At 61.1% G+C, this 55,170-nt stretch carries 50 protein-coding genes (1 of these 50 running past the window's edge); 31 read left to right on the forward strand and 19 right to left on the reverse strand.

The annotated features are described in order from the left end of the window. Positions 1-551, reverse strand: the 5' portion of a protein-coding gene (gene apbC, locus QIW53_RS05800) for an iron-sulfur cluster carrier protein ApbC (RefSeq protein WP_371048682.1). 544 nt of this gene lie to the left of the window's left edge; 551 of the gene's 1,095 nt are visible here — the first part of the coding sequence; its start codon is at positions 549-551; the stop codon falls past the left edge of the window. Between the two features lie 185 nt (positions 552-736). On the opposite strand from apbC, the gene metG reads away from it, so the two are divergent. From metG to QIW53_RS05840, 8 genes are all read left to right on the forward strand, one after another. After that, positions 737-2,788 (forward strand): methionine--tRNA ligase, encoded by a 2,052-nt coding sequence (gene metG, locus QIW53_RS05805; protein WP_371048683.1) that lies wholly within the window; start codon positions 737-739, stop codon positions 2,786-2,788. Positions 2,789-2,929: 141 nt separating this feature from the next. Beyond that, complete coding sequence (locus QIW53_RS05810; protein ID WP_371048684.1) at positions 2,930-3,499, forward strand: electron transport complex protein RnfA; 570 nt, start codon at positions 2,930-2,932, stop codon at positions 3,497-3,499. After that, positions 3,496-4,728: an electron transport complex subunit RsxB gene (rsxB, locus tag QIW53_RS05815; protein WP_371048685.1), complete on the forward strand. Its 1,233-nt coding sequence runs from the start codon at positions 3,496-3,498 to the stop codon at positions 4,726-4,728. Before QIW53_RS05810 ends, rsxB begins: the two co-directional genes overlap by 4 nt. Beyond that, the gene (locus QIW53_RS05820) at positions 4,715-5,704 is read left to right on the forward strand and encodes an RnfABCDGE type electron transport complex subunit D (RefSeq protein ID WP_371048686.1); all 990 of its coding nucleotides are present in this window, start codon (positions 4,715-4,717) and stop codon (positions 5,702-5,704) included. The genes rsxB and QIW53_RS05820 overlap by 14 nt, the downstream gene beginning before the upstream one ends. After that, a complete protein-coding gene (locus QIW53_RS05825) occupies positions 5,701-6,306 on the forward strand; it encodes an RnfABCDGE type electron transport complex subunit G (protein WP_371048687.1) in 606 nt (201 codons plus the stop codon). The genes QIW53_RS05820 and QIW53_RS05825 overlap by 4 nt, the downstream gene beginning before the upstream one ends. Next, positions 6,299-6,808 (forward strand): Rnf-Nqr domain containing protein, encoded by a 510-nt coding sequence (locus tag QIW53_RS05830; RefSeq protein ID WP_371048688.1) that lies wholly within the window; start codon positions 6,299-6,301, stop codon positions 6,806-6,808. The genes QIW53_RS05825 and QIW53_RS05830 overlap by 8 nt, the downstream gene beginning before the upstream one ends. A gap of 25 nt (positions 6,809-6,833) precedes the next feature. After that, the gene (gene nth, locus QIW53_RS05835; protein WP_371048689.1) at positions 6,834-7,472 is read left to right on the forward strand and encodes an endonuclease III; all 639 of its coding nucleotides are present in this window, start codon (positions 6,834-6,836) and stop codon (positions 7,470-7,472) included. Positions 7,473-7,579: 107 nt separating this feature from the next. After that, a complete protein-coding gene (locus QIW53_RS05840; protein ID WP_371048690.1) occupies positions 7,580-7,759 on the forward strand; it encodes a PA3496 family putative envelope integrity protein in 180 nt (59 codons plus the stop codon). 86 nt (positions 7,760-7,845) lie between these two features. Here the strand turns inward: QIW53_RS05840 and QIW53_RS05845 are convergent, their stop codons facing one another. Then, positions 7,846-8,472 (reverse strand): response regulator transcription factor, encoded by a 627-nt coding sequence (locus QIW53_RS05845; RefSeq protein ID WP_084322710.1) that lies wholly within the window; start codon positions 8,470-8,472, stop codon positions 7,846-7,848. Positions 8,473-8,946: 474 nt separating this feature from the next. On the opposite strand from QIW53_RS05845, the gene QIW53_RS05850 reads away from it, so the two are divergent. Next, on the forward strand, positions 8,947-9,582 hold the full coding sequence (locus QIW53_RS05850; protein ID WP_371048691.1) for a hypothetical protein: 636 nt from the start codon (positions 8,947-8,949) through the stop codon (positions 9,580-9,582). A gap of 141 nt (positions 9,583-9,723) precedes the next feature. On the opposite strand, the gene QIW53_RS05855 is transcribed toward QIW53_RS05850, so the two are convergent. Together QIW53_RS05855 and QIW53_RS05860 are read right to left on the reverse strand one after the other, a co-directional pair. Beyond that, on the reverse strand, positions 9,724-10,941 hold the full coding sequence (locus QIW53_RS05855; RefSeq protein WP_371048692.1) for an argininosuccinate synthase: 1,218 nt from the start codon (positions 10,939-10,941) through the stop codon (positions 9,724-9,726). A 129-nt stretch (positions 10,942-11,070) separates the two neighbouring features. Then, the gene (locus QIW53_RS05860) at positions 11,071-11,979 is read right to left on the reverse strand and encodes a flagellar protein MotY (protein ID WP_371048693.1); all 909 of its coding nucleotides are present in this window, start codon (positions 11,977-11,979) and stop codon (positions 11,071-11,073) included. A gap of 170 nt (positions 11,980-12,149) precedes the next feature. Here QIW53_RS05860 and pyrC point away from each other — a divergent pair, with 170 nt between their 5' ends. Both pyrC and rnt read left to right on the forward strand, forming a co-directional pair. After that, positions 12,150-13,196 (forward strand): dihydroorotase, encoded by a 1,047-nt coding sequence (pyrC, locus tag QIW53_RS05865; protein ID WP_371048694.1) that lies wholly within the window; start codon positions 12,150-12,152, stop codon positions 13,194-13,196. Then, the gene (gene rnt / locus QIW53_RS05870; RefSeq protein WP_371048695.1) at positions 13,193-13,867 is read left to right on the forward strand and encodes a ribonuclease T; all 675 of its coding nucleotides are present in this window, start codon (positions 13,193-13,195) and stop codon (positions 13,865-13,867) included. Before pyrC ends, rnt begins: the two co-directional genes overlap by 4 nt. Before the next feature lie 70 nt (positions 13,868-13,937). On the opposite strand, the gene QIW53_RS05875 is transcribed toward rnt, so the two are convergent. Continuing rightward, positions 13,938-14,540: a peroxiredoxin gene (locus tag QIW53_RS05875; RefSeq protein WP_192305345.1), complete on the reverse strand. Its 603-nt coding sequence runs from the start codon at positions 14,538-14,540 to the stop codon at positions 13,938-13,940. A 311-nt stretch (positions 14,541-14,851) separates the two neighbouring features. Here QIW53_RS05875 and QIW53_RS05880 point away from each other — a divergent pair, with 311 nt between their 5' ends. Together QIW53_RS05880 and bfr are read left to right on the forward strand one after the other, a co-directional pair. Continuing rightward, on the forward strand, positions 14,852-15,070 hold the full coding sequence (locus tag QIW53_RS05880) for a bacterioferritin-associated ferredoxin (protein WP_093430580.1): 219 nt from the start codon (positions 14,852-14,854) through the stop codon (positions 15,068-15,070). Positions 15,071-15,270: 200 nt separating this feature from the next. Continuing rightward, entirely contained in the window at positions 15,271-15,747 is a 477-nt protein-coding gene (gene bfr / locus QIW53_RS05885) for a bacterioferritin (RefSeq protein ID WP_371048696.1), read from the forward strand. 78 nt (positions 15,748-15,825) lie between these two features. On the opposite strand, the gene grxD is transcribed toward bfr, so the two are convergent. From grxD to QIW53_RS05900, 3 genes are all read right to left on the reverse strand, one after another. Then, complete coding sequence (gene grxD, locus QIW53_RS05890) at positions 15,826-16,158, reverse strand: Grx4 family monothiol glutaredoxin (protein ID WP_192305341.1); 333 nt, start codon at positions 16,156-16,158, stop codon at positions 15,826-15,828. 97 nt (positions 16,159-16,255) lie between these two features. Then, positions 16,256-18,361, reverse strand: a complete 2,106-nt coding sequence (locus QIW53_RS05895; RefSeq protein ID WP_371048697.1) for a molybdopterin oxidoreductase family protein — start codon at positions 18,359-18,361, stop codon at positions 16,256-16,258. Positions 18,362-18,495: 134 nt separating this feature from the next. Beyond that, positions 18,496-18,786, reverse strand: a complete 291-nt coding sequence (locus QIW53_RS05900) for a hypothetical protein (protein ID WP_371048698.1) — start codon at positions 18,784-18,786, stop codon at positions 18,496-18,498. A gap of 405 nt (positions 18,787-19,191) precedes the next feature. On the opposite strand from QIW53_RS05900, the gene argF reads away from it, so the two are divergent. Together argF and QIW53_RS05910 are read left to right on the forward strand one after the other, a co-directional pair. Further along, positions 19,192-20,112: an ornithine carbamoyltransferase gene (argF, locus tag QIW53_RS05905; RefSeq protein ID WP_371048699.1), complete on the forward strand. Its 921-nt coding sequence runs from the start codon at positions 19,192-19,194 to the stop codon at positions 20,110-20,112. Beyond that, positions 20,109-21,218 (forward strand): ABC transporter ATP-binding protein, encoded by a 1,110-nt coding sequence (locus QIW53_RS05910; protein WP_371048700.1) that lies wholly within the window; start codon positions 20,109-20,111, stop codon positions 21,216-21,218. Before argF ends, QIW53_RS05910 begins: the two co-directional genes overlap by 4 nt. Positions 21,219-21,268: 50 nt before the next feature. Here QIW53_RS05910 and QIW53_RS05915 read toward each other — a convergent pair whose 3' ends face one another. After that, positions 21,269-22,051 carry a PhzF family phenazine biosynthesis protein gene (locus QIW53_RS05915; protein ID WP_371048701.1) on the reverse strand — a complete coding sequence of 261 codons (783 nt, stop codon included), beginning with the start codon at positions 22,049-22,051 and terminating at the stop codon, positions 21,269-21,271. Positions 22,052-22,067: 16 nt separating this feature from the next. Beyond that, entirely contained in the window at positions 22,068-22,538 is a 471-nt protein-coding gene (ybaK, locus tag QIW53_RS05920) for a Cys-tRNA(Pro) deacylase (protein WP_371048702.1), read from the reverse strand. Positions 22,539-22,907: 369 nt separating this feature from the next. On the opposite strand from ybaK, the gene QIW53_RS05925 reads away from it, so the two are divergent. The 11 genes from QIW53_RS05925 to QIW53_RS05975 all read left to right on the forward strand — a co-directional run bounded on the left by QIW53_RS05925 (position 22,908) and on the right by QIW53_RS05975 (position 35,467). Continuing rightward, complete coding sequence (locus tag QIW53_RS05925) at positions 22,908-23,759, forward strand: MIP/aquaporin family protein (RefSeq protein ID WP_371048736.1); 852 nt, start codon at positions 22,908-22,910, stop codon at positions 23,757-23,759. Positions 23,760-23,832: 73 nt separating this feature from the next. Continuing rightward, positions 23,833-25,338 carry a glycerol kinase GlpK gene (gene glpK, locus QIW53_RS05930; RefSeq protein ID WP_371048703.1) on the forward strand — a complete coding sequence of 502 codons (1,506 nt, stop codon included), beginning with the start codon at positions 23,833-23,835 and terminating at the stop codon, positions 25,336-25,338. 95 nt (positions 25,339-25,433) lie between these two features. Beyond that, a complete protein-coding gene (locus QIW53_RS05935; RefSeq protein ID WP_371048704.1) occupies positions 25,434-26,189 on the forward strand; it encodes a DeoR/GlpR family transcriptional regulator in 756 nt (251 codons plus the stop codon). 307 nt (positions 26,190-26,496) lie between these two features. Then, complete coding sequence (gene glpD, locus QIW53_RS05940; protein WP_371048705.1) at positions 26,497-28,035, forward strand: glycerol-3-phosphate dehydrogenase; 1,539 nt, start codon at positions 26,497-26,499, stop codon at positions 28,033-28,035. 447 nt (positions 28,036-28,482) lie between these two features. After that, positions 28,483-29,397 (forward strand): glutamate/aspartate ABC transporter substrate-binding protein, encoded by a 915-nt coding sequence (locus QIW53_RS05945; RefSeq protein WP_371048706.1) that lies wholly within the window; start codon positions 28,483-28,485, stop codon positions 29,395-29,397. Positions 29,398-29,591: 194 nt separating this feature from the next. Continuing rightward, entirely contained in the window at positions 29,592-30,338 is a 747-nt protein-coding gene (locus tag QIW53_RS05950) for an amino acid ABC transporter permease (RefSeq protein WP_371048707.1), read from the forward strand. Further along, entirely contained in the window at positions 30,338-31,009 is a 672-nt protein-coding gene (locus QIW53_RS05955; RefSeq protein WP_371048708.1) for an amino acid ABC transporter permease, read from the forward strand. Before QIW53_RS05950 ends, QIW53_RS05955 begins: the two co-directional genes overlap by 1 nt. Next, a complete protein-coding gene (locus QIW53_RS05960; protein ID WP_192305323.1) occupies positions 31,006-31,740 on the forward strand; it encodes an amino acid ABC transporter ATP-binding protein in 735 nt (244 codons plus the stop codon). Before QIW53_RS05955 ends, QIW53_RS05960 begins: the two co-directional genes overlap by 4 nt. 162 nt (positions 31,741-31,902) lie before the next feature. Continuing rightward, positions 31,903-33,804 carry a sensor histidine kinase gene (locus QIW53_RS05965; protein WP_371048709.1) on the forward strand — a complete coding sequence of 634 codons (1,902 nt, stop codon included), beginning with the start codon at positions 31,903-31,905 and terminating at the stop codon, positions 33,802-33,804. After that, a complete protein-coding gene (locus tag QIW53_RS05970; RefSeq protein ID WP_371048710.1) occupies positions 33,801-35,129 on the forward strand; it encodes a sigma-54-dependent transcriptional regulator in 1,329 nt (442 codons plus the stop codon). The genes QIW53_RS05965 and QIW53_RS05970 overlap by 4 nt, the downstream gene beginning before the upstream one ends. An 8-nt stretch (positions 35,130-35,137) precedes the next feature. Next, on the forward strand, positions 35,138-35,467 hold the full coding sequence (locus QIW53_RS05975) for a GlpM family protein (RefSeq protein WP_371048737.1): 330 nt from the start codon (positions 35,138-35,140) through the stop codon (positions 35,465-35,467). A 123-nt stretch (positions 35,468-35,590) separates the two neighbouring features. Here the strand turns inward: QIW53_RS05975 and QIW53_RS05980 are convergent, their stop codons facing one another. The 3 genes from QIW53_RS05980 to QIW53_RS05990 all read right to left on the reverse strand — a co-directional run bounded on the left by QIW53_RS05980 (position 35,591) and on the right by QIW53_RS05990 (position 38,367). Next, on the reverse strand, positions 35,591-36,499 hold the full coding sequence (locus QIW53_RS05980; RefSeq protein ID WP_371048711.1) for a hypothetical protein: 909 nt from the start codon (positions 36,497-36,499) through the stop codon (positions 35,591-35,593). Further along, positions 36,496-37,191: a hypothetical protein gene (locus tag QIW53_RS05985; RefSeq protein WP_371048712.1), complete on the reverse strand. Its 696-nt coding sequence runs from the start codon at positions 37,189-37,191 to the stop codon at positions 36,496-36,498. Before QIW53_RS05985 ends, QIW53_RS05980 begins: the two co-directional genes overlap by 4 nt. 141 nt (positions 37,192-37,332) lie before the next feature. Beyond that, a complete protein-coding gene (locus QIW53_RS05990) occupies positions 37,333-38,367 on the reverse strand; it encodes an alpha/beta fold hydrolase (protein ID WP_371048713.1) in 1,035 nt (344 codons plus the stop codon). 217 nt (positions 38,368-38,584) lie between these two features. On the opposite strand from QIW53_RS05990, the gene QIW53_RS05995 reads away from it, so the two are divergent. Both QIW53_RS05995 and metR read left to right on the forward strand, forming a co-directional pair. Beyond that, entirely contained in the window at positions 38,585-44,122 is a 5,538-nt protein-coding gene (locus QIW53_RS05995; protein WP_371048714.1) for a dermonecrotic toxin domain-containing protein, read from the forward strand. 116 nt (positions 44,123-44,238) lie between these two features. After that, complete coding sequence (metR, locus tag QIW53_RS06000) at positions 44,239-45,156, forward strand: transcriptional regulator MetR (RefSeq protein ID WP_371048715.1); 918 nt, start codon at positions 44,239-44,241, stop codon at positions 45,154-45,156. 74 nt (positions 45,157-45,230) lie between these two features. Here the strand turns inward: metR and QIW53_RS06005 are convergent, their stop codons facing one another. From QIW53_RS06005 to QIW53_RS06015, 3 genes are all read right to left on the reverse strand, one after another. Next, positions 45,231-45,653 carry an NUDIX hydrolase gene (locus QIW53_RS06005; protein ID WP_371048716.1) on the reverse strand — a complete coding sequence of 141 codons (423 nt, stop codon included), beginning with the start codon at positions 45,651-45,653 and terminating at the stop codon, positions 45,231-45,233. Positions 45,654-45,767: 114 nt separating this feature from the next. After that, a complete protein-coding gene (locus QIW53_RS06010) occupies positions 45,768-47,093 on the reverse strand; it encodes an APC family permease (RefSeq protein ID WP_371048717.1) in 1,326 nt (441 codons plus the stop codon). 235 nt (positions 47,094-47,328) lie between these two features. After that, positions 47,329-48,150, reverse strand: coding sequence for a carbon-nitrogen hydrolase family protein (locus QIW53_RS06015; protein WP_371048718.1), 822 nt, complete (start codon positions 48,148-48,150; stop codon positions 47,329-47,331). Positions 48,151-48,276: 126 nt separating this feature from the next. On the opposite strand from QIW53_RS06015, the gene QIW53_RS06020 reads away from it, so the two are divergent. Next, entirely contained in the window at positions 48,277-49,077 is an 801-nt protein-coding gene (locus QIW53_RS06020; protein WP_371048719.1) for a helix-turn-helix transcriptional regulator, read from the forward strand. 70 nt (positions 49,078-49,147) lie between these two features. Continuing rightward, positions 49,148-50,767, forward strand: a complete 1,620-nt coding sequence (locus QIW53_RS06025) for an FMN-binding glutamate synthase family protein (protein WP_371048720.1) — start codon at positions 49,148-49,150, stop codon at positions 50,765-50,767. 2 nt (positions 50,768-50,769) lie between these two features. Here QIW53_RS06025 and QIW53_RS06030 read toward each other — a convergent pair whose 3' ends face one another. The 3 genes from QIW53_RS06030 to QIW53_RS06040 are packed head-to-tail and all read right to left on the reverse strand — an operon-like array spanning position 50,770 to position 53,659. Further along, complete coding sequence (locus QIW53_RS06030) at positions 50,770-52,305, reverse strand: glycosyltransferase family 39 protein (RefSeq protein ID WP_371048721.1); 1,536 nt, start codon at positions 52,303-52,305, stop codon at positions 50,770-50,772. Between the two features lie 17 nt (positions 52,306-52,322). Next, positions 52,323-53,288 carry a glycosyltransferase family 2 protein gene (locus QIW53_RS06035; RefSeq protein WP_371048722.1) on the reverse strand — a complete coding sequence of 322 codons (966 nt, stop codon included), beginning with the start codon at positions 53,286-53,288 and terminating at the stop codon, positions 52,323-52,325. Continuing rightward, positions 53,285-53,659 carry a GtrA family protein gene (locus tag QIW53_RS06040; protein WP_371048724.1) on the reverse strand — a complete coding sequence of 125 codons (375 nt, stop codon included), beginning with the start codon at positions 53,657-53,659 and terminating at the stop codon, positions 53,285-53,287. The genes QIW53_RS06035 and QIW53_RS06040 overlap by 4 nt, the downstream gene beginning before the upstream one ends. Before the next feature lie 238 nt (positions 53,660-53,897). On the opposite strand from QIW53_RS06040, the gene QIW53_RS06045 reads away from it, so the two are divergent. Next, positions 53,898-55,019 (forward strand): OpgC family protein, encoded by a 1,122-nt coding sequence (locus tag QIW53_RS06045; RefSeq protein ID WP_371048725.1) that lies wholly within the window; start codon positions 53,898-53,900, stop codon positions 55,017-55,019. The last annotated feature ends 151 nt before the right edge of the window (positions 55,020-55,170 follow it).

Consider the following 55,170-nt stretch of genomic DNA (forward strand, 5'->3'; position numbering starts at 1 on the left):
GTGTTGTCGTCGGTCAGGAATGCCATGGACATCACTTCCACACCATGGGACTCGATCGGCACGAACCATTTCTGATCCTTGATCTTCGGCCGGGTGCCTTCGGCAATGCCGAACATGATGCCCTGGCTCGGACCATAGATATCCGCATCCAGAATCCCCACCCGGGCGCCTTCCCGAGCCAGGGCCAGCGCAAGGTTGGCTGCGGTGGTGGACTTGCCTACGCCGCCCTTGCCGGAGGCCACGGCGACCACGTTCTTGACGTTGGCCAGGCCCGGAATCTGTGCCTGAGCTTTGTGGGCGGCGATCACGCTGGTGATCTCGACACGGGCGCTCGCCACGCCGTCGAGGCCTTCGATGGCCATTTGCAGCATCTGCGACCAGCCGCTCTTGAACAGGCCGGCGGCGTAGCCCAACGCCAGCTGGACGCTGACGCGGTCACCCTGGATGTCGATGCTGCGCACACACCCGGCGCTGACCGGGTCCTGGTTCATATAAGGGTCGGTGTATTGACGAAGGACGGCTTCCACCGCTGCGCGATTGACGGCGCTCATGGGCAACTCCAATAGCAAGACTGGAAAATCAGGCGGCTATCGTACCTGTTCTGGCGTGCGCGCGGCATGCTTTCAGGATGTGACAGGTACCCGTTGTTCGTCCCCGGAGTCCGGTCCCGGGGGTGAAAAATAGTCGCCGGCGCTTTATAGTGGCCGACCTCCGTTTCATCAAGTAGCCGAGCCCCATGTCCGAGCCACGCCAGATCCTCGTCACCAGCGCCCTGCCCTATGCCAATGGTTCGATCCATCTTGGCCACATGCTGGAATACATCCAGACCGATATGTGGGTGCGCTTCCAGAAGCACCGCGGCAACCAATGCATCTATGTCTGCGCCGACGACGCCCACGGTTCGGCGATCATGTTGCGCGCGGAAAAGGAAGGCATCACGCCGGAACAGCTGATCGCCAATGTCCAGGCCGAACACAGCGCCGACTTTGCCGATTTCCTGGTCGACTTCGACAACTTCCACTCCACTCACGCCGAAGAAAACCGTGAGCTGTCGAGCCAGATCTACCTGAAGCTGCGCGACGCCGGGCACATCGCCACGCGCTCGATCACGCAGTATTTCGACCCGGAAAAGAAAATGTTCCTGGCCGACCGCTTCATCAAGGGCACCTGCCCGAAATGCGGCACCGAAGACCAGTACGGCGACAACTGCGAAAAATGCGGCGCGACCTATGCGCCCACCGACCTGAAGGATCCGAAGTCGGCGATCTCCGGCGCCACCCCGGTGCTCAAGGACTCCCAGCACTTCTTCTTCAAGTTGCCGGATTTCCAGGAGATGCTGCAGACCTGGACCCGCAGCGGCACCCTGCAGGACGCCGTGGCCAACAAGATCGCCGAGTGGCTGGATGCCGGCCTGCAGCAGTGGGACATTTCCCGCGATGCGCCGTACTTCGGCTTCGAGATCCCGGACGAACCCGGCAAGTATTTCTACGTCTGGCTGGACGCGCCGATCGGCTACATGGCCAGCTTCAAGAACCTGTGCGACCGTACGCCGGAGCTGGACTTCGATGCGTTCTGGAACAAAAATTCCACCGCCGAGCTGTACCACTTCATCGGCAAGGACATCGTCAACTTCCACGCGCTGTTCTGGCCAGCGATGCTCGAAGGTGCGGGTTACCGCAAGCCGACCGGGATCAATGTGCACGGCTACCTGACCGTCAACGGCCAGAAAATGTCCAAGTCCCGCGGCACCTTCATCAAGGCCCGGACTTACCTGGAGCACCTGTCGCCGGAATACCTGCGTTACTACTACGCCGCCAAACTGAGCCGTGGCGTCGATGACCTCGACCTGAACCTCGAAGACTTCGTGCAGAAGGTCAACTCCGACCTGGTCGGCAAGGTCGTCAACATCGCCAGCCGCTGCGCCGGTTTCATCCACAAGGGCAATGCCAGTCTGATGGTCGACAGCAATGCGGCCCCGGAACTGACCGAAGCCTTCCTGGCCGCTGCGCCAGGTATCGCCGATGCCTATGAAGCCCGCGACTTCGCCCGCGCCATGCGTGAGATCATGGCCCTGGCCGACCGCGCCAACGCCTGGATCGCCGACAAGGCGCCCTGGTCGCTGAACAAACAGGAAGGCAAGCAGGACGAGGTCCAGGCCATCTGCGCCACCGGCGTCAACCTGTTCCGCCAACTGGTGATCTTCCTCAAGCCGGTGCTGCCACTGCTGGCCGCCGATGCCGAAGCGTTCCTCAACGTCGCGCCGCTGACCTGGAATGACCATGCGACATGGCTCGGCAACCATCAGTTGAACGAGTTCAAGCCGCTGATGACTCGAATCGACCCGGTGAAAGTCCAGGCCATGACCGACGCCTCGAAGGAAGACCTGACCGCCAGCCAGACCGACACCGGCGCCGCCGCACCGGCCGGCAACGGCGAACTGGCCAAGGACCCGCTGTCGCCGGAAATCGACTTCGACACCTTCGCCGCCGTCGACCTGCGCGTGGCGCTGATCGTCAAGGCCGAAGCCGTGGAAGGTGCCGACAAGCTGCTGCGCCTGACCCTCGACATCGGCGACGAACAACGCAACGTGTTCTCCGGCATCAAGAGCGCGTATCCGGACCCGTCCAAGCTCGACGGTCGCCTGACCATGATGATCGCCAACCTCAAGCCGCGAAAAATGAAGTTCGGCATCTCTGAAGGCATGGTGATGGCAGCCGGCCCCGGCGGTGAAGAAATCTACCTGCTCAGCCCCGACAGCGGCGCCAAGCCAGGTCAGCGCATCAAGTAAGGTCTCGCGCTGACCCATCCCACAGTCGTGCCTGGCGCGCCTGTGGGATTTTCATATCTGGCCCACCCTCCGTCCTTGCCGGATAATGCCTAAGCTTTTTAGACCACCCGTTAAAAAGCCTTCCTTTTTTCCGGCACGATCATGACCGAGATTGTTCTCACACTCATCAGCACCGCCCTGATCAACAACTTCGTGTTGCACTGGCCGTTGGGCGTCGACCCGCTGCTGGCGAGCGAACGCGGCCGGGTACATGCATTGGGGATTGCCACGACCTGCCTGATGCTGATCGTCGCTCTGCCGGCCCATGCGCTTTACCATTGGCTGCTGGTGCCGCTGGGGCTGGATTCGCTGCGCTTGTTCGTGTTCCTGCCCCTGAGCGTGCTGTCGATCGCGCCGCTGCTGAAGGTGTTGACGAAGGTGTTCCCGACGCTGTCGTTCGACGGTCTCTGGCCGCTGCTGCTCGGCAATGCCGGCGTGCTGGGGCTGGCACTGCTCGACAGCCGTGACGACCACGGCATTTTTTCCGCCACGGCCCAGAGCATCGGCGCCGGGCTGGGATTCTGGCTGGTGCTGAGCCTGTTCTGCGACTTGCGCCAGCGCACCCTCGATAACGATGTTCCCCTGCCCTTTCGCGGCCTGCCCATCGACCTGATCGGCGCCGGATTGATTGCAGTGGCTTTTCTCGGATTCAACGGACTGATCAAAACATGAGTCTGATTCAACGCATCGACGCCCTGCTGCCGCAGACCCAGTGCGGCAAGTGCGGGCACGCCGGATGCAAACCCTACGCCGAGGGCATTGCCGACGGCGAGCCGATCAACAAGTGCCCGCCCGGCGGCAGCGAAACCATCTCGGCCCTGGCTGAACTGCTGAAAGTCCCGGTGCTGGAGCTGGACGTCAGTCGCGGCTCGGCCCCGGCGCAAATAGCCTATATCCGCGAGGCCGAATGCATTGGCTGCACCAAGTGCATCCAGGCCTGCCCGGTCGACGCCATCGTCGGTGCTGCGAAGTGGATGCACACGGTCATCGTCGACGAATGCACCGGTTGCGACCTGTGCGTGGCCCCCTGCCCCGTGGACTGCATCGAAATGCGGCCCTTGCCGGCAGCGACCGTGATACCGATCGTCGGTGGCCTGGCGTTCAGCCTCGAAGCGCAACAGGCACGCGCCGCCAAACGCGACCACGCCCGCCAGCGCTTCGAACGGCGCAACGCCCGCCTGCAGCGCGAGGAAGCGCAGAGACTCGCCGAGCGTCAGGCCCGGGCCCAGCGTGTGACTCAGCAGGCCGAAGCCCCGGCACTCGATCCGGTTCAGGCGGCGCTGGAAAGGGTCCGCGCACAAAAGGCAGCGAAGGCCGATGCGGACTTGAAGAAAGCCAAAATCGATCTGGCGATGAGTCGCACGCAACTGAACAGATCGCTCAAGGCATTCGGGCATCCGCCGACGTTCGAGCAACAGTCGCAACTGATCATCCTGCAACAGCAGTTCGAAGCCGCAGAACACGCCTTGTTGCAGTTGGAGAGAAGCATGCCGTCGACGTCCAGACCCGAAGCCCCGGCCCCGACTCCGCCCCCGGCCAAGGATGCCGAGCTGAAGCGGGCGAAAATCCAGTTGGCCACCCGACGCGCTGAACTCAAGAAGGCGCAGGCCAGCCAGGCACCTGCTGCGCAGCTCGACGCGTTGCAGCGCGCCCTCGCCGAGGCCGAGAAAACCTTGCATGCGGCGGAAGACGCCAGCGACCAGCCATTGCCGGATCTGGTGCGCATCGAAAAGCGCCCCATCGATAACCAGCTTCGACAACTGAAAACCGAATTGGCCTACGCGCGCGCCGAGGTCAGCAAATTGCAACGACGCGCCGACACCCCCGCCGAGTTGCTGGACAAGGCGCGCGTTCGCCTGCAGGAAGCCCAGCGCCAGGTGGATAGCCATGTCGCCCCTTGAACCGGTGGACGAACGTCTTCAACAGGCCATGAGGCTGGTCTTGCTGGCCACGGTGCCAGGCATTCTGATGTCGTTCTGGTGGTTCGGCTGGGGCATCTTGATCAACCTGCTATTGGCAGGAACGGCCGCACTGGCCGTCGAAGCGGCTACCCTGAAGCTGCGCGGACGCGAAGTGCTTCCTGCCTTGGGCGACGGCAGTGCGCTGGTCACGGCAACGCTGCTCGCCCTGGCCTTGCCGCCGTATTGCCCCTGGTGGCTGACCGTCTGCGCCGCAGCATTCAGCCTGGTCGGCAAGCAATTGTATGGCGGCGTGGGGAAAAATCCTTTCAACCCGGCCATGCTCGGCCTGGCCCTGGTGCTGGTGACATTCCCCCAGCCGATGAGCCAATGGCCGTCGCCTCATGCCATGGACCTGTTCGGCAGCGTGCAACGGGTGTTCGGTTTCATGCCCGGCCCAACCCCGGATGCGTGGGCGCAGGCCACGGCACTGGACAGCCTGCGCATCAACAAAAGCCTGACCGTTGACGAACTCTTCGCCAGCAGCCCGGCGTTCGGTCATCTGGGCGGGCGCGGCGTGGAATGGATCAACCTGGCGCTTCTCGTCGGCGGCCTGTTTCTTCTGCAACGACGGGTGTTCACCTGGCATGCACCGGTCGGCATGCTCGCCAGCCTGTTCGTCATCAGCCTGCTGTGCTGGAACGGCTCGGGTTCGGACTCCCATGGTTCACCGCTGTTTCATTTGCTCAGTGGCGCCAGCCTGCTGGGCGCCTTCTTCATCGTCACCGAACCGGTGTCCGGCGCAAAAAGCCCCGGCGCCCGCCTGCTGTTCGGGGCCGGGGTCGGATTGCTCACCTACCTGATCCGTACCTGGGGTGGTTACCCGGACGGCGTGGCGTTTGCGGTGCTGTTGATGAACCTCTGCGTTCCGTCGCTGGAGCGGTTTGTCGCCTCGCGGCCAGCGCGGGTAGCGCCATGAACCGAGTGTCGAGCTGGGTGCTCGTCGGGCTGCTGGCTGGCCTGGGAATGGGCGCCACCTACCTTGCGCAACAGGGCAGCGCGTCACGCATCGCCGCCGAACAACGCGAGATCGATAGCCGCAAGCTGCTGGACCTGTTGCCCGCCGACCGTTACGACAATCATCCGCTGGAACAGCCGTTGCCGCTGGACAATACCGCATTGACCAACAGTCGCCTGCTGGGCGGCTATCTGGTGACCCGCGCCGGCCACCCGACCAGCGTTTTGCTGCGCAGCCAGACAACCGGCTATGTGGGCAGTATCGACCTGTTGATCGCCATCGACAGCACGGGCAGGTTGCTCGGGGTCAAAACCCTCAGTCAGACAGAAACCCCGGGGCTGGGCGCGCGGATCGCCGAGTGGCCCAATGCGTGGCTCGCGGTTTTCACCGGAACATCACGCAGCGAACCGCCCGACAATGGTTGGGCCTTGAAAAAGGATCAGGGCCAGTTCGACCAGATCGCCGGAGCGACCATCACTTCGAGAGCGGTGATCAACGCCATCCACGACGCCTTGCGCTATTTCGATGAACATCGGCAACGATGGATCGGGACCCATGAATAAGCCATCGACACTGCAGAATTCGCTGATGCTCGCCCCGCTGATCGGGGCGACCGACGCCTGGACGACCGCGTTGGAACTCTATGTGATGTTTGTCGTGCTCATCAGCGCCTACGGCATGGGCATGCAGCGGTTGCGCGACAGGCTCCCGGCGCCCGCACGGCTGATCGCCGGCCTGATGCTCGCTGCCACATTGACTGCGTGCGCAGAAATCGCTGCTCAGGCCTGTTCGTTGCAGTGGCATCAGCACGCTGGGGTCTATGCCGGGTTGATTGCCCTGCAATGCGTCGTTCTGGAGCACACAGGCTTCTTCCGGTCTCCATGGCGTGATCGCCTGCGCCTTTGTGGCCTGTTCGGTGCCTTGATGCTGGGGTTGAGCGTATTGCGCGAATTGCTCGGCAACAGTGGCCTGCACTTGGCTGCCCTGGTACCCGGTGGGTTCATTTTGCTGGGGCTGCTGATCGCTGCCTGGCAGGCCTGGTCTCGCCCGAACTCTTCACACTGATTGTTTTCGAGGAAACTCACTGCCCATGAATGCTGCAAAACGTCTGGAAATTTTCCGCAGGTTGCATGAAGACAACCCGGAACCGAAGACCGAACTGGCCTATTCCACACCGTTCGAATTGCTGATCTCGGTGATTCTCTCCGCGCAATCGACCGATGTCGGCGTCAACAAGGCGACAGCCAGGCTGTACCCGGTCGCCAATACCCCTGCGGCCATCCATGCGTTGGGGGTGGAGGGGTTGTCGGAGTACATCAAGACCATCGGCCTGTTCAACAGCAAGGCGAAGAACGTGATCGAGACCTGTCGCCTGCTCGTGGAGCGCCATGGTGGCGAAGTACCGCAGACTCGCGAAGAACTCGAAGCGCTGCCGGGCGTGGGCCGCAAGACCGCCAACGTCGTGCTCAATACCGCGTTCCGCCAACTGACCATGGCCGTGGACACCCACATTTTTCGCGTCAGTAATCGAACCGGCATTGCACCTGGCAAGAATGTGGTCGAAGTGGAAACGAAGCTGATGAAGTTCGTGCCAAAGGAATTTTTGCTCGATTCCCACCATTGGCTGATCCTGCACGGGCGCTACGTCTGCCTGGCTCGCAAGCCTCGCTGTGGCAGTTGCCGGATCGAAGACTTGTGCGAGTACAAGCACAAGACCTCGGACGATTGAAGCACTATTAGGTTTATTGATTTATCGATTGAAAAAATCTTTTTTACCCGGCAGGAGATTGTCGATATAAGGAGCGCCAAAGGCAGTCCAAGCCTGGAGTTAACCTTATGAGCACCGGTAAAGAGCAATTGGAAGTGGAAGACGACTTCACACCGGGTGAAGCCGAAGACGCGGATCCTGTGGTTGAAGTGGCAAAGACCAACCTGAGCAAACGCCGCACCATCGATAACCTGCTGGAGGAGCGCCGACTGCAGAAGCAATTGGCCGATTACGATTTTGACTTATGACACCTGAAAGCCTCCATGCACGGAGGCTTTTCTTTATGTGCGAAATCCTGAACCACTTGCCCAGGCCCCCTGATGCCGGAGTGCCGTCACACCAGCCCATTGCGTTGAGCCAACTCGATCAGGTCCACCAGGGATCGCGCATTGAGCTTCAAGAGCAGGCGAGTCTTGTAAGTACTGACGGTTTTGTTGCTGAGAAACATACCGTCGGCAATTTCCTTGTTGGTCTTGCCCCGGGCCAACTGCTGCAGCACCATCATCTCTCTGCCGGACAAACGATCGACCATATCGGCTTCACTGGCGTTACCCAGACTCGAACGAACAGTATGCAACGCTTGATTGGGGAAATAACTGTAGCCTGACAATACTGCTTTTATTGCACTGAGCAGTTCAGTCAGGTCCTGTTGCTTGCACACATATCCGGCTGCACCCGACTGCATGCAACGCATTGAAAAGTGCCCAGGCGCCTGGGAAGTCAATATCAGTACTTTCATGGGCATCGCTGCCGATACCAGCCGCGCAATGACTTCCAGTCCATCCAGCTTCGGTATTCCTATATCCAGAATGACAATATCCGGCATATGTTCACGAGCCAGTTGCAATGCGTCCACGCCATTGTCTGTTTCGGCAATGACTTCGTAGCCATGACGCTCCATCAGCATACGCACCGCAAGCCGAATGACGGGGTGATCATCCACGATCAGCACTTTATTCATGGGCAGGTCCAATTTCGCTGTTCGAATTTTTAGAGCCAGCACAATAGCCTAGTCGTTTCACCCATGGCATGCCGCCCCCCCCGGCCACCCGCAGCGAGAGACATTCCCTACAAATAACGCGGAATATTCTTACAGGAAATCTTCGAAACCTGCGCGTTGGAAACTTTATTTGCCTTACGCCGTTTCACCCTTCAACAATTTCTTGTATCAATTTACTCCCCCGACAATCCGATATTAACCAGCCTTCCAGGCACAGCGCCCAACGACAATTGCGCTACGCTGGATGATAACCGCCCGTTCGTCATTAACACAGCCCCACAGACACATGAATGTTTACCAAATGACTTTCAATAAACTCGACAAAACCAAAGCAGGTCTATCCCTGATATTAATCCACCGCTAACATGACGACCGCAAATAATAAACCCACCCAATAACCCAACGAGAAAAGATAAACTTATATGAGTGTAAAAGATGAAAAACTTAAAACAAAGAATCACCAACCCCATGACGATAATCGCCATATTCGCAACACTGTCTGAAACTTCGGCGGCAGTCTCCCTGCCCTTTCTCGACAACGAAGAGCGAGCCGTCTATATCTGGTTTTTGATCAGTTTTCCGTTTTACTTGCTGTTATTGTTCTTCGCCACACTCAACTTCAACTATCGATCGCTGTACGCGCCATCCGATTACGAGAAGGGAGAACATTTCATCAACGCGCTGGAGTCGGCTGAACGTCCGGAAACAGCACAAGGTCCACCGGACGAGGATCACCCCCGCAAACACCTTTGCATTCAGCACCACATCGAGTTGCCGGAACGACTGAAGGACCTGCACATCGTCGATGCACGCGGCATAAACAGGAAGATTGAATTTCGTGAACTGTTGAAAAAGATCCACCCGGCCAAAGCGCAGTCAGCTCGGGTCGTCGTGTTTCTCATCAGTGGCGAAGCGGAGAATGACCTGAAAGAAGGGGCGTTCAGTGTGTTCAGGCAGTTCAAGAAACGCGGCGGATTGCCGTTTTGCGTGGCTTACAACCTGAGTTCTCACGACATCACGCTGATCGAGCAGCCTCGTCCCTCTGACGCGCAACGCTCAGTCGCTTTCTAGAATCAACGGGAATGCAGCAGGCGGGAGTTGTTTTTACACAAGAAGAAAGATGAATCGCAATGTCCGAAGGAAAATCCCTGTTTTCAGATGTGTGGCCTTGTCGAACACAAGGCCACACATTCCACTACCGAGTCAGAAACTTCAGAAAAGCTTGCGACCCTTGTTCGCGGCGATACGCATGCGCAACGCGTTGAGCTTGATGAAGCCCGCCGCGTCGGCCTGGTTGTAGGCGCCGCCATCTTCTTCGAAGGTCGCAATGTTGGCGTCGAACAACGAGTCGTCGGATTTGCGGCCAGTGACGATCACGTTGCCCTTGTACAGTTTCAGGCGCACGACGCCGTTCACGTTGACCTGGGACGCATCGATCATCTGTTGCAGCATGACCCGCTCAGGGCTCCACCAGTAACCGGTGTAGATCAGGCTGGCGTACTTGGGCATCAGCTCATCCTTGAGGTGAGCGACTTCGCGGTCCAGGGTGATCGATTCGATCGCACGGTGGGCGCGCAGCATGATGGTACCGCCTGGGGTCTCGTAGCAGCCACGGGACTTCATGCCCACGTAGCGGTTCTCGACGATGTCGAGGCGGCCGATGCCGTGTTCGCCACCGATACGGTTGAGGGTCGCCAGCACGGTGGCCGGGGTCATTTCGACGCCGTCCAGTGCAACGATGTCGCCGTTGCGGTAGGTCAGTTCCAGGTACTGCGGCTTGTCCGGTGCGTTCTCCGGGGAGACGGTCCAGCGCCACATGTCTTCTTCGTGCTCGGTCCAGGTGTCTTCCAGCACGCCGCCTTCATAGGAGATGTGCAGCAGGTTGGCATCCATCGAGTACGGGGATTTTTTCTTGCCGTGACGCTCGATCGGGATCGCGTGCTTTTCAGCGTAATCCATCAGCTTTTCACGGGACAGCAGGTCCCATTCGCGCCACGGTGCGATCACTTTCACACCCGGCTTGAGGGCGTAGGCGCCCAATTCGAAACGAACCTGGTCGTTACCCTTGCCGGTGGCGCCATGGGAGATGGCGTCAGCGCCGGTTTCGTTGGCGATTTCGATCAGGCGCTTGGCGATCAACGGACGGGCGATGGAGGTACCCAGCAGGTACTCGCCTTCGTAAACAGTGTTGGCGCGGAACATCGGGAACACGAAATCACGCACGAACTCTTCGCGCAGATCGTCGATGTAGATTTCTTTTACGCCCATGGCCTGCGCCTTGGCGCGAGCAGGTTCGACCTCTTCACCCTGACCCAGGTCAGCGGTAAAGGTCACCACTTCACAGTTATAAGTATCCTGCAGCCACTTGAGGATCACCGAAGTGTCCAGGCCGCCGGAATACGCCAGAACGACCTTGTTTACGTCCGCCATGCCATCACTCCACGGGGTTCTACGGAAAGCCGTCAAGTCTACCGGTCATGCAGAATAATTTACAGTGGCGCGACAGCTTATGACGACGAAGCGACAGATTATGTCGAGTGAGCGACGATACGCCGCACCTCAGGAGGTCTTCGCCGCGCTCGCTGCTGCCGTGGCCTGGGGCGCTGGCGTCTCGGTGGGCGCAACACGTGCGAGATGAACGTTGACCCGGCGATTTTTCGCCCTGTTGGCCGCCGAGGTGTTGGGCGCCAAGGGATAACGCTCGCCGTGGAAGCGTACGGTGATCTGCGACTCCTGGACACCGTTGGCCTTGAAGTACTCCATGACGGCGAGCGCCCGGCGTCGTGACAGCTCACGATTGGTCAGGCGATTGCCGCTGTTGTCCGAGTGACCGTCGAGCTCGATGTGATTGACCGTCGGATCGGCCTTCATGAAATCCAGCATGACCTGCAACTGAGCCTTGGCGTGCGCATCGAGCTCGATCCCTTCGCCCGGGAAGCCGATCTGCGATTGCTTGACCTGCTCGAAATTCTTCGGCAGCAGCTTGGCCACGCAGCCCTGGTAGTCGTTGAACGCCTTGTTGAATTTAACCGGCAGCAAACGCACTTCCGACACCCGACCATCGCCCGAATAATGCCGCACGACCGGGCTGCGTCCGTCCATCAGGCCACTGATCAGGCGTCCCGCCTGAACTTGCGAGCTGTTGAACAGCACGTTGCCGCTGCCGATCTTCACCGAGCCGAGATTGATGTCCCCGCGCCCCGGCTGCCAGGGTGCAGCCGCCGCCAGCAACGTCGCCGAACCGCCCCCCACCATCGAGTTGTAGGCCTTGAGGCGAAACGTCGCCTGCTCGCCCGCACGACGCACGAACTCGCCCGAACCGAAATCGGTGATCGGCTGGGTCAGGCGGCACTCGAACTTGTCCCCTTCGACCGTCCACTCGATGCTCTCCAGACGGGTCTGGAAAGTGAGCGCCATCGCGGGAAGGCTGGCAAACACACTGAGCAAGGCTAGATAACGCTGGCGCACGGGAGGCTCCACTGGCTTTTACAAAAAAGACTTCTACAACAAAAAGACCGATACATATTTACGGCATACCTGTTGGATATCGGAAGCTTGCGGCAAAACTTGATAGCGAGTGCCTGAGAGAGTCTTTTCCGGTAGCATTCCCCCCAGTTTGACCCGCCTGGAATTCCCTCATGTCCGACCGCCTGACCCTACTGCGTCCCGACGACTGGCACATTCATCTTCGCGATGGTGCCGTGTTGACCAATACCGTTGCGGATGTGGCGCGCACCTTTGGTCGCGCCATCATCATGCCCAACCTGGTACCGCCGGTGCGCAACGCCGCTGAAGCCGACGGCTATCGCCAGCGGATTCTCGCCGCACGTCCGGCCGGCAGCCAATTCGAACCCTTGATGGTCCTGTACCTCACCGACCGCACGCAGCCTGAAGAAATTCGCCAGGCCAAGGCCAGCGGTTTCGTGTACGCCGCCAAGCTGTACCCGGCCGGTGCAACCACCAACTCGGACTCCGGCGTCACCAGCATCGACAAGATCTTCCCCGCGCTCGAGGCGATGGCCGAAGTCGGCATGCTCCTGCTGGTTCACGGTGAAGTCACCCGCGGCGACATCGACGTGTTCGACCGCGAAAAAATCTTCATCGATGAGCACATGCGCCGTGTGGTCGAGCGTTTCCCTACGCTCAAAGTGGTGTTCGAACACATCACCACGGGCGACGCCGTGCAGTTCGTCAATGAAGCTTCGGCCAATGTTGGCGCGACCATCACCGCGCATCACCTGCTGTACAACCGCAACCACATGCTGGTCGGCGGGATTCGGCCGCACTTCTACTGCCTGCCGATTCTCAAGCGCAATACCCATCAGGAAGCCCTGCTCGACGCCGCCACCGGAGGCAGCGAAAAGTTCTTCCTCGGCACCGACTCGGCGCCCCATGCCCAGCACGCCAAAGAGGCCGCCTGCGGTTGCGCCGGTTGCTACACCGCATTTGCCGCGATCGAGATGTACGCCGAAGCCTTCGAACAGCGCAATGCGCTGGACAAACTCGAGGCGTTTGCCAGCCTCAACGGCCCTCGCTTCTACGGCCTGCCGGCGAACACCGACCGCATCACCCTGGTCCGCGAAGAGTGGACCGCCCCTGCCAGCCTGCCGTTTGGCGAGCTGACTGTCATCCCGCTGCGCGCCGGTGAAAAACTGCGCTGGCGCCTGCTGGAGGAACACGCGTGAGTGAAGACCATTTCGACGACGAACAGGACGGTCAGGGCGCCGGTGGCCCTCGCCACCCGATGGCTGCGCGCTTCCGGGGATACCTGCCAGTCGTTGTCGATGTTGAAACCGGCGGTTTCAACTCTGCCACTGACGCCTTGCTGGAAATTGCCGCGACCACCATCGGCATGGACGAAAAAGGCTTCGTGTATCCCGATCACACCTATTTCTTCCGTGTAGAGCCATTTGAAGGCGCCAACATCGAAGCGGCCGCGCTGGAATTTACCGGCATCAAGCTCGATCACCCGCTGCGCATGGCGGTGAGCGAAGAAACGGCACTGACCGATATTTTCCGTGGCATCCGCAAATCATTGAAAGCCAATGGCTGCAAGCGGGCAATCCTGGTGGGGCACAACAGCAGCTTCGACCTGGGCTTCCTGAATGCCGCCGTCGCGCGGCTGGACATGAAACGCAACCCGTTTCATCCGTTCTCCAGCTTCGACACCGCCACCCTGGCGGGTCTCGCCTATGGCCAGACCGTACTGGCGAAAGCCTGTCAGGCCGCTGACATCGATTTCGACGGTCGCGAAGCCCACTCGGCTCGCTACGACACCGAGAAGACGGCGGAGCTGTTCTGCGGCATCGTCAATCGCTGGAAGCAAATGGGCGGCTGGGAAGACTTTGACGATTGATGTCGTTGCAAACGCGCCCATAAAAAAAACCGGCCCATGATGGCCGGTTTTTTCTTGCCTCGAACGCGCCTTACAGGGCAGCAGCGTGCTCGGTCAGGTAGGCCGCGACACCTTCCGGCGAAGCGTTCATGCCCTTGTCGCCTTTCTTCCAGTTGGCAGGGCAGACTTCGCCGTGCTCTTCGTGAAACTGCAGGGCGTCGACCAGACGGATCAGCTCTTCCATGTTACGGCCCAGCGGCAGGTCGTTGATGATCTGCGAACGGACAACGCCTTTGTCGTCGATCAGGAACGCGCCACGGAAAGCCACGCCGCCTTCGGACTCAACGTCGTAGGCCTTGGCGATTTCGTGCTTCATGTCGGCCGCCATGGTGTAACGGACTTCGCCGATACCGCCATTGTTGACCGGCGTGTTGCGCCAGGCGTTGTGGGTGAAGTGCGAGTCGATCGAAACAGCGATCACTTCCACGTTGCGTGCCTTGAAGTCAGACATGCGGTTGTCCAGAGCGATCAGCTCGGATGGGCAGACAAAGGTGAAGTCCAGCGGGTAGAAGAACACCAGGCCGTATTTGCCTTTGATGGCCGACGACAGGGTGAAGCTGTCGACGATTTCGCCATTGCCGAGAACGGCCGGTACGGTGAAATCCGGGGCTTGCTTGCCTACGAGTACGCTCATTGAATATCTCCTGGTGTAAAAACGTGAAGTTCCGGGTTAGTGCCAGCCTGTCACCCTCAGGCGACAGCCCTGTGACACTCACCCCCTTCATAAGGACCGGCCATCATACACTGCGTTTTTAAGCTGTCCTCAACGGATTTTCACCGGAGCGCCGAAAGGACGTCGCGAGGACTGATAGCAGATTGCCCGGAAAAACCGTTCGTCAGTCCTGGCAGCTAATTACTCAAAGCTGTCAGAAACCACTTTGACAATCATTCTCGTTAACATTAAGATCCATCGCAATTGAGACACAAACAGCGACGGTTTTACTTATGTATGTCTGCCTCTGCACTGGCGTCACCGACGGTCAAATTCGCGATGCAATCTACGAAGGATGCTGCAGCTACAAGGAAGTCCGTCAGGCGACTGGCGTAGCCAGCCAATGCGGCAAATGCGCCTGCCTGGCCAAGGAAGTGGTCCGTGAAACACTGACCAAACTGCAAACCGCCCAGGCCGCGATTCCTTATCCCGTAGAATTTACCGCAGCATAAATACCCCGCTTTCAAAGAACCGGACTTGATGTCCGGTTTTTTTATGTCTGAAAATCAATTGGTTACGCGCAAGACGCGGAACACAAACATTCTTATTCCGATTAATTTTCATTTATTATTCAATAACTTAGGTTTGACACCCCTGATTATGCGGCTCAAACTCTGCCCTATAGACAGCTATTACAGGGCAGGACCCCATCATGAAAGGCGACATCACAGTCATCCAGCATCTCAACAAGATCCTTGCCAATGAGCTGGTCGCGATCAATCAATACTTCCTGCATGCACGCATGTATGAAGATTGGGGCCTGAACAAACTTGGCAAGCACGAGTACCACGAATCCATCGACGAGATGAAACACGCGGACAAGCTGATCAAGCGCATCCTGTTCCTGGAAGGTCTGCCTAACGTGCAGGACCTGGGCAAGCTGCAGATTGGCGAGCACACCCAGGAAATGCTGGAGTGCGACCTGCGTATCGAACGCACCGGTCACGCCGACCTGAAAGTCGCGATCGCGCACTGCGAAACCGTGGGTGACTTCGGCAGCCGTGAACTGCTCGAAGACATTCTCGAGTCCGAGGAAGAGCACATCGACTGGCTGGAGACCCAGCTGGGTCTGATCGACAAGATCGGCCTGGAAAACTACCTGCAATCGCAGATGGGCGACGACGAGTAATTTTCGTTTCCCATTAAAAAGCCCCGCTCTCTCGAAGAGGCGGGGCTTTTTTGTGCCTGCGGGCCTGCGAAAACGCAATCAGGCCTTGGCAGCAGCGGCTTCGACAGCCGACTTGATGGTGGTTTGCAGCGAACCGTCTGCAGCCATCTCGGTCATGATGTCGCTACCACCGACCAGCTCGCCCGCAACCCACAGTTGCGGGAAGGTTGGCCAGTTGGCGTATTTTGGCAGGTTGGCGCGGATTTCCGGGTTCTGCAGGATGTCCACGTACGCAAACTTCTCGCCACACGCCATCACGGCCTGCGCAGCTTTTGCGGAGAAGCCGCACTGCGGGGCATTTGGCGAGCCTTTCATGTAGAGCAGAACGGTGTTGTTAGCAATCTGCTCTTTAATCGTTTCGATGATATCCATGGAGCACCTCGACTGAACTTTCCGACTCAGGGGTCGGCACGGTGGCGCATTGTAACGGAAAGCCGAGCGCCATGCTCGGCCTCTCCGACAGACCCGTTCAAGCCGCCGCCACCGTTACCGGTACACCGTTCAACGCCGCATTGCCCGACAGCTCATCGAGCTGACATTCGTCGGTCAGGTCATTGGCACTGCAACCCGGCTGGCTGCTGGCAATGGTCATCTGCACGCCGGGCCGCGCATGGCCCCAACCGTGGGGCAGGCTGACCACGCCTTGCATCATGTCCGGACTGCCAAGCACTTCCACCTCGATCACGCCGACCCGGGAGCTGACCCGCACCCGCTGCCCGTCGCTGAGCCCGCGACTGGCGAGGTCATCCGGGTGCATCAGCAACTGGTGACGCGGCTTGCCTTTCACCAGCCGGTGGTAATTGTGCATCCAGGAATTGTTGCTGCGCACATGACGACGACCGATCATCAGCAGCTCATCGGCGGCCGGCGCCCGCGAAGAGGCGAAACGAGCCAGGTCGGCGAGCATGACCTCGGGCGCCGCCTGCACGCGCTGGTCAGCGGTTTTCAGGCGCGCTGCCAGGTTGGGCTTGAGTGCGCCCAGGTCTACGCCATGGGGGTGATCGAACAGCGTCGCCAGCGACAATTTGTGTGCCGATGCATCGCCGTAGGCGCCCATGCGCAACCCCAGGTCAATCATCTTGGCCGGCGGCATCGTTGGCTTCAATTCCTTGCCGGTTTTTGCAGCGAAGGCGTTCGCCAGCCCGACGAATATCTCCCAGTCATGCAACGCCCCCTCCGGCTTGGCCAGAATCGCGCGGTTGAAGCGGGTGACGTTGCGCACGGCAAACAGGTTGAACGTGGTGTCGTAGTGATCATTTTCCAGGGCGGATGTCGACGGCAGGATCAGGTCGGCATGACGGGTGGTTTCGTTGATGTACAGGTCGACACTGACCATGAACTCCAGTCCGTCCAGCGCCTGCTCCAGTTGCCGGCCGTTGGGTGTCGACAGCACCGGGTTGCCGGCCACCGTGATCAACGCCCGCACCTGCCCTTCCCCGCCGGTGAGCATCTCTTCGGCCATGGCCGACACCGGCAGCTCGCCAGCATATTCCGGGCGTCCGGAGACCCGGCTCTGCCACAGATTGAAATGCCCGCCGGAGGTGGTTGCCACCAGGTCCACGGCCGGTTCGGTGCACAGCGCACCGCCGACGCGATCGAGGTTGCCGGTCACCAGGTTGATCAGTTGCACCAGCCAGTGACAAAGCGTGCCGAAAGCCTGAGTCGATACCCCCATGCGCCCATAGCAGACCGCCGTCGGCGCCGCTGCGAATTCCCGGGCCAACTGGCGTATCTGCTCGGCCGGCACCGCACAGAGCGGGCTCATCGCCTCGGCCGTGAACCGCGCTATCGCCTGGCGAACCTGTTCCAGGCCTTCCACCGGCAGATGGCTGTCGCGGGTCAGGCCTTCCTCAAACAGCGTATTGAGCAAGCCGAACAACAACGCCGCATCGCCCCCCGGGCGCACGAACAGGTGCTGATCGGCGATCGCTGCCGTCTCGCTGCGGCGCGGGTCGACCACCACCACTTTGCCGCCCCGGGCCTGAATCGCCTTCAGGCGCTTTTCCACATCCGGCACGGTCATGATGCTGCCGTTGGACGCCAGCGGGTTACCGCCGAGAATCAGCATGAAGTCGGTGTGATCGATGTCCGGGATTGGCAACAGCAAGCCGTGGCCGTACATCAAATGGCTGGTCAGGTGATGCGGCAACTGGTCGACCGAGGTCGCGGAAAACCGGTTGCGGGTCTTCAGCAAGCCCAGGAAGTAATTGCTGTGGGTCATCAGCCCATAGTTGTGCACGCTGGGGTTGCCCTGATAGACCGCCACCGCATTCTGCCCGTGGCGCGCCTGAATCTGCGACAACCGCTCGGCGACCAGATTGAAGGCGTCTTCCCATTCGATCGGCTGCCACTCATTGCCGACCCGCTGCATCGGCTGGCGCAGCCGGTCGGGATCGTTCTGAATGTCCTGCAGGGCAACCGCCTTGGGGCAGATGTGTCCGCGACTGAACGTATCCTGGGCGTCGCCCTTGATCGAGGTGATTTGCACGCTGCCATCGGTCTCGGTGGTCTCGATGGTCAGGCCGCAGATGGCTTCACACAGGTGGCAGGCACGGTGATGGAGAGTCTTGGTCATGGCCAGTCTCTTTCTTGTACTGGGCGGGCATTATCGGCCGCGGGACCAAAACTATGGCCCGCGCCCCGTCGCGGCGCCAGCGACGTTCGAATTGTGAATCGGCCGCCATCAGCCCAGCCGATGGCCGCCCGTCCTCAGTTGGATGGCAGCCTGGGCGGCGCCTGCATCTGGATTTCCTGAATGGTTTCGATCTGCTCGTGGGCGACGTGTACGCCGGTGAGTTCACCGATGATCCGCCAATGCTCGTCAAGACCGGCGCTGATGGTGGCCATGCGGTCGATCATGCGCCGACCGGCGGCCTTGGTGACCTCGTCATTACTTCGCAAGAGCTCGAAGGACATCGATGTCATGGAAGCCGTGAGGTGCGTCAGTGCCCGGGCCGTCAGGCCGAGCAATTCCATGAGTTGCTGTTCTTTCGATTCCATTCCGGGGACTTCCTGCGTCGATCGTGACTTATTTATAACCCAGCACATTGCATTAGCAAGTGTTTCAGACGAAGCACATTGCCATTAACGATGGCTGGCAACCGATCAAAAACCGACAACCACAGCGTCATCCCCGTCCCGCTTGATTGCCAAGCCCCGCAAGCCCGGTGTACAAATGTCCCGCTGCTGTCAGGAAACCACTTCAAACGCGCTATTGCGGCCTCCCCTCATAGCCCCTCTGAAATCCGTCAAAACCGTAGCCTATTGGAAAAACGCGACATTTAGTGTCAAGATCGCGCCTTCCCTATTTCGTCGCCCCGTGCGGCTTACGCCGCAGGTCTCGCCCGTTGTTCCGTATGACAAGGCTTTGAGTATCTGCGGTCTGTTGCAAAAAGGTAGTCAATGATGAGCGCTAGGCACTTTCTCTCCCTGATGGACTGCACGCCCGACGAACTGGTCAGCGTGATCCGTCGAGGCGTGGAGCTCAAAGACCTGCGTAACCGCGGCGTACTGTTCGAGCCATTGAAAAACCGCGTGCTCGGGATGATTTTCGAGAAGTCCTCGACCCGCACCCGTATCTCATTCGAAGCCGGCATGATCCAACTGGGTGGCCAGGCGATCTTCCTGTCGCCACGGGATACCCAACTGGGCCGCGGCGAGCCGATCGGCGACGCCGCCATCGTCATGTCGAGCATGCTCGATGCGGTGATGATTCGCACCTTCGCCCACAGCACCCTGACCGAATTCGCCGCCAACTCCCGCGTGCCACTGATCAACGGCCTGTCCGATGACCTGCACCCGTGCCAGTTGCTGGCCGACATGCAAACCTTCCTGGAACACCGCGGGTCGATCCAGGGCAAGACCGTGGCCTGGATCGGCGACGGCAACAACATGTGCAACAGCTATATAGAAGCGGCGATCCAGTTCGACTTCCAGCTGCGCATCGCCTGCCCCGAAGGTTACGAGCCCAACCCCGAGTTCGTGGCCAGGGCCGGTGAGCGGGTGACCATCGTGCGCAACCCGCAGGATGCCGTGCGCGGCGCCCATCTGGTGAGCACCGATGTCTGGACCTCCATGGGCCAGGAAGAAGAGACGGCCAAGCGCCTGAAGCTGTTCGCGCCTTTCCAGGTCAATCGCGCGCTGCTCGACCTGGCGGCCGAGGACGTACTGTTCATGCACTGCCTGCCCGCCCACCGTGGCGAGGAAATCAGCCTCGACCTGCTCGATGACCCGCGCTCCGTCGCCTGGGATCAGGCAGAAAATCGTCTTCACGCACAAAAGGCCCTGCTCGAGTTTCTCGTCCCGCCTTCGTACCATCACGCATGAGCCAGCCATTACTGCTTAACCTGCACAACCTCGCCTGCGGCTATCAAGACCAGCGCGTGGTGCAAAACCTCAACCTGCATCTCAATGCCGGCGACATCGGTTGCCTGCTCGGTTCGTCGGGTTGCGGCAAAACCACCACATTGCGGGCGATCGCCGGTTTCGAACCGGTGCACGAAGGTGAGATCACCCTGGCGGGCGAAACGATCTCCAGCGCCGGTTTCACCCTGGCCCCGGAGAAACGCCGGATCGGCATGGTGTTCCAGGACTACGCCCTGTTCCCGCACTTGAGCGTGGCCGAGAACATCGCCTTCGGCATTCGCAAGCACCCGCACAAAGACCGGGTCACCGAAGAACTGCTGGAACTGGTCAACCTGAAGAACCTCGGCAAGCGTTTTCCGCACGAACTGTCGGGGGGCCAGCAACAGCGTGTTGCCCTCGCTCGCGCCCTGGCACCGGAACCGCAATTGCTGCTGCTCGACGAACCCTTTTCCAACCTCGATGGCGAACTGCGGCGCAAACTCAGCCACGAAGTGCGCGACATCCTCAAGGCCCGGGGCACCAGCGCGATTCTGGTGACCCACGACCAGGAAGAAGCCTTCGCAGTCAGCGACCACATCGGGGTATTCAAGGAAGGTCGGCTCGAGCAGTGGGACACGCCCTACAACCTGTACCACGAACCGCAGACCCCCTATGTCGCCAGTTTCATCGGCCAGGGTTACTTCATTCGCGGCCAGCTGAGCAGCCCGGAATCGGTGCAGACCGAGCTCGGTGAACTGCGTGGCAACCGGGCCTACACCTGGCCGACCGGCGGCGCGGTGGACGTGCTGCTGCGCCCGGACGACATCGTTCATGCGCCGGACAGCGCGCTGAGGGCACGGATTGTCGGCAAGTCATTTCAGGGGGCGTCAACCTTGTACCGCTTGCAGATGCCGACCGGGGCGCAGCTCGAGTCGATTTTTCCGAGTCATGTCGATCATCAGATCGGCGCGGATGTCGGGATTGCGGTGGCCGCCGATCATCTGGTGCTGTTCCAGGCGAACGGCAGTACAGCGGCGCAGATTCCACCGGTTGAATCGGGTGTGCGGCGGTACAGCACGGCCGGCTGATACACGGATCAAGGTGGGAGCGAGCCTGCTCGCTCCCACCTTGATCCGGGTCAGGCCAGCATCAGCGTGCCACTGGCGACCAGGGTCGCCTGCCCACCGATCTTCACCCGCTCCCCCTCAAGACGGCAGAACAACTCGCCACCGCGCCTGGAACATTGATAGCCCGTCAGGCTCGACTTGCCCAGGCGTTTCGACCAGTACGGAATCAGGCTGCAATGCGTCGAGCCCGTCACCGGGTCTTCATTGATGCCGATGGCCGGTGCGAAATAGCGCGAGACGAAATCATGCTTGCTGCCTTTGGCGGTGACGATGGCGCCCAGCCACGGCAGCTTGGCCAGCGCGACCATGTCTGGCTGGCAATCGAGCACCGCCTGCTCGGACTCCAGCACCACGAACAACTCGTTCGAGCCCCGCACATCCACCGCTTCGACACCCAGCGCACGCTCGACGTCCACGGTCACACCCACTTCCGACGTCTCGATGGCCGGGAAGTCCAGCCACAACCGATCACCTTCGCGACTCACGCTCAGCGGTCCGGATTTGCAGATGAAATCCAGGCGCTGTGCAGGCTCTTTATGGATGTCGAACAAGACATAAGCACTGGCCAGCGTGGCGTGCCCGCACAAGGGCACTTCGGTGGTGGGCGTGAACCAGCGGATGCGCCAACCCTGCCCTTCGCGCACCACAAAGGCGGTTTCGGCGAGGTTGTGCTCGGCAGCAATTTTTTGCATCAACTCGTCGGCGAGCCAGGCATCGAGCCGATAAACCATCGCCGGATTGCCACCGAAAGGCCGATCACTGAACGCATCGACCTGGTAAAACTCAAGCTGCATAAATCTTCTCCCTGATTCAGACGCGACCGATTTCGGCAAACGTCGCCTGAGTATGCTCGGCCAACACGGCCGGCGCCAATTCAACCTCCAGACCGCGCCGCCCGGCACTGACAAAGATGTTGGCGAACGCCTGAGCCGAGGTGTCGATAAACGTGCGCAGACGTTTTTTCTGCCCGAGCGGACTGATGCCACCCAACAGATAACCGGTGGAGCGCTGCGCGGCGGCCGGGTCGGCCATTTCGACTTTCTTGACCTTGGCCGCCTGGGCCAGGCCTTTCAAATCCAGGGTGCCGATCACCGGCACCACCGCCACCAGCAATTCCCCTTTCTCGCTGGCAGCGAGCAAGGTCTTGAACACCTGCGCAGGATCCAGCCCAAGTTTTTCCGCCGCCTCGAGCCCGTAGGACGCTGCCTTCGGATCATGTTCGTAACTGTGTACCTGATGTTCGGCACGAACCTTTTTCAACAAATCCAATGCAGGGGTCATGACAGCTCCAGACGGGGCAGCAGGAAAAAACAATGCGTCCGATTCTAGGACATTGCCTCGCAAAACGCTCTATCCCGGAGGCGTTTGAGCGGCATGGAATGATGCCCTACCGTTCGTCAGCGCTGCTCGGCCGAATAAAACAAAACGATCATTCATGTGACTAATAGTTCTGATATGACCGGTGGTTCACTTTCGATCTTTGACACTTATGTTTTCTGACTATATTTTTTCGATTACGAATACCGTATAACGCGACAACGCGACACCCAGCAGTAAATCGGGAATCAGGGTGGGGACCCTCCCGATGAAAATCGCGCCTTGATCCTGGTCAGGAAAAAGCGCCAGAGAAAAAAAACAAAGAGGTTTTTGATGACAACTGCTTTACGACAACCGTCACTCTCCAGCCAATGCATGGCCGAGTTTCTGGGCACTGCGCTGCTGATCTTTTTCGGTACCGGTTGTGTTGCCGCGCTCAAGGTCGCGGGTGCCAGCTTCGGCTTGTGGGAAATCAGCATCATCTGGGGCGTGGGCGTGAGCATGGCGATCTATTTGACCGCCGGCATTTCCGGGGCTCACCTCAATCCTGCCGTCAGCATTGCGCTCTGTATTTTCACCGACTTCGAAAAGCGCAGACTGCCGCTTTACATACTTTCCCAGGTCGCCGGCGCGTTCTGCGGCGCCTTGCTGGTTTACACGCTGTACAGCAACCTCTTCTTCGATTACGAACAAACCCACCACATGGTGCGTGGCAGCCAGGCCAGCCTGGAACTCGCGTCGGTGTTTTCCACTTTCCCGAATCCTTCGTTATCCACAGCCCAGGCCTTCCTGGTTGAAGTGATCATCACCGCGATCCTGATGGGCGTGATCATGTCGCTCACCGACGACAACAACGGCTTGCCGAACGGGCCGATGGCACCGCTGCTGATCGGGCTGCTGATTGCCGTGATCGGCAGTTCGATGGGACCACTGACGGGTTTTGCGATGAACCCGGCGCGTGATTTCGGCCCCAAGCTGATGACTTTCTTCGCCGGCTGGGGTGAAATTTCCCTCACCGGCGGGCGTGATATCCCGTATTTCCTGATCCCGATTTTTGCACCGATCATCGGTGCCTGCCTCGGTGCCGCCGCTTATCGCGGGCTGATTGCCCGGCATTTGCCAGGCACCGAACCTGCTACAACGAAAGCAGCACCGAGCATTGACGGCAAACCACGTACTTCTTGATACCGTAGGCGCGTGATCCTGCCCTTCGATCCGCGCCTGACTTCACCCCCTTATTTCGACCAAGGCAATCGACATGACCGACCTTCAGAACAAGAACTACATCATTGCCCTCGATCAGGGTACGACCAGCTCCCGCGCGATCATCTTCGACCGCGATGCCAACGTGGTCTGCACCGCCCAGCGCGAATTCGCCCAGCACTACCCGCAGGCCGGCTGGGTCGAACACGACCCGATGGAAATCTTTGCCACCCAGAGCGCGGTGATGGTCGAAGCACTGGCGCAAGCCGGCCTGCATCACGACCAGGTGGCCGCCATCGGCATTACCAACCAGCGGGAGACCACCGTGGTCTGGGACAAGACCACCGGCCGGCCTGTCTACAACGCGATCGTCTGGCAGTGCCGGCGCAGCACCGAAATCTGCCAGCAACTCAAACGCGATGGCCACGAGCAATACATCAGCGACACCACCGGTCTGGTCACCGACCCGTACTTCTCCGGCACCAAGCTCAAGTGGATCCTCGACAACGTCGAAGGCAGCCGTGAACGGGCGCGCAATGGCGAACTGCTGTTCGGCACCGTCGACAGCTGGCTGATCTGGAAATTTACCGGCGGCAAGGTGCACGTCACCGACTACACCAACGCCTCGCGCACGATGCTCTTCAACATCCACACCCTGGAGTGGGATGCGAAGATGCTCGAGGTGCTGGATATCCCCCGCGAAATGTTGCCAGAGGTGAAGTCGTCCTCCGAAATCTACGGCCGCACCAAAAGCGGCATCGCCATCGGCGGTATCGCCGGCGACCAGCAGGCCGCGCTGTTTGGCCAGATGTGCGTCGAGCCGGGCCAGGCGAAAAACACCTATGGCACCGGTTGCTTCCTGTTGATGAACACCGGCGAGAAAGCCGTGAAGTCGCAACACGGCATGCTGACTACCATCGCTTGCGGTCCGCGTGGCGAAGTCGCCTACGCACTGGAAGGTGCGGTGTTCAACGGCGGCTCGACCGTTCAGTGGCTGCGCGATGAACTGAAGATCGTCAATGACGCCCATGACACCGAATACTTTGCCAACAAGGTCAAGGACAGCAACGGCGTGTACCTGGTGCCAGCCTTCACCGGTCTCGGCGCGCCCTACTGGGACCCGTATGCCCGTGGCGCGTTGTTCGGCCTGACTCGCGGCGTTCGCGTGGACCACATCATTCGTGCGGCCCTGGAGTCGATTGCCTACCAGACCCGTGACGTGCTCGACGCCATGCAGCAGGATTCCGGCGAACGCCTCAAAGCCCTGCGCGTGGACGGCGGCGCGGTGGCGAACAACTTCCTCATGCAATTCCAGGCCGACATTCTGGGCACTCAGGTCGAACGCCCGAAAATGCGTGAGACCACGGCGCTCGGTGCCGCTTATCTGGCCGGCCTGGCCTGTGGTTTCTGGGGTAGCCTGGAAGAGTTGCGCGACAAGGCCATCATCGAGCGCGAGTTCGAACCGACGCTGGACGAAGCCGCCAAGGAAAAACTCTACGCCGGCTGGAAAAAAGCCGTCAGCCGCACCCGCGACTGGGAACCGCACGAAGGCGCTGAATAAGCCAGGGACCGGACCGGTATCCGGTTGTAACTGGCAGGGAGCAGATTCCTGCGGCATCATGGGCAAATTTTGCACGGCAGCCCAAAGGACGCCCCATGAATCTGCCTCCCCGTCAGCAGCAAATCCTCGAACTGGTTCGCGAACGCGGCTACGTCAGTATCGAGGAAATGGCCTCGCTGTTCGTCGTTACCCCCCAGACCATCCGCCGCGACATCAATCAGCTCGCGGAAGCCAATCTGCTGCGTCGCTACCATGGCGGCGCGGCTTACGACTCCAGCGTCGAAAACACCGCCTACGCGATGCGCGCCGACCAGATGCGCGATGAAAAGCAGCGCATCGGCGAAGCCATTGCCGCGCAGATCCCTGACCACGCCTCGCTGTTCATCAACATCGGCACTACCACCGAATCGATCGCCCGGGCGCTGCTCAACCACAGCCACTTGAAGATCATCACCAATAACCTGCACGTCGCTTCGATGCTCAGCGCCAAGGATGACTTCGACGTCCTGTTGACCGGCGGCAACGTGCGGCGCGACGGTGGCGTGGTCGGTCAGGCGAGTGTCGATTTCATCAATCAGTTCAAGGTCGACTTCGCCTTGGTCGGCATCAGCGGTATCGATGAAGACGGCAGCCTGCTGGACTTCGATTACCAGGAAGTGCGGGTATCCCAGGCCATCATCGCCAATGCCCGGCAGGTGATCCTGGCGGCCGACTCCAGCAAGTTCGGACGCAACGCCATGATTCGCCTGGGGCCGATCAGCCTGGTCGATTGCCTGGTGACCGATCAGCAGCCGGTGCCGGCGCTGGCGCAGTTGTTGAGTCAGCATAAGGTTCGGTTGGAAGTCGTTTGATCACCTTGGCTTCTCTGTAGCCTGTGCCGGCCCCATCGCGAGCAAGCCCGCTACCACAGTTGATCCGTGTCGTTAACACAACCACTGTGGGAGCGGTCTTGCTCGCGAAGGGGCCGGAACAGACAACATCCCACTTGCGCTAAAAACGCGCCCTCATGTTCGAAAATTTTCCTTTAGCCACCCTTCGATGAGTTTTTTCAATCGAAGCAGGCTGGCTGTGCACGGCTTATTGGGCTACCATTTTCGCAAATGAACATTAATGTTCGAATTCAAATACCGAAAATCAAAAAAAGCCTGAGGCCATGCGATGCCCACTTCTACCTTGTCTACGCCCCCTATCGCTGAGGTCTACGACATTGCCGTCATCGGTGGCGGGATCAATGGCGTGGGAATCGCAGCGGACGCCGCCGGTCGCGGCCTCTCGGTATTCCTTTGCGAAAAGGACGACCTGGCCAGCCACACGTCGTCAGCCAGCAGCAAACTGATCCACGGCGGCCTGCGCTACCTCGAACATTACGAATTCCGTCTGGTCCGTGAAGCCCTCGCCGAGCGCGAAGTGCTGCTGGCCAAAGCGCCGCACATCGTCAAGCAGATGCGCTTCGTATTGCCGCATCGCCCGCACCTGCGCCCGGCCTGGATGATCCGCGCGGGCCTGTTTCTGTATGACAACCTCGGCAAACGGGAAAAGCTCGAAGGCTCGAAAAGCCTGAAGTTCGGCCCGGACAGCCCGTTGAAAAGCGAAATCACCAAGGGTTTCGAATACTCCGATTGCTGGGTAGACGACGCCCGCCTGGTGGTATTGAACGCCATGGCCGCCCGCGAAAAAGGCGCCCATGTTCACACCCAGACCCGCTGCGTCAGCGCCCGCCGCACCAAGGGCCTGTGGCACCTGCACCTGGAACGCGCCGACGGCAGCCTGTTCTCGATCCGCAGCAAGGCACTGGTCAACGCGGCCGGTCCATGGGTCGCCAAGTTCATTCGTGATGACCTGAAGATGGAATCGCCCTACGGCATCCGCCTCATCCAGGGCAGCCACCTGATCGTGCCGAAACTGTACGAGGGCGACCACGCACACATTCTGCAGAACGAAGATCAGCGTATCGTTTTCACCATTCCGTACCTGAACCAGTTCACACTGATCGGCACCACGGATCGCGAATACACCGGTGACCCGGCAAACGTGGCGATCACCGACGGCGAAACCGATTATCTGCTCAAAGTGGTCAATGCCCACTTCAAGAAACAGATCAGCCGCGACGACATCCTGCACAGTTATTCCGGCGTGCGCCCCCTGTGCAACGATGAATCCGACAACCCGTCGGCCGTCACCCGCGATTACACCCTGGCCTTGTCGGGTTCCGCTGAAGAGGCCCCGTTGTTGTCGGTATTCGGCGGCAAGCTGACCACCTACCGCAAACTGGCCGAATCGGCACTGGCGCAACTGGCGCCGTACTTCCCGCACATCAAGCCGCGCTGGACCGCCAGCGAGACCCTGCCGGGCGGTGAAGACATGAGCACCCCGCAGGCCCTGAGTTCGCGGATTCGCGATCAGTACGATTGGGTGCCCACGGAAATCGCCCGTCGTTGGTCCACCACTTACGGCAGCCGCACCTGGCGCATGCTGGAAGGCGTGCAGACCCTCGCCGACCTGGGCGAACACATCGGCGGCGGCCTTTACAGCCGCGAGGTCGATTACCTGTGCAGCGAGGAATGGGCGACTACCGCGCATGACATCCTGTGGCGTCGCAGCAAGCTGGGCTTGTTCACCACCGCAGCCGAACAGCAGAAACTCGTGGACTACCTGAACAAGGTAGAGCAGAACCGCGGCAAGATCGAAGCGGCCTGATCGACCGGACCACTGTGAGCGAAAGCCCCCGAATCTCACGATTCGGGGGCTTTTTCCGTTCTGGGCACCTACACATTCCCCTGTGGGAGCGGGCTTGCTCGCGAATACGGTGTGTCAGATACGAAATAATGAATGACACGCCGCCATCGCGAGCAAGCCCGCTCCCACAGGGATGATCAACCAGCATGGCAAAGCATTCGGTTTTCCGAACAGAGCATTGACATTCATTCGGTTAACCGGATTTTCTGATATCAAAAAAACATCAACCAAAACTAATAATGCTTATAAATCAGCAGGTTGACTCATCAGCCCTGGCCTGGCATGACTCATGCTCTACACTTCTTGACGAATGCTTGCTGTGCACAACCGCAGAACCCAGCAAACGTTCGAAGCTCAAAAGGGCCGATCAACTGGCTCCATAAAAAAAACAATGTCGAGGACAATTTGATGCGCATCGTTCCCCACATCCTGGGCGCAGCCATTGCTGCCGCTCTGATCAGCACGCCAGTTTTTGCCGCCGAACTCACCGGCACCCTGAAGAAGATCAAAGACTCCGGCACGATCACCCTCGGACACCGTGACGCGTCCATTCCTTTCTCCTACATCGTGGACGCTTCCGGCAAACCGGTCGGCTACTCCCACGACTTGCAGCTGAAAGTCGTCGAAGCGCTGAAGAAAGAGCTGGACCTGCCCAACCTCCAGGTCAAATACAACCTGGTGACTTCGCAAACCCGTATCCCGCTGGTGCAGAACGGCACCGTAGACCTGGAATGCGGTTCCACCACCAACAACGTCGAGCGTCAGCAACAGGTTGACTTCTCCGTGGGCATCTTCGAAGTCGGCACCCGCCTGCTGGCCAAGAAAGACTCTGCCTACAAGGACTTCGACGACCTGAAAGGCAAGAACGTCGTGACCACTGCCGGCACCACGTCCGAGCGCATCCTCAAGGCGATGAATGCCGACAAGCAGATGGGCATGAACGTCATTTCCGCCAAGGACCATGGCGAGTCCTTCCAGATGCTGGAAAGCGGCCGCGCCGTAGCGTTCATGATGGACGACGTGTTGCTGGCCGGTGAGATGGCCAAGGCCAAGAAGCCGGCTGACTGGGCCGTTACCGGCACGCCACAGTCGTACGAAATCTACGGCTGCATGGTGCGCAAGGGCGACGAGCCGTTCAAAAAGGTGGTGGACGACGCCATCAAGGCCACTTACGCCTCGGGCGAGATCAACAAGATCTACGATAAATGGTTCCTGCAGCCAGTTCCGCCTAAAGGCGTGAACCTGAACTTCCCGATGAGCGACGAGCTCAAGGCGCTGATCGCCACGCCGACCGATAAAGCGGCTGACGACAAGAAATCCTGATTTCTGTCTAACCTTATCTCCTGAGAGGGTCGTTGCCCTTTCAGGAGTTGTCACTCCCTGCTGGCATCAATCTGGAAACACTCGAACCGGTGGCTGTCGAGCCGCTCGTGTGTGCCCGATCGTCGCGATTGGGTGGGAACGGAGTTTCCCCAGGCGGGCATTTGTAAATCGATAGAATCCGAGGGGAGACCCTAATGAATTACAACTGGGACTGGGGCGTGTTCTTCAGATCCACCGGAGTGGGCAGCGAGACGTATCTCGACTGGTACATCTCCGGTCTGGGCTGGACCATCGCCATCGCCATCGTGGCCTGGATCATCGCCCTGGCATTGGGCTCGATTCTGGGTGTCATGCGCACCGTACCGAATCGCCTGGTGTCGGGCATTGCGACCTGCTACGTGGAAATCTTCCGTAACGTGCCGCTGCTGGTGCAGCTGTTCATCTGGTACTTCCTGGTGCCCGACCTGCTGCCACAGAACCTGCAGGACTGGTACAAGCAGGACCTGAACCCGACTACGTCGGCCTTCCTCAGCGTCATCGTGTGCCTGGGCCTGTTCACGGCCGCACGGGTTTGCGAACAGGTGCGCACCGGCATCCAGGCACTGCCCAAGGGCCAGGAATCGGCCGCTCGCGCCATGGGTTTCAAACTGCCGCAGATCTACTGGAACGTGCTGCTGCCCCAGGCTTACCGGATCATCATTCCGCCACTCACGTCGGAATTTCTCAACGTCTTCAAGAACTCGTCCGTGGCGTCGCTGATCGGCCTGATGGAATTGCTCGCGCAGACCAAGCAGACCGCCGAATTCTCGGCCAACCTGTTCGAAGCGTTCACCCTGGCCACGCTGATCTACTTCACCCTGAACATGAGCCTGATGCTGCTGATGCGCATGGTCGAGAAGAAAGTCGCCGTGCCGGGCCTGATCTCCGTAGGGGGTAAATGATGGAATTCGACTTCTCGGGCATCATTCCTTCCCTGCCGGGCTTGTGGAACGGCATGGTCATGACCCTGCAATTGATGGCGATGGGTGTCGTCGGCGGGATCATCCTCGGCACCGTGCTCGCACTGATGCGCCTGTCCCACAGCAAACTGCTGTCGAACCTGGCCGGCGCCTACGTCAACTATTTCCGTTCGATCCCGTTGCTGCTGGTCATCACCTGGTTCTACCTGGCGGTGCCTTTCGTGCTGCGCTGGATCACCGGCGAAGACACCCCGATCGGCGCCTTCACCTCGTGCATCGTGGCCTTCATGATGTTCGAAGCGGCCTACTTCTGCGAAATCGTCCGTGCCGGCGTGCAGTCGATCCCCAAGGGCCAGATGGGTGCCGCACAGGCGCTGGGCATGACTTATGGCCAGATGATGCGCCTGATCATCCTGCCGCAAGCGTTCCGCAAGATGACCCCGCTGTTGCTTCAGCAAAGCATCATCCTGTTCCAGGACACCTCGCTGGTCTACGCCGTCGGCCTGGTGGATTTCCTCAATGCTTCGCGTGCCAGCGGCGACATCATCGGTCGCTCCAATGAGTTCCTGATCTTCGCAGGTCTCGTGTACTTCATCATCAGCTTTGCCGCCTCCCAGCTGGTCAAGCGTCTGCAAAAAAGGTTCGCCGTATGATCTCTATCAAGAACATCAACAAGTGGTATGGGGACTTCCAGGTGCTGACCGATTGCAGCACCGAGGTCAAGAAAGGCGAAGTGATCGTGGTGTGCGGGCCGTCCGGTTCCGGCAAGTCGACCCTGATCAAATGCGTCAACGCCCTGGAGCCGTTCCAGAAAGGTGACATCGTGGTCGACGGCACCTCCATCGCCAACCCGAAGACCGACCTGCCCAAGCTGCGCTCGCGCGTGGGCATGGTGTTCCAGCACTTCGAACTGTTTCCGCACCTGACCATCACCGAAAACCTGACCATTGCGCAGATCAAGGTGCTGGGCCGCAGCAAGGAAGAAGCCACCAAGAAAGGCCTGCAACTGCTGGAGCGTGTCGGCCTCTCGGCTCACGCCCACAAGCACCCCGGCCAGCTTTCCGGCGGTCAGCAGCAGCGCGTGGCGATTGCCCGTGCGCTGGCGATGGACCCGATCGTCATGCTGTTCGACGAACCGACCTCGGCGCTGGACCCGGAAATGGTCAACGAAGTGCTCGACGTGATGGTGCAACTGGCCCATGAAGGCATGACCATGATGTGCGTGACCCACGAAATGGGCTTCGCCCGCAAAGTGGCGGACCGGGTGATTTTCATGGACGCCGGCAAGATCATCGAAGACTGCCCGAAAGAGGAGTTCTTCGGCGACATCAACAGCCGCGCCGAACGCACCCAGCACTTCCTCAACAAGATCCTGCAGCACTGAGAAAACACCGCACTCCCCTTGTGGGAGCAGGCTTTCTCGCGAAGGCGGCGGCACATTCAAAATGGATGTGACAGACACTACGCCTTCGCGAGCAAGCCCGCTCCCACATTGGGTCGGCGGTGGTGTTGAGATTTGTGTTGTGGTTGACCCAAGGCATCTGTGATGAAATGCGACCCCACTCTTTACCGCGCCGCGCCGCCATCACTCGCCGTGAAACCCCGTCAGATCCGCCATCTGCTCCTGCCGCCATTGATCATCGCCCTGATGATCGGCCTGGGTTACCTCGGCTTCTGGCTCAGCGAGCACTACGGCATCCGCAGCCTCAGCGAGAACGGCCAGCGCCAGCTTGAGCTGCACGCCCGCGCCGTCGAGAGCGAAATCAGCAAGTACACCTACCTGCCCAGCCTGCTGGAACTCGAATCGAGTGTGTCCACGCTGCTGGCCGACCCGACGCCGGAACACCGCCAGGTCGTCAACGATTACCTCGAAGGCCTGAACCGGCGCAGCCGCAGCCGGGCCATCTATGTGATGGACACCACCGGCCGCGTCATGGCCACCAGCAATTGGCGCGATGTCGACAGCTACCTCGGTGAAGACCTGTCCTTCCGTGCCTATTTCCAGAACGCCATTCGTGGTCAGCCGGGGCGTTTCTATGGCATCGGCAGCACCAACGGCGAGCCCGGTTATTACCTGGCCCATGGCCTGGAAGAGCACGGCAAGATCATTGGCGTGGCGGTGGTCAAGGTTCGCCTGGAAGCCATGGAGGAACGCTGGCAACGGGCGCGCCTGGAAGCCTTCGTCAGCGACGAAAACGGCATCATCATCCTCTCCAGTGATCCTTCGCGGCGCCTCAAATCGGTGGTGCCGCTGAGCGAGGACATCAAGGAAAAACTCGCGCGCAGCCTCCAGTATTACTGGTTCCCGCTGAACGAGCTGCAACCGCTGGCCCGGGAAAAGCTCGCCGAGGGCGAAGAAAAGCTGACCTTCCCCGCCAACAGCGAAGTGGAGTCCGAGCAAGAAGACATCAGCTACCTCTCGCAAACCCGCCAGTTGAGTGACACGCCGTGGCATTTCACCCTGCTCACGCCGTTGCAGGATCTGCGCCGCCAGGCGATCAATCAGGGCATTCTCGTCGCCGTGGCGTTTGCCCTGGTGGCCTTCCTGCTGATCGCCTGGAACGAGCGCCGCAAGGTCATCGCCACCCGCCTCGCCGCCCGTGAAGCCCTGCAGGAAGCCAACAATCAACTGGAGCGTCGGATTACCGAACGCACCACCGACCTGCGCGCCAGCAACGAACGGCTCAAGGGCCAGATCCGCGAACGCCGGCACGCCGAGGAAACCCTGCGTCGCGCCCAGGATGAGCTGGTGCAGGCCGGCAAGCTCGCCGCCATCGGCCAGATGTCCACCAGCATCGCCCATGAACTGAACCAGCCACTGGCGGCGCTGCGCACCTTGTCCGGCAACACCGTGCGCTTCATGGAACGTGGCCAGCTGGACGTGGCGAGTACCAACCTCAAGACCATCAACGAACTGATCGACCGCATGGGCCGGATCACCGCCAGCCTGCGCGCCTTCGCCCGACGCGGTGACGACAAGGGCCAGGCCTGCCTGGGCAAGGGCGTGGAAGCGGCCTTGCAACTGCTGGGCACACGGGTCGAAAGCACCCACCTGCAAGTGCATCGCCGGTTCGAGGAAGTGCAGGTGCAGATCGACCAGACCCGCCTGGAGCAGATCCTGGTCAACCTGATCGGCAATGCCCTCGACGCCATGCAGGCCCAACCGCTGCCGGAGCTGTGGCTGGAAGGCGAAGCGTCGGATGGCAAATATCGCCTGCGGGTGCGCGACAACGGGCACGGTATCGACGACGATGCTCGCAAGCACCTGTTCGAACCGTTTTTCACCACCAAACCCGGCGAACAGGGCCTGGGCCTTGGCCTGACCTTGTCCGCCAGCCTGGCCGCCGCCACCGGTGGGCACCTGGGTGTCGAGCACCCGGCCAGCGGTGGCACCAGCTTCGTCCTCAGTTTACCGTTGGTAAGCCCTACTCCTGCCGAGCCAATATGAACAACGACCTTAGTGTACTGATCGTCGAAGACGACCCCCATGTGCTGCTCGGCTGCCAACAGGCGCTGACCCTGGAGGACATTCCCTGCATCGGCGTGACCAGCGCCGAAGAAGCACTGGAGCGGGTTGGCGAGAACTTTGCCGGGATCGTCATCAGCGACATTCGCCTGCCGGGCATCGATGGCCTGGAACTGCTGACCCGGCTCAAGGCGCGCGATCGCAGCCTGCCGGTGGTGCTGATCACCGGCCACGGCGACATTTCCATGGCCGTCGGCGCGATGCAGAAAGGCGCCTATGACTTCATGGAGAAACCGTTTTCCCCGGAGCGCCTGGTGGACGTGGCGCGGCGTGCGCTGGAGCAGCGCAGTCTGGCGCGGGAAGTGACGTCACTGCGCCGGCAACTGGCGGAGCGCGATTCCCTGGAAGGACGGATCATCGGGCGATCGCCGGCGATGCAGCAACTGCGCGAACTGATCGCCAATGTCGCCGACACCTCGGCCAACGTGCTGATCGAAGGCGAGACCGGCACCGGCAAGGAACTGGTTGCCCGTTGCCTGCATGACTTCAGTCGCCGCCACACCCGGCAATTCGTCGCGCTGAACTGCGGCGGCCTGCCGGAGAACCTGTTCGAAAGCGAAATCTTCGGCCATGAAGCCAACGCCTTCACCGGCGCTGGTAAACGGCGCATCGGCAAAATCGAACACGCGGACGGCGGCACGTTGTTCCTCGACGAAGTGGAAAGCATGCCGTTGCCCTTGCAGATCAAGTTGCTGCGGGTGTTGCAGGAGCGCACCCTGGAACGTCTCGGCTCGAACCAGAGCGTCGCGGTGGATTGCCGGGTGATCGCGGCGACCAAGTCCGACCTCGACGACTTGAGCAAGGCCGGCGATTTCCGCAGCGACCTGTATTACCGCCTCAACGTCGTGACCCTGGAACTGCCGCCGCTGCGCGAGCGCCGCGAGGACATCCTGCAACTGTTCGAGCACTTTCTGCAGCAGTCGTCCCTGCGCTTCGACCGGATCGCCCCGGAGCTGGACAACCAGACCCTGTCGCACCTGATGAGCCACGACTGGCCGGGCAACGTGCGCGAACTGCGCAACGTCGCCGAACGCTTCGCCCTCGGCCTGCCCGCCTTCAAGAAGACCGGCGCCAGCGCCGGCACCCAGGGCCTGGCCTTCGCCGAAGCGGTGGAAGCCTTCGAGCGCAACCTGCTGGGCGAGGCCCTGCAACGCAGCGGCGGCAACCTGACCCAGGCCAGCCTGGAACTGGGCATGGCCAAGACCACGTTATTCGACAAAGTGAAAAAATACGGGCTGAGCCACTGATGGATCTGATTTTGAAAGCCACGCTCGGTGCAGCGGTGGTGGTTGTGCTGGCGGCGCTGGCCAAGACCAGAAATTACTACATCGCCGGTCTGGTGCCTTTGTTTCCGACCTTTGCGCTGATTGCCCATTACATCGTCGGCAAGGGGCGCTCGCTGGAGGACCTGAAGACGACCATCGTGTTTGGCATGTGGTCGATCATTCCGTATTTCATCTACCTGGCGACCCTGTACGTGATGGTCGACCGCCTGCGCCTGGAGGCGTCCCTGGCGGTGGCGGCGGTAGCGTGGTTGATGGCGGCGACGGTACTGGTTTCGGTCTGGGTGCGCATCCACGCCTGACGCCCCCTTCCCTTGTAGGAGCGAGCATGCTCGCGATGGAGGTCCAGTCACCGCGGGCATTCAGACATCCCGCGTCATCGTTAAAGACCATCGCGACGGTTCGACGCCTCGACATGCTCGCTCCTACTGCCCGTAAACCCGCTGCAACTGCGCCTGGGTCAGTGCGTCCTCGAACGGCACCGGCACCGATTTCACCGCTCCGTACAGGTTGCGATAACGCCAGTAACTGCCCTGGTTGGCCAGTTGATAACCGCGCTCGACCACGCGCTGACCATCCAGCACATAACGCAAGGTTTCCTGGGCCGCTTCCGGTGGCGCCGGTTGCATCAGGTCGGCGGCCAGCACACGCATGGATTCGTCTATGCACTCGTCGAGCACCGCCGTGACCTTGTCCAGATCCAGGCCGCCGTCGTCGATGCATTGCTTGCCGCAACGGCGGATCGGCTGGCTGGCGACTTCGATGCGCATGCGGTACAGGGCCGAACCGGCAATGTCCTGGACCTGCACCTGATTGACCAGAATGAAGCTGCCGCGATCCGGGGTGAGCATCAGCTTGGGTTCGATCACCAGGCGTGCGGTGACGGCCCCCTCGCCCTGCTTGAGCCCGGCCACTTGTGAAGCCTGCTGGTAACGGCGTTGCAGGCGTTCCTGCAACGGCACGCCAGCCAGCAGGTCGGCCATTGGCCGGGCATCCTTCAGGGCGGATTTTTCCGCATCGCGTTGCAGGCTGCCGCTGCCCATCTGCGTGTTGATCAGGCTCGCCACCAGCAGCCCCGCGAGCCCGGCACTGCTGCCAGAGTTGGCGATCAGGTTATGACTCGACGACGCAGCATCCTGCGCCGTCTTGGCATCGATCACCGTGCTCGCACCGACAAACGACGGCGGCAGTTGCATATCGACTTTCAGGCCGTGGGCCTGCACGTACGGAGCTGCGCCCTGGGACCTGAAACCGGCTTCAGGCGCCGGTTTCTGCGCACAACCGGTCAGCATCAACAGGACCAGCGCGGTGGTCAGGCTGAACGAACGTTTCATTGTTCGAACGGCGTGATCATTTGCTGACGGCTGGTGTCCATGGCCTGGTAGAAAGCATTGGACAGGTTGGTGTAGGTCGGCTCGTCCCACTCACCCTGGGCCGCCTGCACCACGGCGAAGGGTTTGAACCAGAGCAGTTTGTTGTCAGCCAGATCGACCACCATGCCCTGCCCGGTCACCTGTGCCATCGGCACGCTGGTCGGCACGAAGCCGTAGTAACTGCGGGTGGCACCGGTGGCGAACACGTTCACCAGCAACAGGCGATCGACACCATAGGTGGCCTTGAGCGGCGTCAGGTCGCGCACGGTATAACCTTCACGGAAACTGTTTTCCTTGTAGACCTTCAGGTCCACCGGCTCGTTGATCCGCTTGACCTTGTAGCCCTTGGCTTCCAGCTTGGCGACGATGACATCGGGCAGCGTGTTGAGGTCGCGCACTTGCCATTTTTCGACGTTGTCGCTGAGCTTGCTGTTCACGCCCTTGTTGATCGCGTAGTCGAGAAGCCCCTGGTTACCGGTCAGTGCCAGCACCGGTGGCGGCACCACCGTGATCGCTACACCGATGGTCGGTTCCTTGGCATTCCAGAATTGTTGATCCAGTGGGACGGGGGGTTGCACGTGGGCACAGCCGGTGAGGGTCAGGCAGGCGAGCAAGGTGAGCGCCGCCCACGTACGAAAAGCGTGAACTGTCATGGATCAAATCCCTATGATTGAAAAACGTCGCTGTCTTTATCGGCAGCGACGGTCGAAAACCATAGTGGCACATTGATATATTTTTTCAACTCTGTGACAGCCGCCGCTCTATCTTCGCGCGCAGAGCCTGGGAATGATCAGCTACAAAAGGTTGCCCGCCACGGGCGCGTCGATCCGCGCCCAGTGTGAAGTGTCCTCGCGATGGGACTGCAGATACGGCAACACCGCTGCCAGCAGCGGCGCCTTGAACGCCTCCTGAAACCGATGGGCCAAGCCTGGAATCAAGCGCAACTGGCTGCCCTGGATATGCGCCGCCAGGTGCACGCCATGCATCACCGGCAGCAACGGATCGGCCGTGCCGTGCACCACCAGGGTCGGAACGCGCAACTGGTTGAGCAGCGCCACCCGGCTCGGCTCGGCGAGGATCGCCATGATCTGGCGCTTTACGCCCTCGGGGTTGAAGGCGCGGTCATAAGCCACCGCCGCCTGCTGCAACAACGCCTGTCGATCATCGCTCACGTCCGGGCTGCCGAGCGCCGCGAGCAGATCGGCCTGTTGCTCCAGCGCCACCTGGCGATTGGGGGCACCCCGGCGCGACAACAATTGCACCAGTGCCGCACTCGGCGCCGGCAAGCCTTCGGCCCCGGAGCTGGTCATGATCAGGGTCAGGCTTTCCACCCGTTGCGGCGCCATCGCCGCCATGTGCTGGGCGATCATCCCGCCCATGCTCGCGCCCAGCACGTGGAACTGCTCGACGTGCAAGGCCGTCATCAGACCCAGGGCATCGTCGGCCATGTCCGTCAGCGAATACGGCGCCGCCACCGGCAGGCCGAGCTTGTAGCGCAGCACTTCGAACGTCAGGTTGGCCTCGACCGGTGCCTGCTGCCACGTCGACAAGCCGACATCGCGATTGTCATAGCGGATCACCCGAAAGCCCTGTTGGCACAGCGCGACCACCACTTCATCGGGCCAGTGAATCAATTGCCCGCCCAGGCCCATCACCAGCAGCAGGGCCGGATCCGAGGTACGGCCGATGCTCTGGTAGGCCAGGCTGACCTGCGCCAGATCGACCCGTTCGGTCGCAACATTGACATCGCATCGAGACGCCGCCAACGACGGCAGGCCGAACAACAACGCGGCCAGAAAAACCACAGTGGAAAAAAATCGTGCACACATGAAGAAACACCGAAACGCAGAACCCCAGTAGAGCGCGAGTCTGATGAAGTTTGTTCAAGCGCGCTGCCACAGTTGCGTGACAGTTTGATGAAGATTGCCGAGTGGTCGGTGCCGGCACTCTGCGCGGTAACTATGTAGTGCCAACACCACCCGGCATTTTTCTTAAATGGCTCGCTCACGGGACGGACTTCCCGCCCCCACACCGAGCCATGCCCCCATGACCGATAGACGCCTGCCCGACCTCCCTGCCCCCGCACCTTTGGTCATGCCGCCCTTCTCAAGCCTGCCCGGCCACCACGATGAAAGCCTGATGCTGAGCGCCCTGGCGCGCTGGCGCGCGTGCTGCGAGGGTTTGCGCGAGCTGTTCGCCGGCGTGCCGTCCATCCGCGACACGGTCGACGGTTTGCTCAGGCAACAGCTCGATCTGGACGGCGTGCACGCCGGGCTCCTGCTCCCTGCCACCGGCGCCCAGCCCGAACGCTTCATTTCGCTGACGCACGCCTGCGCCTTTGCCTTTCAGCACCCGCAGCTGGACAGCGCGCTGGACCCGCACTGGCGAATCACCGGCCTGCCTCGCAGCCATTCGCTGTCGTCACTGACGCCCCGGCAAATGCTCGAGCGACTGAAGACGCTCAACCCGGAGCAGGCACACAACCGGCGCTGGCGCGACTTCTGGAGCGCCCGCGCTCCCGGCACGGCGGTGTCGCGACAGACCCGCGCCATTGAGCTGTACCGCAATCACTTCGAGGCCGCCGTTCATCTGGCCTTCGCCCGCAAGGCCCTGACGGCGCAACAGCTCGGGCCGCTGCTGTCGATCATGGACCCCGAGGTCGAGACGACGCCACCGAATGCTCCGCCCCTGCGCACCGAACAACTGGCGCTGGTGCTCAGTAATCAAAGCCGCCTCAAACTCACCGGCGCATGGGCCATCAGCCGTGGTCCGACGGTCGATGGCGAGCATTGGCTGTACCTGCCCAGCCATCCGGTGGCCATCCAGGCCTTCGGCAAGCGCAGCGACCTGGAGGATTGGCTGACCCGGCAGGGACTCGTCCCGCAGGGCCTGCCCAACGACAACCTGAGTATTGAGTACAGTGCGAAAAGTGCCCCCCTGCCGACCGGCGCCAGCGACCTGTTCGCCGGTCATCAGCAGGCTCAGATCAGCGCGCTGCGCAATGGCACCCGAGGCAAAACGAACCTGGCAGAACAGGGGGCGCAATCCCTGCTCCAGGCCGACGAGGTGGATCGACAACGTGGCAACAGCCCCGTCATCGCGTCACCGCCCAGGCTCGATGTCACGCAGCATGAGGACCGAAGCAGCGAACAACCGCTGTTCGGCAGCTTGTATGCCGACATCCCCTGGTCTTCGCGCCAAGCGGCGCTGAACCGGCAACGTGATGCGCTCGACCGCCTGATCGTGCAGGTCGGCAATGGCACCGGCCTGCAACCGCTCAAGGACTGGCTCAACGCCCTGGAGAAGGCCGAGCAGGACGCCGACAAGGCCGCCGTCTCCTTGCTCCACCGGCCACGTGCCGCGAGTTCCGAGCCTGAATTCACAGCCCTTCACAGCGCTCACAGGGCGGGTCTGAAGGCCGAGGCCGCCGTGCAACGCTTGCTCGGGCAACTCAGTGACGATGAGCACCACCTGCTGATGTCCGTGCTCGAACGCACCGACACGGCCCCGGTGGCCGCCAGCCTGAGCCTGTCGGCACCCGAACAGATCGGTGACACCCCTCGCGTCGTGCCCCAGGCACTGGACGGCGTCTTTGTCGTGAGCGCGGCCGATGCGCTCGCCGACGCCGACTCACCCCACAGCGTGCTGATCTATTGGCCGGGCAATGGCGGCGGACTGCAACGCTTCGCCAACCGTCGCGAGCTGGAACGTGTGCTCTTCAAGATGACGGCTGCGGCCAAGGGCACGACCCTGCAATGGCAAGCCATCACTGGCGACGCGCTCGAACATGGCCTGAAGCAACTGACCAACGACTTCGAAAAGCGCGCCAACGCCATTGCCGACGACGCGCCGCAACGTGCCGAACAACTGGAAACCCTGCGCGTCCTGGCTCTGGCGACCTTGCAGGTTCCAGTGCATGCCGCCAGAAACCTGGCCTTTGCCCACCGGCTGGAGCAGGACCGCAGCGCCGCCCTGGCCGACCACCTGCCCGACTGGCTGCAGCGGCTGCCGGTGGCCGATCGCGGCGCACTCAAGGCCTTGATCGAGGCGTACCTGAAGGCGATGAAGCGCAGCCACGAGTTGCTGACCCTCGCCCTGGAACCGCGCAGCGAGTTCACCCGCAAACACCTGCAAGCCCGATTGCGCCAGGACTTCTCGGTCAAGGGCGCGTTCGATGTGCAACTGGACATCCCCGATGCGGTCACCTGGGAAACCCGTTACTCCGCAGGCCCCACCGGCCCGGTGCGGACCACGGTCATGGTGGCCAGCGCCACACGCAGCAGGATGTCACTCGAAGCGTTGGCCCAACTGAACATCGACAGCGCCCTGTCGGTGCAACAGGACCCCCTGTCGCAGCGCCTGGTCCTGATGCACCGGGAAATCACCGCCGACAACGACAAGGAGCGCATTCGCCTGCTCAATGGCATCACGCCGACCTACCTGCGCAAGATCCTGCCGGAACTGGACCTGCCCAAAGCCTACGAGCAACAGATTCTCGACGCGTTCAAGGGCGCGCCCAGCGAGCCGGTATTCGTCCGGGAGCACCGTCGCGAGCCCCTGATCGAGCCCTGGCGCCTGATGCTCAAGTTGCAGGGTGAATGCGCGCGGCTGCAGAAACAGATCGACAGCGACGAATTGCAGATCCTGAACATGGCCATCGATGCCAATACCCCGGCGGGGTGGCGCGCCCACGGCAAACGCATCGTCCTGCTGCCGGCACGGCTGAGCGCAGGGGGCAAGGACACGTCCGGCGAAGGCCCGAGCACCTTGTCGGGCGTGACCTTCATCGAAGAACAGATCAGCGGCGTGACCCTGCTGTACCTGCCCGACGGCCCCGACGGCCGTTTCCTGCACCGCTACGACTCCCGCGAGGCGGCGCGCAAGGCGCTGTTCAATATGTGCCAGCAGGACAGGATGATCCGCTACCTGGCCGGCCGGGCCTTGGGCGGCGATGCCAGGGCCCATGAAAGTCGCCTCAACGAAGCCGTGCGCCGATACTTCGACGGCATGATCGAAATCGGCGCGCCGTGGCCAGCCTCCACCTCTTTGGCCGCGCATCTGCTCGACGCCCATATGGGTCGCCTGATCATCGCCCATCGCGACACTTCACGCTCCAATGCCGCGCTGTCCCTTGAGCGTTACGCGCTGGAAGGTCCGCGCGCCTTCAACTACATCAAGATGGCCCTCGGGGTGGTGCCCTTCGTCGGCACCGCGATTGCGCTCTACGATGCCTGGAACGCGGCGAATCAGGCCGTCGCGGCATTTCTTCGCGGCAACGTCGGCGATGGCCTGGCGGAACTGCAGACCGTGCTGCTGTGCCTGATCGACGCCGCCATGGACCTGCTGCCCGGCGAGGCGGCCACGTCCTCACTCGCCACTGAAGCGCGCCAGTTGACCCGCACGCGTCAGTTGCGTGCCCTGACGGCCAGTGCCGGTGCATTGCAGCCACCGTCCATGCGCAAGGCCCGACAGGTCGTGGCACGTTTCGCCGGCTACGAATACGAGCACCCCATCGCGCTGGTCGGGCTGCAACCGGCCACCCATGGCCTTTACCGCAATGTCTACAGGCACGCTGACGGTGACTTCATTGTCCGTCAGGGTCGGGTATTCCAGGTGCAGTTGAGCAAGGATCTGCGCCAGTGGCGGTTGTTCGGCAACAGCCGCAAAACCTACAAACAACCGATTGCTCTGGATGAAGCGGGCCAATGGGACACCTGGTTCGGTGTGTACGGCACGACGTTCGACGGCGGCGGTCTCGGCGGCGGCAACGTGCTTGGGCACGTGGCCAACGCGCTGGACCCGATCTGGCCGGACGCCATTCGCCAACGCCTGCCGCGCTGGTGGGCGGACCAGGCGTTTCGTCGTCACCATGCCTTGACCGAAGCGGCCGACGAACTCGCCGTTCGAATCAATGACCGGGTCAAGCTGACCGACACCGCGCTGGCCGCTTACAGGAGCGCTCCCCCGGAGCGTCTCGGGGCGCTGATGCAAGCCGCCGAAACAGCCTGCAGCGCCGACATCGAAATGGTCGGCCGGCACTATCAGACACTGGCGGACCTGCTGCCGCTCACCCACGGCAACAAGCGACGCGCACTCCTGGAATTCCAGAGCAACGATGCGCTGTTGATGACCGACCGATACAAACTACGGCTGATCTTCGCCAGTCATCGGGCCGATCCCGTGATCGACCGTATGGATGCCCTGACGGCGAAACTGGACACCATCCCTGCCGAGGCCTTCGCCGACCGCATGCGGCTGCTGGAGGACATCAGGAAGTTGCGTCTGGAGATTCTCCAGGCATTCGACACGATCGAGGCCCGTCGGCGGGACCTCAACCATTGGTACCAGCGCATTACCATCAGTGCCGATAAAGCCCACATGACCCGGGAAGTCACCGAGCTGAGCGGGCGCCTGAATGACACCACCCTTCTTTACCTCAGAACCGGTCACTTGCTGGAAACCGTGACGCGCTACGACGCGACGAGCGAAGTGTCGTGGCTCCTGTTGCAAAACCAGGCGATGGTCAAGCGAGACCAGGTCGACCGGGCCTTTTTCACTCAGTTCAGTCTGCCGGAGGTGACGGCCACCTGGGCGCAGCGCAACCAGATTCTGCAGGACTGCATCGACCAGTACAGTCGATTCCGTCGCGATCTGCAGGCGTGGACGGCCAGCTACCCGCAGCACTTTCATCTGGACGCCGTGCCGACCCTGCTCGACTGTATCGATAAAATGACCGAACGCGCGCGCAAGGCCCTCGACCTTGCACCACCGGCCGCTGCACCCGGAGTGCGCACAAAAAAAGTGTTCGTGACCGAAGACGACCAACTGCTGATTGGCGTGGAGCGCACGACCTCCACCAGCGGAAGACCGCAGTACACCGTGACCGGTCAAGGTGGATACAACGAAATCTGGGAGCTCGCCGCCAACGGCAAATCCCGCTTGTTGAACCCGCGAACCCGAGCGGCCGCTGCCGTTGAACGCAACCTTGAGTCGTTAGTGGCGGAAGCGCGTCAGCGCCTGGATTCACAAGAGACCTACCTGACACGGGTGCAGGCCTACGCGTCACAGAACATGCTGCCGGTCGATCTGGAGCACATGATGCTCAGCGAAGCGAATGAGCTGAGCCAGCGCGCGCGGAGCATCGAGACGCTTGCGCCGCAAAACCCGATCATTGTCCAGTTGCGGGGCAAGGCCACGGAGTTGACGGCCACCGGGCGTGCGATGAGAACCCGCCAGTCGCTGCAGACACGCCAGCCGACCGATGGCATGCTCGCCGACCTGATCGATCAGAAGGCCGTGGAGATCCGCAAGACTCGCCCCATCGCCAACCTGGGCAAACGCCGGGATGGCCGCAGCGACTTCATGCAGGAATACGAAATCTGGGACCTGACACAGACGCCGGCGAAAGTGCTGTGGTACGCCCACTTCCACTATGCCAAGGCCTCGGCGGCTCTGGGTGCTTTCGAGAAAGCCCATTTGAAGCTGCCGGAGCATCGTTTCCTGACCCATGCGGACAATGCCGACCTGCCCTATGCCGACATCGGCAAAAAATCGGCGGTACTGCCGCACTTTGAAAAGCTGTAAGGGAAAACCGGGGGGCTCTCTCACAGGCCAGGCGAACAGGTTATCGACAGTCCACACAACATGAGACAAACTCAACCTTTGTGCGCTGTCATCAAGTTTTGTTCATGGAGCCCCCGGTGCTTGAGATCCGTCATCTGAAAACCCTGCACGCCCTGCGCGAAGCCGACAGCCTGGTGGAAGCGGCCGAGCGCCTGCACCTGACGCAGTCGGCGCTGTCCCACCAGTTCAAGGAGCTCGAGGAGCGGCTGGGGATGCCGTTGTTCGTGCGCAAGACCAAACCGGTGCGGTTCACCAGCGCCGGTTTGCGCCTGCTGCAACTGGCCGAGGCCACCCTGCCATTGCTGCGGGGCGCCGAGCGCGACATCGCGCGGCTGGCCGGCGGCACCGCCGGGCGCTTGCACATGGCAATCGAATGCCACAGCTGCTTTCAATGGCTGATGCCGACCATCGACCAGTTCCGCGACGCCTGGCCGGAAGTGGAGCTGGACCTGGCGTCGGGTTTCGCCTTCGCCCCCCTGCCCGCCCTGGCCCGTGGCGACCTGGACCTGGTGGTGACCTCCGACCCGCTGGACATCGCCGGCATCACCTATGTACCCCTGTTCACCTACGAAGCGATGCTGGCGGTCGCCAACCAGCATCGCCTGGCGAACAAGTCGTACATCGTGCCCGAAGACCTGCTCACGGAAACCCTGATCACCTACCCGGTCGAGCGTGATCGGCTGGACATCTTCACCCGTTTCCTGGAGCCGGCCGACATCGAACCGGCGCAGGTCCGCACCTCGGAACTGTCGGTGATGATGATGCAATTGGTGGCCAGCGGCCGTGGGGTGTGCGGCATGCCCCACTGGGCGCTGCACGAATACAGCTCGCGGGGTTACGTCAAGGCCAAGCGCCTGGGTGAGAAGGGATTGTTCGCGACCTTGTACGCGGGGGTTCGTACCGACATGCTGGATGCGCCGTACATGCGCGATTTCCTGCTGACCGCCAAGGACACTTCGTTCTCGACCCTGGATGGGGTCAGCGCCGTCAAGTGACCCACCCTCCTGTAGAAGCGAGCTTGCTAGCGATAGTCCCGCCGTTGCTTCTGCAAAGGCAGGCCTGAAGCGGATCAGGCATTAGCCGTCAGCGAATCCCGATAAAACGGCAGGATCAGGTCGCGCGTCAATGGCGCCAGGCTGATGTCGCCGTCAGTGGCCGGGTCGATCCAGCGCACCTCTTCGATCTCCGCCGCCGGGGTGACCGGCGCATCGGTCGTCAGTTGAAACAGCTCGGCCTGCACGACGAACCCCGGCTCGTTGGCCGCCGGTGCCGAGAACGGCCCCAGGTAAGTGGCGCGCGCCGGATCGATGATCAAGCCCAGCTCTTCCTCCAGCTCGCGGGCCAGGGCCTGAACCGGTTGCTCATGGGCCTCGATCTTGCCGCCCGGTTGCATGAAGGCCTCGGTGCCGCGCTTGCGCACCAGGAGGGTACGGCCGTCAGGGCCGATCAGCAAAGCGGCGGCGATGCGGATGATACGGGGCGAAAGACTCATGGCGCGGCGTTGACCTCAGGGAAAAGCGCAAGGATCACATGAGTGCCCTCGCGCCGTCACCCCGAAAAAAACACCCCCGAGGGAGCTGCTCCTACCGGGGGTGGAGGTTTGCGATTACGTCGCTTCCTGAAAATCCATCTCCGGCGGCTGGCGGCGGAATCCACCGGTCAGCACCGCCAGGTACACCACGCCGATCGCCAGCCAGCTCAGGCCCAGGTAGATCGCGAGATGGTCGAGGCTGACCATCAGCCACAAGTCTGCCGCCAGGCCGATGAAGGGAAACAACAGGAACAGCACGAACTCGCGCAGCCCCTTCTGCTCGCCGCCGATCCAGTAATGAAAGATCACCGACAGGTTGACCAGGCTGAAGGCCAGGAACGCGCCGAAGTTGATGAACGAGGTCGAGGTGGTGACGTCCAGTTTCAACGCCAGCAGGGCGACGACCGCGCACAACAGGATGCTGTTGATCGGTGTGCCGAAGCGTTCGTGCAGGGTGCCGAAAAAGGACTTGGGCAACACTCCGTCGCGGCCCATGGCGAACAACAGGCGCGAACCACTGGCCTGGGCCGACAGGCCCGAAGCGAACTGGCCGACGATCAGGCCGATCAGGAAGATCGAGACGAACAGGTCGCCGCCGATGTTGCGGGCAATTTCATACGCTGCCGAATCAACGCTGTCGAACTGGAACGAAGGGTGCGCGATCTGCACGAAGTACGACACGCCGACGAAGATCAGCCCGCCGATCAGGGTGATCAGCATGATCGCTCGCGGAATGGTGCGGCGCGGGTCGCGGGTTTCTTCGGTGAGGGTACTGACCGCGTCGAACCCCAGGAACGAGTAACAGGCGATGGCGGCGCCGCTCATGATCAACGGCAGTTGCATGTCGCCATTGAAGAACGGCTCCAACGACCACAGCGGCGTGCTCGCATCGCCTGCCACGTAATGCACGCACAACGCGACGAAGGCGATCAGCACCAGGAACTGCACCAGCATCAGCAAGGCGTTGATGCCATTGGCCAGCTTCAGGCCGACGATGTTGATCGCGCTGGTGATGCCGATGAACGCCAGCACCCAGATCCATTGCGGCACCGCCGGGAACGCGGAATTCAGATACGCCGCGCCGATCAGCCAGATCGCCATGGGCAGGAACAGATAGTCGAGCAGCACCGCCCATCCGGCGATGAACCCCAGCTTGGGGCTGATGGCCTTGCGCACGTAGCTGTAGGCCGAGCCGGCCACGGGGAACGCCGAGGCCATGCGGCCATAGCTCATGGCAGTGAAGAACATCGCCACCAGTGCCGCCAGGTACGCCGCCGGCACCCTGCCTTCGGTGGATTGAGCGAGGATGCCGAACGTGCCGAGCACGATGATCGGCGTCATGTAGGCGATGCCAAACAGCACCACCGACCCCAATGAAAGGGTGCGTTGCAAACGAGCCATGAGCGACTACTCCGGAATTATTGGTTTTATGGCAGAGCCGAGTTCGGCGCAGGGTTTTCGGGTGTTGCTTTATTGTTCTTTGGTTCCAGCAAAAGTGTTGTCTGGCAGGGCCTCTTCGCTGGCAAGCCAGCTCCCACAGGTTGTGTGGCGTTCACGACGCCGGCATCCACCGCAGATCCCTGTGGGAGCGGGCTTGCCCGCGATGGCGTCGGCCCGACCGGCACAAAACTGCGGATCAGCCGTTGGGAATCAGCAACTCCCGCAACCCACAAGCATGCTCAACCACTGTCCCCGGCAGCTTCAGCCGCTGGTCATCCAGGTAGCGATAATCCTGGCGCGCCGCCTTCAGTCGGTTCAGGTCCAGTTCCACCGCGAACTGACCTTCCTCGCGGCCGGCCTCGAACAACAACGTGCCCAAGGGGTCGACCAGCGCACTGCCGCCGGCAAACAGCAACCCGCCGTCACCCTCTTCCACCCGGTTGACCATCACCGCAAACGCCTGGTTTTCCTGGGCGCGGGCCATGATCGCGGTGCGGTGCGTGGGGCCGTAGGGGTCCATGTTGCCGTTGGTGACGATCAACAGTTCGGCGCCCAGTTGCGCCAGCGCGCGGGCGGTTTCCGGGAACTCGATGTCGTAGCAGATCAGCAGCCCGACCCGCACGCCGTTCCACAGGCAGGTGGCGTAGCGGTCACCCGCCTCGTACACGCCGCGATCCGACGCCCACAGGTGGGTCTTGCGGTATTTCAGGGCAATGCCGTCGGGGGTGATCAGCAAGGTGGTGTTGAAGAAGCGGCCGTTGTCGTTCTCCGAGGTGCCGATGACCACGGCGACATTTCGCTCGCGGGCAGCCGCGACGATCGCGCTGACGGTCGGGCCGTCCAGCGGTTCGGCGACGTCGGCCACGGCGTCGGCGTTGGAAAAGCCCATCAGGTGGCTTTCCGGAAACAGGATCAATTGCGTGTCGGCCGCGCAGCCGGCAATCGCTGCCAGTGCACGCTTGAGGTTGTAGGCCGTGTCATTGTCACGGCCGGCCAATTGGGCGAGTTCGACCTTCATGGGTATCCCTTGTTCTGGTGGCCGGGCAGCAGAAAGATTGCCCGGTCGGTGTCTGTGCGCCAGTATGCGCAGCAAGCAACCGGCCAGGGAATCACGCAGCCGGGGTAACACCATAGGGGTAGAGCCATGACACTCGCGCTGGACGACATCGCCTGGCACCGTTCGGTGGGGCAACTGATCGACGCCCTGGACAAGCCCAATTTCTGGACGCAACTGGTGCGCCTGCTCGACCAATACGTCCCCTGCGACAGCTGGGTGGCGTTGCTGTTCAGCGCCGATCAGCACCCACAGGTGTTTGCCGAATGCCCGGGCGAGGACGGCGGCCCCGATCAGTTGTTCCAGGATTACCTGCGCGGCCTGTACCTGCTCGACCCGTTCTACATCGCCTGCCGCGAGCAGTCGCGAACCGGACTGTATCGCCTGGCGGAAGTGGCGCCGGAGCATTTCGAACTCACCGAGTACTATCAACGATACTTTCGTGTGAATGTCGTGGCCGACGAAATCCAGTTTAATTGCCAGCTTGAGGGCGAGCGCACGCTGTGCCTGTCACTGGGCAGCAAGCAGCGCTTCAGCGCCGAGCAGATTGCCCTGCTGTCGTTGATCCAGCCTTGGGTGCTGGGCCTGTTGCGCCAACGCCTGCCGTACGAAATCAACGAGGTCGTAGCGCTCGCGCCCGCACCCGTGCAGGGTGACTGGCGTGTGCAGCTGGAGGCGTCGGTGCAGCAACTCAAGGGCGCACAACTGACGGCCCGGGAGCTGGATGTCGGGCGCCTGATGCTCAGCGGCTGCTCCAGCAAGGAAATCGCCCGCAAGCTGGAAATCTCCGTAGAAACCGTGAAAGTCCATAAGAAACACATGTACAGCAAGCTGGGGATCAAGTCCCAGTCCGAGCTGTTTTCGATTTTTCTGCAGGCGCAAAATGCCTGATGAGTGCCGAACTGCCGTTCTGTGGGAGCGGCGGTGAATGCAAGAACCGAGTCCGAACCAGGGAAACCGTATGAGCCTGTCACTCCTGAGCCGCTACGCCTTCTTTGCCGCGTGCGTGATCTTCACCCTCGCCAGCCTGCCCTTCCTCGAGCACGACTGGCTCTGGCCGATCACTGCCGTCACCCTGGTGCTCAGCCTGATCGGCGTGTTCGATCTGCTGCAAAGCCCCCACGCGGTGCGCCGCAACTACCCGATCCTGGGCAACATCCGTTACCTGGTGGAGGGTATTCGCCCGGAAATCCGTCAGTACCTGCTCGAATCCGACAGCGACGCACTGCCCTTCTCCCGCGCCCAGCGCTCGCTGGTCTACTCGCGGGCCAAGAATGAAAGCGCCGACAAACCCTTCGGCACCCTGATCGACGTGTATCAGTCCGGTTTCGAATTCATCGGTCATTCGATGCGCCCGGCCCCCTTGAGCGACCCCAACAGTTTCCGCGTCACGGTGGGCGGCCCGCAGTGCACCCAGCCGTATTCGGCCTCGGTGTTCAACATCTCGGCCATGAGCTTCGGTTCGCTCAGCGCCAACGCCATCCGCGCGCTGAACCAGGGCGCCAAGCTCGGCAACTTCGCCCACGACACCGGCGAAGGCAGCATCAGTGCCTATCACCGGGAAAACGGCGGCGACCTGACCTGGGAACTGGGCAGCGGCTATTTCGGCTGCCGCACCGCAGACGGGCGTTTCGACCCGGAACGCTTCGCCGCCCAGGCGCAGACACCGCAGGTGCGGATGATCGAAATCAAGATGAGCCAGGGCGCCAAACCCGGCCACGGCGGGATTCTGCCCAAACACAAGGTCACCCGGGAAATTGCCGAAACCCGTGGCATCCTGATGGGCGAAGACTGCATCTCGCCGTCGCGACACAGCGCGTTTTCGACGCCCATCGAACTGATGCAGTTCATCCAGCAACTGCGTGAACTGTCGGGTGGCAAACCGGTAGGCTTCAAGTTGTGCCTGGGCCACCCGTGGGAATTCATGGGCATCGCCAAGGCGATGCTGGAAACCGGCATCCTGCCGGACTTCATCGTCATCGATGGCAAGGAAGGCGGCACCGGTGCCGCGCCGGTGGAGTTCACCGACCACATCGGCGTGCCGATGCGCGAAGGCCTGCTGTTCGTGCACAACACCCTGGTGGGCCTGAACCTGCGGGACAAGATCAAGCTGGGCGCCAGCGGCAAGATCGTCAGCGCGTTCGACATCGCCAGCGTCCTGGCCATCGGTGCCGACTGGGCCAACTCGGCGCGCGGCTTCATGTTCGCCATCGGCTGCATCCAGTCGCAAAGCTGCCACACCAACAAATGCCCGACCGGCGTCGCCACCCAGGACACCCTGCGCCAGCGCGCCCTGGTGGTGCCGGACAAGGCCCAGCGCGTCTACAACTTCCACCGCAACACCCTCAAGGGCCTGGCCGAAATGCTCGCCGCTGCGGGCCTCGATCATCCGTCGCAACTGTCGGCCAAGCACCTGGTGCGACGCATGTCAGCGACCGAGATCAAGCTGTTCTCGCAGTTGCATGTATTTTTGAAACCGGGGGAATTGCTCACTGGAGAGGTCAACGGCGAGTTCTATTCGCGGATGTGGCAGATGGCGCGGGCGGACAGTTTTGAGCCTAATGAAGTGGCAGCGGCGTGACATCACCGCACGGCGCTGGAGGCCTGGGGGCTTTCAGCGCGGTGTTCCCGAACGAACAGATGCACGCCGATGCGCCCGGCCCTCAACGTCCTCATCCACTTCCAACCCTCGGGGAATGGCGGGACGCTTTGCAAATCGAGCCGATTGTTCACCCACCAGACTCTGTCCGAATGAAACGTGACGGATGACAGGTCGCTGGAAAGAATCCGCTCCTGAGGAATGAACAACCAGGGGCCCTGGCCCTTGATCGGCGGGTCGGTCGTGTAGAGCCTCGGCTGGATCCCGGTGTCATTGTAATAACTGAACGGCAGATACCAGAAGAACCCGTCGACAACGACCTCATCGCTCCTGTCGGCCTGTCGCTTCAACGCTTCTACCACGATGTCGACCCTGCCCACGTGACGAACGAACGTCCCCTCCAGTGAATCCTGCTGTGCGTACACCCGCTGCAATCCAAAGGTTTCGCCTGCGACCGCCAGGCACAGGCAGAGGAAAGCGCAGAGCGGGCGATGCTCCGCCAGTTTATCCAGGGCAATGGCGACGACCATGGGCAAACCCACGACGCAGAAGAGCAGGTATCGGGATACGAAAATGGGAACGACCCAGGACAGCGCGAACAGGACAATGACCGGCAAAAACCCGTAGTGAATGAGCAGCCACATCGCTCGACGCTCCCGTCGCCTGTCACGCAATGCCACCCATGCGCAGGCGAGGATCAACGCCGAAACCCCAAGCGCCCACCCCATCCCGTGGTTCGTGACCGAAATCATCACGGCCGATCGCGCAAAGAATTCAGGCAGCAATTGCCATGTCGAGGGCGCGATCCACTCGATGCCCTGACTGTGCGACACCTGCCGAAAAAAGTTCGGCAGCCAGGGCAAATACAGCGCGACGATCGCGACGTTGGCCGTCAACCATTGCCGCACGGGCAGTAACACGGAAGCGCCGCTGCCCAGCCCCGACCAGTACAGCCAATGCACCAACACGCAGAGCGCGGCAAAGTAGTGGGTGTAAAACGCCGCCGTCATCAGCAGCACATACATTACCGGATAGCGCTTGAGGTGCGGTTGCCGCCCCCAGCAGACCAGCACGACAGTCGCCGCCATCAGCCAGAATCCGATCAGCGTATACATGCGCGCTTCCTGGCTGTAACGGATCGATATCGGCAGCAGCGCAAACAGCAAGCCGGCGATACAGGCGGCCCGGCGGCTGGCGACCAGGCTCATCAGTTGCATGCACAGCAGCAAGGTGCCGATGTCCAGCACCACGCTGAGCATGCGCACGCTCGCCGCACCACTGCCAGACAGGCACATCCAGTAATGCAGCATCACGTAATACAAGGGTGGATGAACATCGCCTGCTGTAATGTTCCAGATCTGCCCAGGGGATCGTTCGGCCAGGAGCAGACTGAAACTTTCGTCGAACCAGATGACGGGAATCGCAATGCCATGGAACCTGACGATGAAGGCCAGCGCCACCAGCGCAAAAAGTGCCAGCGGGTACCCGCGCCAGCGCTGCTTGCTGGCCAGGCGGTCCATCAGGCGTGGCGCCGCGGTCATTTCACTCTCTGCATCGGGAGAGGGTCAGCCTGCGCGCTCTGACTTCTCACGATGTCCTTGATCACATACCGCGGCCGATGCTTGGCCTCCATATAGATCCGCCCGATGTACTCGCCCAGGATGCCGATACCGATCAGTTGAACCCCACCCAGAAACAGAATCGCGGTCATCAGCGACGGATAGCCCCGCACATCGTTGCCGAACAGCAGCTTGTCCAGCACCATGTAGACCGCATAACCCAGCGCCATCAGCGAAATGACGCCGCCTACGTAGGACCAGACCCGCAGCGGCACGGTGCTGAAGGACGTGATGCCTTCCAGCGCCAGGTTCCACAGTTTCCAGCCACTGAACTTGCTCCGCCCGACAGCCCGTGGAGCCCGCTCGTACTCGATGATGCGTGTGTCGAAACCTGCCCACGACAACACGCCTTTCATGAACAACTGCTGCTCGGGCAAGCCCTTGATGACCTCCACGACTTTCCTGTCCATCAAGCGAAAGTCGCCGACGTTTTCCTCGATGCGGGTCGAAGCCATCCGGTTGAGCAATTGATAGAACAAGGCCGCGAAATGACGCTTGAGGAAACTGTCGGATGAGCGATGAAGACGTTTGGCCAGGACGACGTCGGCGCCATCCTGCCATGCGCTGATCAACCTGGGGATAACGTTTATCGGGTCCTGCAGATCGACGTCCATGGGGATGATCGCGTCGCCACTGGCGTACTCCAGGCCAGCGAACAACGCGGGCTCCTTGCCGAAGTTGCGCGAGAAATTGATCAACACCACATCGCTATCGTGCAGTGCGATGGCCTGTGCCAGAGCCGCCGTGCTGTCCGAGCTGCCATCGTTGATGAAGACGATTTCGATCCGGTAGGCACTCAGGGACGGCTCATTGCGCACAGCCTGATAAAAGCCCTGAATGGCCAACTCTTCGTTGTACACCGGCACGATCAACGAGATGTTCAAGCTTCAGGATCCCTAAACACGATGAACCTGGCGTAGAAAAAACCGAGAAACAAGCTCAGCAGCGAAAACGTCACGACCGTCACCAGACGGCGTATGTCATGGGTGTCAGCAATGAACCCCAAGCCGTAGCTGAGCAACCCCATGAAGCCGACGAAGAGCAGGTAGCGCCACATGGACACCCGCGAGTCGAACGTATAGACGGCGTTCACATAGAAGGAAAACGAGGCGGCGACGCAGAACGCGAGGAAATTGCCAAGTGCCTGGCTGAGCTCGACGGCCGTGGTCAGGACGAAAAACATCTGCCAGTGGATGAGGGTGTTGGCGACCCCGATCACGGCATAGCTGGAAAAACCTTTCCATAACGGGCGCATAGTGAAAAGTCCTGTTTAACACCGCCTACAGTCCCGGCTCCAGGCCGGCCTGTCTACTGTCAGAAATCACAGGTCCAGGGCGTTTTCGGACCAGCGGTTAAACAGCGCTTCAACATCCCGTAATATCCCGACTTTGCATTTAGCGGCGAATCACGCCACCCTGCGCGCCGCTCTGTGCGGCGCGCGACACTGGCGCTGTGCAATTTCCACATCAACACCCGTTCCCGAGCCCGCTGTCATGACGTCTGAACGCGACCACCGAATCGACTTTTTCCGCGGCCTGGCGCTGATCTTCATTTTCTGGGATCACGTTCCGCATAATCCGCTGGGTCAAATCACCCCGCGCAACTTCGGTTTCAGCGACGCCGCCGAAATATTCGTGTTCCTGGCCGGTTATGCCGCCGTCCTGGCCTACGGCAAGATCCTCAAGCGCGACGGTTACCTGTTCGCCTGCCTGAAAATCCTCAGGCGCGCCTGGGTGCTCTACGTGGTGCACATCTTCCTGCTGGCGATGCTGATGGGCATCGTGTTCTTCGCCAACAGCCATGTGGAAACCCGGGATCTGGTGGAAGAAATGGGCATGCAGCATTTCATCACCAACCCGCAGCAGGCCCTCACGGATGAACTGCTGCTGCGCTTCAAGCCCAACCTCATGGACCCGCTGCCGCTGTACATCGTGTTGCTGGCCGGTTTGCCCCTGGCGCTGCCGCTGCTGGTGCACAGGGCCTGGATCGCCGTCGCGCTGTCGTTGACGGTGTACCTGCTGGCGCCGTGGTTCGGCTGGAACCTGGCGGCCATCAAGGATGGCGTGTGGTACTTCAACCCGGTGGTCTGGCAGTTGCTGTTCGTGCTCGGCGGCGCGGCGGCCAGCCACGGTCAGCAGGCGCGTTTGCCCGAGAACCGTCCGCTGGCCCGCCAGCCGTTATTTGTCAGTGCGGCGCTGTACGTGGTCTTCACTGGCGTGATCACCCTCTCCTGGCGTTGGCCGGAAATACACGATGCGGTGATGCCGGCCTGGCTGAGCAACCTGATCTACCCGATCAGCAAGACCGACCTGTCGCCCGTGCGGCTCCTGCATTTCCTGGCGATGGCGTATGTGGTCGCCAGGCTGCTGCCGGACACCGGCTGGACACAGCACTGGCTGGCGCAACAATCCTGTCGCATGGGGCGGTATTCCCTGGAGGTCTTCTGCCTCGGCGTGTTGCTGGCGCCGCTGGCCGACATGATCAATGCCATGACCGACGATGCCTTTGCCATGCAGATTTTCACCGCGCTGGTGGGTGCGGGGTTGATGGCGTTGCTGGCGGCATGGCTGGAGTTCAACAAGCGGTTGAATCGGTTGCATGCGGTGGCGGCTTGAACACCGGCACCCTGTAGGAGCGAGCATGTCGAGGCGTCGAACCGTCGCGATGGACGCTTAGACGACGCGGGAAACCTGACATCCCTCGTCATCGTTAACGACCATCGCGACGGTTCGACGCCTCGACATGCTCGCTCCTACAGGGTGCCGG

Source organism: Pseudomonas fluorescens (assembly GCF_041354075.1).
Taxonomy (GTDB): domain Bacteria; phylum Pseudomonadota; class Gammaproteobacteria; order Pseudomonadales; family Pseudomonadaceae; genus Aquipseudomonas; species Aquipseudomonas fluorescens_CE.

Coding starts and splice junctions, on each gene's coding strand:
- nth (WP_371048689.1), top strand. CDS start 6,834: ATGAATGCTGCAAAACGTCTGGAAATTTTCCGCAGGTTGCATGAAGAC.
- QIW53_RS05880 (WP_093430580.1), top strand. CDS start 14,852: ATGTATGTCTGCCTCTGCACTGGCGTCACCGACGGTCAAATTCGCGAT.
- glpD (WP_371048705.1), top strand. CDS start 26,497: ATGCCCACTTCTACCTTGTCTACGCCCCCTATCGCTGAGGTCTACGAC.
- QIW53_RS05945 (WP_371048706.1), top strand. CDS start 28,483: ATGCGCATCGTTCCCCACATCCTGGGCGCAGCCATTGCTGCCGCTCTG.
- QIW53_RS05910 (WP_371048700.1), top strand. CDS start 20,109: ATGAGCCAGCCATTACTGCTTAACCTGCACAACCTCGCCTGCGGCTAT.
- QIW53_RS05915 (WP_371048701.1), bottom strand. CDS start 22,051: ATGCAGCTTGAGTTTTACCAGGTCGATGCGTTCAGTGATCGGCCTTTC.
- grxD (WP_192305341.1), bottom strand. CDS start 16,158: ATGGATATCATCGAAACGATTAAAGAGCAGATTGCTAACAACACCGTT.
- QIW53_RS06005 (WP_371048716.1), bottom strand. CDS start 45,653: ATGAGTCTTTCGCCCCGTATCATCCGCATCGCCGCCGCTTTGCTGATC.
- QIW53_RS06025 (WP_371048720.1), top strand. CDS start 49,148: ATGAGCCTGTCACTCCTGAGCCGCTACGCCTTCTTTGCCGCGTGCGTG.
- QIW53_RS05970 (WP_371048710.1), top strand. CDS start 33,801: ATGAACAACGACCTTAGTGTACTGATCGTCGAAGACGACCCCCATGTG.
- QIW53_RS05995 (WP_371048714.1), top strand. CDS start 38,585: ATGACCGATAGACGCCTGCCCGACCTCCCTGCCCCCGCACCTTTGGTC.
- argF (WP_371048699.1), top strand. CDS start 19,192: ATGAGCGCTAGGCACTTTCTCTCCCTGATGGACTGCACGCCCGACGAA.
- QIW53_RS05850 (WP_371048691.1), top strand. CDS start 8,947: ATGAAAAACTTAAAACAAAGAATCACCAACCCCATGACGATAATCGCC.
- QIW53_RS05845 (WP_084322710.1), bottom strand. CDS start 8,472: ATGAATAAAGTGCTGATCGTGGATGATCACCCCGTCATTCGGCTTGCG.
- QIW53_RS05820 (WP_371048686.1), top strand. CDS start 4,715: ATGTCGCCCCTTGAACCGGTGGACGAACGTCTTCAACAGGCCATGAGG.
- QIW53_RS05955 (WP_371048708.1), top strand. CDS start 30,338: ATGGAATTCGACTTCTCGGGCATCATTCCTTCCCTGCCGGGCTTGTGG.
- QIW53_RS05855 (WP_371048692.1), bottom strand. CDS start 10,941: ATGGCGGACGTAAACAAGGTCGTTCTGGCGTATTCCGGCGGCCTGGAC.
- QIW53_RS05925 (WP_371048736.1), top strand. CDS start 22,908: ATGACAACTGCTTTACGACAACCGTCACTCTCCAGCCAATGCATGGCC.
- QIW53_RS05830 (WP_371048688.1), top strand. CDS start 6,299: ATGAATAAGCCATCGACACTGCAGAATTCGCTGATGCTCGCCCCGCTG.
- QIW53_RS05840 (WP_371048690.1), top strand. CDS start 7,580: ATGAGCACCGGTAAAGAGCAATTGGAAGTGGAAGACGACTTCACACCG.
- QIW53_RS05950 (WP_371048707.1), top strand. CDS start 29,592: ATGAATTACAACTGGGACTGGGGCGTGTTCTTCAGATCCACCGGAGTG.
- glpK (WP_371048703.1), top strand. CDS start 23,833: ATGACCGACCTTCAGAACAAGAACTACATCATTGCCCTCGATCAGGGT.
- QIW53_RS06040 (WP_371048724.1), bottom strand. CDS start 53,659: ATGCGCCCGTTATGGAAAGGTTTTTCCAGCTATGCCGTGATCGGGGTC.
- QIW53_RS06020 (WP_371048719.1), top strand. CDS start 48,277: ATGACACTCGCGCTGGACGACATCGCCTGGCACCGTTCGGTGGGGCAA.
- QIW53_RS06015 (WP_371048718.1), bottom strand. CDS start 48,150: ATGAAGGTCGAACTCGCCCAATTGGCCGGCCGTGACAATGACACGGCC.
- QIW53_RS05810 (WP_371048684.1), top strand. CDS start 2,930: ATGACCGAGATTGTTCTCACACTCATCAGCACCGCCCTGATCAACAAC.
- QIW53_RS05960 (WP_192305323.1), top strand. CDS start 31,006: ATGATCTCTATCAAGAACATCAACAAGTGGTATGGGGACTTCCAGGTG.
- bfr (WP_371048696.1), top strand. CDS start 15,271: ATGAAAGGCGACATCACAGTCATCCAGCATCTCAACAAGATCCTTGCC.
- QIW53_RS05990 (WP_371048713.1), bottom strand. CDS start 38,367: ATGTGTGCACGATTTTTTTCCACTGTGGTTTTTCTGGCCGCGTTGTTG.
- QIW53_RS06030 (WP_371048721.1), bottom strand. CDS start 52,305: ATGGACCGCCTGGCCAGCAAGCAGCGCTGGCGCGGGTACCCGCTGGCA.
- pyrC (WP_371048694.1), top strand. CDS start 12,150: ATGTCCGACCGCCTGACCCTACTGCGTCCCGACGACTGGCACATTCAT.
- rsxB (WP_371048685.1), top strand. CDS start 3,496: ATGAGTCTGATTCAACGCATCGACGCCCTGCTGCCGCAGACCCAGTGC.
- QIW53_RS05980 (WP_371048711.1), bottom strand. CDS start 36,499: ATGAAACGTTCGTTCAGCCTGACCACCGCGCTGGTCCTGTTGATGCTG.
- QIW53_RS05935 (WP_371048704.1), top strand. CDS start 25,434: ATGAATCTGCCTCCCCGTCAGCAGCAAATCCTCGAACTGGTTCGCGAA.
- metG (WP_371048683.1), top strand. CDS start 737: ATGTCCGAGCCACGCCAGATCCTCGTCACCAGCGCCCTGCCCTATGCC.
- QIW53_RS06045 (WP_371048725.1), top strand. CDS start 53,898: ATGACGTCTGAACGCGACCACCGAATCGACTTTTTCCGCGGCCTGGCG.
- QIW53_RS06010 (WP_371048717.1), bottom strand. CDS start 47,093: ATGGCTCGTTTGCAACGCACCCTTTCATTGGGGTCGGTGGTGCTGTTT.
- QIW53_RS05900 (WP_371048698.1), bottom strand. CDS start 18,786: ATGGAATCGAAAGAACAGCAACTCATGGAATTGCTCGGCCTGACGGCC.
- QIW53_RS05965 (WP_371048709.1), top strand. CDS start 31,903: ATGAAATGCGACCCCACTCTTTACCGCGCCGCGCCGCCATCACTCGCC.
- QIW53_RS05895 (WP_371048697.1), bottom strand. CDS start 18,361: ATGACCAAGACTCTCCATCACCGTGCCTGCCACCTGTGTGAAGCCATC.
- QIW53_RS05825 (WP_371048687.1), top strand. CDS start 5,701: ATGAACCGAGTGTCGAGCTGGGTGCTCGTCGGGCTGCTGGCTGGCCTG.
- QIW53_RS05875 (WP_192305345.1), bottom strand. CDS start 14,540: ATGAGCGTACTCGTAGGCAAGCAAGCCCCGGATTTCACCGTACCGGCC.
- ybaK (WP_371048702.1), bottom strand. CDS start 22,538: ATGACCCCTGCATTGGATTTGTTGAAAAAGGTTCGTGCCGAACATCAG.
- QIW53_RS05985 (WP_371048712.1), bottom strand. CDS start 37,191: ATGACAGTTCACGCTTTTCGTACGTGGGCGGCGCTCACCTTGCTCGCC.